Origin of the sequence: Okeania sp. KiyG1 (genome assembly GCF_014132355.1) — a bacterium.
Classification (GTDB): domain Bacteria; phylum Cyanobacteriota; class Cyanobacteriia; order Cyanobacteriales; family Microcoleaceae; genus Okeania.
The window spans coordinates 1-57,671 of sequence record NZ_BLZO01000030.1 but is presented as its reverse complement, the minus strand read 5'-3'; the positions used below and the strand labels follow the sequence as shown (position 1 = coordinate 57,671).

Sequence of the window (57,671 nt, the reverse complement as noted above, 5' to 3'; positions counted from 1 at the left end):
ATTAAAGTTACACCAATAATCAATAAAGCAAATAATTCACCAGCAGATAATGGTCTGTCTTGAGGATCTAAGTAACTAGATGAATTTCTATGATAAAAATTAACTCTTTGACTCAAATCATCTACATATAAACGCCTAATTTTTGGTCGTACTCTAATCTTTTTCTGAGTTGACAAGAGTAGCATAAGCTTCATTAATTTGCTGAAATTTTGCCTTAGCGAGCGCCTCCGGCATATCTGTAGTATCTGGATGATAGCGCTTACTTAATTCTCGATATGCTCTTCTAATTTCCTGATTAGATGCTTGGGGATGGAGTCCAAGCAAAGAATAATAATTCACGCCAAAAGGAGTGTATTTTGACATTCTTTAATTTTTGTTGTTTGTAGTTTCCAAACTCAATTAATTGTTGTCAATAACTATATTAACTTCATATCAGCTTTTCAGACAATCTGAAGTAAATAGTATTTTAATCGTTCCATTCCCCTCTTGGTGGGATAGGAGGGTTTCTTTGAAGTGTTAGGGCCAACTCATCTTCTGGAAGTCCTCCTCTTAACCACTGACGAAGGGCACTTTCAATGACCTTACTAGGGTCATTTGTCAAATGTTGAACTTGGTCTAATAATCTAGAATCTATGTTGATAGATAATTCTACTTTTTCTGGCAATTTCGACTGATTAACTTCAGACTCATTCATAGTAAGACAATCTCAAATCTAGAAAAGCTACTGTATATTATCATGTTGACATACTCCACTCTCTGAGGTAAGTGAATTTTCTCCAGCTTACCACCACATACAGAGTATTAATTTCCGTAGGTTATCGGTTGATTGTATTTTCCCTCATGCCTGGGTCTTTCAACAAATCTCACTTTAACAAGTAGTATTTCAAGAATTAACATCCTCCTCCCGTGCCAGGTATTCCTCTTTGCTGTGTACCATTACTATGGTATGCAGAACTACCCTGAAATTAAGTGGGATTAGAGATACAAAAATCTTCAGGATTAAAATATGTTAAGAAATATATAGATAGAGTGACGTTCTCCTACATCAAATCAAAGATTATGATGTAGGCTTCCCAACCTCACGGACGCGGGCTTTCTGTTTTGCTGGCGCAACGCTGCGCGTTACATGTCGCGGAGCGAAACACAGGGAGTACAACCACTTAACCCTCCACAGACACCAGACGATGAGACCCACCGCCTTTTTGTACTAAACAATTCTGTACTCCGAAAAGTTCCCTCAAGAGTTTTACCTTTTCACGGGTTGACGCTTAACTTCGCCAATTGAACCCCATACTCGCTATTCGTTTTCGAGCTTGCTGTTATCAGGTGCGTATTACCGCTACCCCTGATATATGCAGGATAACACAAAGAAGTACACAATGCAAGAAACTAAGTGGACGCTACGCGGTTTATTTGTTGGTCGGCAATTCCCCTCCCGTTAACATTCGTATAACGGGAGACCCCTTGCCGACATCAAAGTTGGATTGTGCCAAGAGTAAAGGTGTTAAGGTAAAAGTAGATGGACATTGTATTTCAAGCATATCTTATAGTTTTGTGCATCAAAGTGATGGTTTTGACACTCCACGGGACTTTAGTCCGTTGATTATTCAGAGAAGCTTTCATTAATGGATAATGGATAATGGATAATTACCTCTCCCTAAAACCGGAACGAAGATTGACGCGGTAAGGAATATTATCAATTTTTTCCCCTTGAAAGGGTCGGCTTTAAACCTGAATTATTTAATTATTTAATTATTTAATTATTTAATTATTAATTAATTCTTCGGTAAATCGAGTTAAAACCACGATTTCCACATTGCTAGGAACGGCCACATTGCCAGTACCGTACCGTAGTAAGCATACAGCAGCAGCTAACTAGGCGGTGCTGATCGCCACTACTCTCTCCGGTCTGCCGACTATTGAGACTACTTTTTTAATTGTTAGTTAATTCACTCGCTAGTCGCGTACAACGTACTGTCTAACGGCTGGAAATAGAGTGCTGGCCAACACCGAACCACGTTTTCCCTTAACTACCATTCAACTGAAGCGTCCATTAGATATCGGGCTTTCACCATGATTCAGAGGTCAATGTGTCTTGAGTTATTAAGTGTAACACATTTTTGATTATGGGTTAAAATCCGTCGCGTTCTTTCCATCCACCGCTTAAAAGACGGTGGTTTTCCACTTACCAAATTTTTATGATGATTAAAGTTTTAATCCCTAACCGTTTGATTTAGTTATACTCAATTTGACTCTAAATTATTAATGTTATCTAAGTTGTAAGACAATAACAAAAATAAGGTATTTCACATTATTAACAAAAGTATGACAAAAGTTCCTGTATCTCACATTCGTAACTTTTCAATTATTGCCCATATAGATCATGGAAAATCAACTTTAGCCGATCGCCTCTTACAAGCAACTGGCACTGTGGAAGACCGTGAGATGAAGGAGCAATTCCTAGACACAATGGACTTAGAAAGGGAGCGTGGTATTACAATCAAGCTGCAAGCTGCTCGAATGAATTATCGTGCTGAAAATGGAGAGGAATATGTATTAAATCTTATAGATACCCCTGGCCATGTGGACTTTTCTTATGAGGTGTCGCGCTCTCTGGCCGCTTGTGAAGGTGCTTTATTAGTAGTAGATGCTTCCCAAGGAGTAGAAGCTCAGACTTTAGCGAATGTCTACTTAGCTTTGGAGCATAACCTAGAAATTATTCCGGTCTTAAATAAAATTGACCTTCCAGGAGCAGAACCAGAGAGAGTAAAACAAGAGATAGAAGAAATAATTGGCCTAGACTGTTCGGGGGCAATTTTAGCATCTGCCAAAGAAGGAATTGGGATTCCGGAAATTCTCGCATCAATTGTTCAATTAGTACCACCACCACAAGATACTATTGATGAAAAGTTACGCGCTCTGATATTTGATAGTTATTATGACCCATATCGAGGGGTAATTGTATATTTCCGGGTCATGGATGGGACTATTGCTAAAGGCGATCGTATCCGACTCATGGCATCGGGAAAAGAATATGAAATAGATGAATTGGGAGTTCTTTCTCCTACTCAAAAACCAGTACAAGAGCTTCACGCAGGAGAGGTAGGTTATTTAGGGGCAGCTATCAAAGCTGTGGAAGATGCGAGGGTGGGAGATACAATTACTCTAGCTAAGAAACAAGCAGAGGCTCCTTTACCTGGTTATACGGAAGCTAAACCTATGGTCTTTTGTGGTTTATTTCCTACTGATGCGGACCAGTTTCCTGATTTACGAGAAGCTCTAGACCGACTCAAACTTAATGATGCAGCTCTATCTTATGAGGCAGAAACATCAAGTGCAATGGGTTTTGGGTTTCGATGTGGTTTTTTAGGGTTGCTGCACATGGAAATTGTCCAGGAAAGGTTGGAGCGAGAATATAATTTAGATTTAATTGTTACTTCTCCATCGGTAGTTTATCAAGTAACTACTAGCAAAGAGGAAGTGATTATGGTGGATAATCCAAATTTATTACCAGACCCTAATTACCGAGAAAAAATTGAAGAACCTTATGTCCAGGTAGAAATGATTACTCCAGAAGAATATGTAGGGACATTAATGGAGTTGGGTCAATCACGACGTGGAATATTTAAGGATATGAAGTATCTGGCTAGGGGTAGGACAACTTTAGTATATGAAATTCCTTTGGCAGAAGTAGTCACAGACTTTTTTGACCAAATGAAATCTCGGTCTCGTGGTTATGCGAGTATGGAATATCATCTTATAGGTTATCGTGAAAATCCTTTGGTGAAGCTAGATATTATGATTAATGCTGAACCAGTGGATGCTTTAGCTGTAATTGTACATAAGGATAAAGCTTATGGAGTAGGTCGTGCTTTGGCAGAAAAGCTGAAAGAATTAATTCCTCGCCATCAATTTAAGGTACCAATTCAAGCATCTATTGGTTCTAAAGTTATTGCTAGTGAACATATTCCTGCTTTACGGAAAGATGTTTTGGCTAAGTGTTATGGCGGAGATATTAGTCGTAAGAAAAAATTACTGCAAAAACAGGCAAAGGGTAAAAAACGAATGAAGTCATTAGGTACAGTTGATGTGCCACAAGAGGCTTTTATGGCAGTTTTGCGATTAGATTAATACTTGAACTAAGCTGTTCATTAATTGATAATGGATAATGGATAATGGATAATTACCTCTCTCTTTTAGCTATGCTTTATAAACATCTTTCTTCACATAAAAATTGACAAAATAGACAAGTTATGTAGAAGTCTTGAAAAGGTTTTTGTAAGAGAAAAAGTGTATTAAAAAGTACATTTTTTTGATAACTTAAGTAGGGTTTGCTGAAAAAGTCTATTAGTTAAGAAAGGGAACACTTAACTGGGAACAGGGAATAGTTTAGAGTATCTGCTACAGCAAAATTTTCTGATCTTCAGGGTGGAGATTTTACCATTTTGAGACGACAATAGCCAAAAACTAGGTACTTTTTCATAACTTAAAAGGCTAAAATCTTTATATCTTAATGCTTTTAGCTTTATTCAGCAAGCCCTAAGTAGTTTTTCCTGTCTACTATGATTCTTTATCCTTTCTCCCCTGCTCCCTGCTCCCCTACTCCCCTGCTTCCCACAAGGTTTTCAGGAGTTCCTTATCAGGGATAGCTCTTTTAGGGAGAGGATTGACCAACGCCGAAAAAATTTATTTTTTTCCCCTTTCAAGGAGAGGCTAATAAAGCTGAATTGTTTAATTATTTAATTATTTAATTAGGGCTTGCTGAATAAATATCAAAGTCTTTACTGGTAAAGATTTCAGATTTTGTAGATACTAAGGGAGTACCAGCTTTTAGGTAATTCCAGTTCAAAAATCTAGGATTTTGGGCAAGATAGAGATAGAAAATTAAGGGAAAATTCTTCTGGCTACCTCTTCTATGATTCTCATTCCTCCTGGATTCTGGATTCTGGATTCTGGCTCCTCCCCGCTACTAAAAGACTTTTGAGCGCAAACCTTAATTAGGGCTTGCTGATTAAATATAAAAGCATTAACGTATAAAGACTTTAGCCTTTTTGGGGCCTTTAAAAAGTGCCTGGTTTTCATATCAAATCCGGTGGGGTTGCACATAGAATCCGACTATATAATATCTGTTTATAATTTCTTAAATTACTCCAATATTAGACATCTCTTCCACCCATAGGGAGTAGGTATGGAGGGGGAAATAATTGATAATTTCTGTACGATAATACGATCATAGATTTTTTATTATTGGAGATGTCTATCTAGGGTTTGCTGAAAAAGTCTTATGGGTGAGGGTAGGAGACAGGAGACAACCCACCCCTCGCCCCTCCCCTCCCTGGAGGGAAGACAACCCACCCTAACCCCTCCCTGGAGGGGAAGACAGCTATACTGGATAAATGGGAACGAGCGAGGAGGTAGGAGAAGAATTGTAAGAATGATTTTTCTGCCCAACTATGTGCCTAAAATACGCTCCTTTTTGAGCGTGAAGAGCTGAAAACCAGGCACTGCAATTCGACCCCGAAAAGGTTAAAACCTTTATCTGTAAATACTTTTAAATTTAATCAGCAAGCCCTATCTAATCTCCCCCACTCCCCTACTCTAAACTATATAGTAAGTATTCAACCGGATTTGATATCAGCTCTTTATGCTCAAAAAGTTAGTATTTTAGGCGCATAGTTAGGCAGAACAATCTTGGGACAATTCTTACCGAATAATTAATAATTAATAATTAATAATTAAATAATTCTGGTTTAAAACCTCCTCTTTTAAGGGGAAAAAAGCGGTCGTTTTGCTGGCGCATAACTACGTTAACGCTACGCGACATATTTGCGTTTGCGCAGCACCCCGTAGGGAAGCATTCCGAAGGAAAAAGCGCAGCTTCCCGAAGGGTAGGATGGATGGGTTTCTTAACCATATCCAATCGACCAAGAGAAGAAATAATATTTCCTTATCTTCAATCAAGAACGGTTTTAACCAGAGGTAATTATCAATTATCCATTGTCCATTATCCATTAATGAATCCTACCTCCTCGCTTATTCCCATTTCTCCAGTATAGCTGTCTCCTACCCCTACTAAAAGACTAGTGAAGCGCAAACCCTAATTATTAATTATTCGGTAAAAATCAAAAATAAAATCAATTCTTATCCATAAATTATCAATTATTTCTCCCTGTTCCCTGTTCCCTCTTTTCTGGAAATGTCTAATATATTTCAGGCGCATACTTTGTTAGTGTATGATGGAGCTTGATGTGATTATTCATTTGTTGAAAATCACAACAAATTAAATTGCTCGGAAGTAGAAGTAATGAAAATATTAGTAACAGGTGGCGCGGGTTTTCTTGGTTCTCATCTCATCGATAGATTAATGGAACAAGGCCATGAAGTCATCTGTCTTGATAATTTTTACACAGGAACTAAGCGCAATATTTTAAGGTGGTTGAATCATCCTTATTTTGAGTTAATTCGCCACGATATTACTGAACCTATTAGATTGGAAGCGGATCAAATTTATCATCTAGCTTGTCCTGCTAGTCCAATACACTATCAATACAACCCTGTCAAGACAATTAAAACGAATGTGATGGGGACATTGAATATGTTGGGGTTAGCTAAAAGGGTAAAGGCAAGGTTCTTTTTGGCTTCTACATCTGAGGTATATGGAGACCCAGATGTACATCCTCAAACGGAGGAATATAGAGGTAATGTTAATTGTATTGGCATTCGCTCGTGTTTTGACCCTAAAACTGAAATTTTAACTGAAGCAGGTTGGGTGGCTTTTCCAGATTTACAACCAGAAGTAAAAGTAGCAACTTTAAATCCAGAAGGTAAAGTCGAATATCATATTCCTGATGAATATATCGTACAACCATATATTGGGGAAATGTACCGTTTTGCTAATAGTAAGTTGGATTTTTGTGTGACTCCTAACCATTGGATGTATGTGCGTAGCAAAACTGATAAATTAAAGTTTATCAGGGCAGATGAAGATAAGCATTGGCAAAGTTTGCAGGCATTAACTGGAGGAGATTTTGAAGGGGAAGAAGTAGAATGGTTTGAGTTAGGAACTTATCCTAGAAATGCCAAGGTAAAAGTAGACAAAATCTTCATGGATGACTGGCTAGAATTTTTGGGTTATTTCATTTCTGAAGGTTGCGTTGATGTGAGAAAAATGTCGCGAGTGGTAGGGGGAAATGATTATGATGTAGCAGATTATAATGTGTTAATTGCTAGAGGAAATTCTGAAGGAGGTTTGAAAATTGCTAATTGTTTAAGTCGTTTAGGGTTGAATTTTACTGAAACTTTATCTGATTCGGATGACGGTCAATTTAGGATTTGTAGTAAACAGTTAGCTGAGATTTTATTGCCTTTAGGTAAGTCTGGTGAAAAATACATTCCTCGTGAGTTATTCCAACTATCAAAACGACAGTTATTAATCTTATTTAAAGCTCTGATAATAGGTGATGGTTCGGAAGAGGGAGATTGCTACGCTTACTATAGTAAATCTAAACAATTAGCAGATGATGTACAAGAATTAGCACTTCGTTGTGGTTATGCGGCTTCGGTAGTTTCTCATGCAGTGGGACGTGACCTTTATCGAGTGAATATTCGACCTGCTAAGGATGCGAATTTAGTGACACCAGAACGGTTCCATTATGTGGGAAAAGTTTATTGTGTTAATGTCACAAACCATGTGGTTTTTGTTAGGAGAAATGGGCGTGCTGCTTGGTGTGGTCAATGTTATGACGAGGGGAAGCGAGTAGCAGAAACTTTGGCATTTGATTACCATCGTCAGAATAATGTTGATATTCGAGTAGTCAGAATTTTTAATAGTTTGACTGGAGACCAAAAGGTAGTTTATTACATTGGTGAAAAACTCTATTATGAAAGTTTTGCTGAATGTTATGACAGGATTAATGGAGATATTTCTAATGTATCGGTGCCTTGTTTTGATGAAAATTCTAAGACAGTAATTAAACCAATTTCTGCAATTTGGAAACATCATGTGAAGAAGAAGGGTTATCAGATAAAAACTGTCTGGGGTAAGCAGATAAAAATTACTGAAGACCATAGTTTATTTAGTAGGGATAATAACGACCGACCTCAAGCAGTTTTTGGAAATGAATTAAAGGTGGGAGATGAAATAGGAGTTCCTAGTTATATCAGTTTTTTGGAGCAACCTTTACCACCATTCCACATTACAGAGAAAATTTCTATTCAAGAAGAAATATCTGTAGAAAGTGAACAGACTATCTCTTATATAGAAAAATATGGAGGTAAAATTCGTGAGTATTTATTGGCAAAAGATGTTCATCCCGAACAACTTTACTCAATACTAAAAAGCTACGAGGCCAAAAATCAGATTCCTTTGCATCTATGGAAATATTTAGAACTTCCTCTATCTAAAAAAGAGAAAATTTGCTATTTATCTTCAAAGGCAATTAAAAATTGGATAGAGAATATAGAAGAATTTTTATGGTTATTAGGGTTTTATGTTGCTCAAGGAAGTTTGATAGACAATGAATTGTTGTTTAAAGGAGAAGCTGAGAAATTAGCAAAATTAATAGAAGTAGTAGAAAGAATATTTGACTGTCAATGTGAAATTAAGGTAGAAGGGTCTATAAGTGTTAAGTCAAAAATTCTGGTCGATTTAATTGCAGAAGGATTGAATTTTGGGAATCAAGAAAAAAATATTCCTAATTGGATTTTACAACTTCCTCCAAAACAATTGATTAGCTTTTTACAGGGATTGAATGAAGGAAATAATCTAGTAGAAGATCGACTAAATTCAAAGATTGAATTTAAGAGTGAAAGTCAGGCGATCGCTGAAAAATTAGTATTAATTTTAGCTAAGTTTGGACTAGTAGCAAATGTCTCAGAAATAGAGGTAAAGGATAATAAAATTTACCGGATAATAATAGAGGGTTTAGAAGATAACAATATTGAGAATTTGTCTAACATTCAACAAAAAATATCGGCAAAAAGTACTGGTGATATTGTCTGGGCAAAAATAGAAAGTATTGAGGAATTTGAAATAGATGATTATGTGTATGATTTTTCAGTACCAAATTATGAAAACTTTATTGGAGGAAGCTACGGAATTTTTGCTCATAATACTTACGGACCAAGAATGTTAGAAAATGATGGTCGAGTAGTAAGTAACTTTATTACACAAGCCTTAAAAGGAATACCACTAACAGTATATGGAGATGGCTCTCAAACCAGAAGTTTCTGTTATGTGTCAGACTTGGTCGAAGGGTTTATTCGATTAATGAATCAAGACTTTATTGGACCAGTTAACATCGGCAACCCTGGAGAATATACCATACTAGAATTGGCTCACACAATTCAACACATGGTTAACCCAGATGCAGAAATAACATATAAACCTCTACCACAAGATGATCCGAAACAGCGACAACCAGATATTACTCGTGCTAAAAAATATTTAGGTTGGGAGCCTACTGTTCCTCTCCAAGAAGGGTTAAAATTGACCATAGAAGATTTTCGAGAGCGGCTCAAAAATGAACCGCCAAAAATTTGAAAGGGGTAAATACAGAAAGCGAAAACTTGTCTAAAACTCGTCAAACTTACTCATAACTATAGCTATAAAACTAAAATGAGTAAGTTTGTTCAGTTGTCTATCCATTGAGTCGTTATTAGCTACAATTAAGGTATGAAGCTAGTTGAACGTCATGTTATTACCAAATCACATTATTTATGGTCAGCTTGTGACCACAAGGCTTTTTTGTCGAAAAATCTGTTCAATTTAGCCAATTACCATTATCGCCAACATTTCTTTGAAAACAAAAAGAAATTAAATTTTAATGAGCTTGATCACAAGGTATCTAAAAGTGACGATTATCAAGCTTTACCAACTAAAGTTAGCAAGCAAATAATCAGAAGATTAGACTCAGCTTGGAGTAGTTATTTTTCTGCTTTAAAAGCATGGCAAAAACAGCCAAAGAAATTTTTAGGTAAACCAAAAATTCCCAAATATAAACATAAAACAAAAGGCCGAAATATTCTGCCCTATCCTAATGAATCAATTTACAAAAAAACCTTAAAAAAGGGGATTTGTCACTTATCCATGAGTGAAATAAAAATACCCACTTCACAGACAGAAATAATAGAGGCAAGGATTATCCCGAAAAGTAGCTGTTATATAATAGAAATAGTCTATGAAAAATCGGAGGAAACAACAGAAAATAAACAAATAGCAGGAGTAGATTTAGGAGTAAATAATTTAATAGCTGTAACTACAAATCAAACAGGAACTTCACCTCTTTTGATAAAAGGCAGACCATTAAAAGCTATTAACACCTTTTATAATAAACAGCGCTCTTTTTTACAATCTCAATTAAAAACTAATCAGAATAAAAGCAATTCTCATCGGTTAAAAAAATTAACTCACAAACGAAATTGTCGAGTTGAAAACTATCTCCATACAGCAAGTAAAAGAGTAATAGATTGGTGTGTAAACCATAAAATAGGAGTATTGATTATTGGGCATAATCAGAGTTGGAAACAAGAGATAAAATTAGGGAAAAAGAACAATCAACAATTTGTGAATATCCCTCATTATAAGTTAATAGAGATGTTAAGATATAAAGCCCAACTAAGAGGAATAAAAGTAATAATAACAGAAGAATCTTATACATCTCAATCAAGCTGTTTAGACGGGGATGATTTACCAAAATATGGAGAAAACAAACCGAAATTTAGTGGAAAAAGAGTAACACGAGGATTGTATAAAACTCGGAAAAATAAATTATTAAATGCAGATGTAAATGGGTCATTGAATATAATTAAAAAAGTAATTCCTGATGTCTTTGACCAGGGAATAAAGGGTTTGCCGTTTAACCCTGTAGTGCTTGATCCACTACGAATGACTAAGATTTCAGGCTTTTGAGTAAGTTTGAGTAAGTTTAGTTGAGCGGTGCAATGAATAATGGATAATTATGTATTAATTGATAATGATTGGAGAGTACAAAGTTCTTCTAACAGAATGATTGTTTTTAAGACTGAAAGTCTGACTGGAAAAGCTTACAGTGCCTACAGTTGCGAATAGAAAGTTTCTCACCTTTAGATAACTGAAAGCCTTAGCTAGCAATAGTTATTTCTAGAACTTTACACTCTCTAGATAGTGAATTTAATTATCAATTATCCATTGGTAAGAAGAGGCTATAAACCTCTAGGGATTAATTATTAATTATCCACGATCCATTGGTAAGTCTTTTTTCCTGTTAAAAATTTTGAGGATATAAATATGCGTGTTTGCGTTATTGGTACTGGTTACGTTGGTTTAGTTACAGGAGTTTGTCTTTCTCATACAGGACATCATGTAATTTGCGTAGACAACAACGAGGAAAAAGTTAAACTCTTAAAATCAGGACAGTCTCCAATCTACGAACCAGGGTTATCTGAACTGATGCAAGGTTGCACCAAAGCAGGAACCCTAGAGTTTACATCTGACTTGAAAGCTGGGGTAGAGCATGGCGATATCTTATTTATTGCTGTTGGTACTCCCCCACTCCCTACAGGGGAAAGCGATACTCGTTATGTTGAGGCAGTGGCGAAAGGGATAGGCGCTCATTTGACTACAGGTTATAAGGTAATTGTAAATAAATCAACTGTACCTATTGGTTCTGGTGACTGGGTACGAAGAATTGTTTTAGATGGGGTTGATGAACGGAAAAAAGAAGATGGTGGCTCCGGTACAGATATTGAAGCTGAATTTGATGTGGTTAGTAACCCAGAGTTTTTACGCGAAGGTTCCGCTATATTCGATACTTTTAATCCAGACCGCATAGTATTGGGTAGTAATAGTCAAAAGGCATTAGATATGATGTTGGAGCTTTATACACCTCTGGTTGAACGTAAGTATGGTGACGATCCTTCACTCCCACCAGTAGCAGTGGTAACAACAGATTTGAGTTCTGCGGAAATGATTAAGTATGCTGCTAATTCTTTCTTGGCAACTAAGATTAGTTTTGTGAATGAGATTGCTAATATTTGCGACCGCGTCGGTGCAGATGTGACTCAGGTTTCTAAGGGTATTGGTTTAGACTCCCGCATTGGTAATAAATTTTTACAAGCTGGTATTGGTTGGGGTGGCTCTTGTTTCCCGAAGGATGTTTCTGCTTTAGTACATACTGCTGATGACTATGGTTGTGAGGCACAGTTGTTGAAATCAGCAATTGAGGTGAATAAGCGTCAACGCATGATAGCAATAGATAAGTTACAGCAAGCGCTGAAAATTCTTAAGGGTAAGACTATTGGTTTATTGGGTTTGACGTTTAAGCCTGATACTGATGATATGCGGGATGCACCTTCTCTAGATTTGATTCAAGAGTTGAACAGGTTGGGGGCAAAGGTGAAGGCTTACGATCCGATTATTTCTCAGTCTGGTATGCGTCATGGTTTGACTGGTGTGGTAGTGGAAACAGATGTAGAAAGACTTGCTGATGGTTGTGATGCTTTGGTGTTGGTGACTGACTGGAAACAGTTTGAGAAATTAGATTATGCTAAAATGGTGAAGTCCATGGAACATAATTTATTTGTTGATGGACGTAATTTCTGCGATCGCAAAGAGTTGGAAACTGCTGGTTTTCAATATGTAGGTATTGGTCATTAAATAGCTATCAGCAATCAGCTTTTCCTAACGGAATGCTCCGCAAACAGCTTTCAGTTAGCATAATTTTCAACAAAATATTATGTAGGGGTGTTCTATGGAACGCTCCTACCATAAATAGGGTCTGCTGAAAAAATTGGTCGGTGGGGGGAAGACACGGAGACGGGTCGATTTGTGGGGAACAGACAATAGTTTCGCCATTTTATGTGAAGAAATTTTCTTGAATTTCAGCAGAAAAATTCAGTAAATTGATGCAAAACTAGCCAATAACTTAGGAGATAAATTGAATATAAAAAACTCAATTACCTTAATTATGCTGACTTTTAGCTTTAGGTAAGATGACAAAAAAATTACCTATTTTTTGTTTTGTTTTGTAAATTTGGCTTGCTAAGGAAATTGAGCTAATGTCGGAATGTAAGAATCATCAAAATGATTCAAGGGAAAATTATTTATCATCTAAAACGTTTATATTAGACATCTCCAAAAATTATCAAGCACTTACTGTAACTATCTTTGAGAGAGCGATCGCCAGCTCCTCCAGATAGTCATTTTTTATGAGATTTATAGTATTACAGATAGTTATTGTTAATTATTTAGCATTTTTATGTAATTATTTCTGGCTTTTTACTATACCTAAAGTTATGATTTATGTTAACATTAGTGTTCCTATTCTTAATCTCACTAAACCACATATTGTTAAAATTACTTTTTCACGGGTTACTCTCTTTTAATCTGAATCTTTCTCGTGCCACTCGCGCAGATTTTTATCAGTCTTATTACATGTTCTACAAATCTTCTTTTTTGAGCTTTTTTTTGATTCTCTTTCTTGACTTTGTATGACATTTTATGGTTTCTTTTTTTTTCTTTGGCCTGTCAATTCTTTCCCCACCTTGATCACCTTTATCTCCTTGAAATCTTTGTTCTTTATCAAACTTTTTTTGTTGTTTTTTGAATAAATTTATATCACTCTCTGGACCTCTTTCTCCTACTATTACATCAACTATTTCTTTTCCCAAAGCTAGTGATTACTATTTGATTTTTTAACGTATGACTTTTTGGCTTGACTGAGTAATATTTTTTCTGCTTTTCATCATTTTTTGGCCTGAATATATCCTGCTGAAGTACTATCAACTCTCAATTCTATTTCTGTCAAAGCTTCTTTTATCCATAAATATTCGTTTTCTTTTCCCGAGAATTCCTCTAGTAAACTAGATGGTAATAATTCCCTCAAAATATCGCTCCAAAGCGCGAAAAATATTATTTGCTGTTGATTCACTAACTCGCTTAGGTTGCTCCTAGCAGTTGAAATGTTGGTACATGATGCAAATAATATAATGTCAACATTATCTCTTCCGCCTTGCCTAAAGACTTTTTTCTTCCTCCTCCCTATTTAAATCTTTTTTCTTCACTGGCGTTCGCGTTAGCGATGCGGAGCATTATCGCCTGTCTTTTTTTGTCTTCAACTTTTTGAGCATTTTCTATTAATTTTATTAGTTGTTTATCTGTAATACCAATAATCCTTTTTGTTTATGAGTGGATGATTATAAATATATTCTAATACATTATTCATTTGGGGACAGCATATATATAATTGGGCACTACAATTTTACCTTAATTTCTATTTTGGAGAGGTCTATTTGTTACGGGTGTCGAAGGAAGTAGAACCACTATGTTATTAAAGGTTTTAGATAATTTAGAGGAGTGTGTTGCTATGGGAGGAAACTATTTTCCCCAATATGTTTCTGACTCTGCTAAACACTTAAATTCTTTAACTGACAAGCTATGGTCTTACCGAATAATTAATAATTAATAATTAATAATTAACAATTAAATAATTCGCGCCTTGAAGCCTCCCCTTTTAAGGGGAAAAAAGCGGTCGTTAGCGTAGCTTCCCGAAGGGTGGGATGGCGAGGTCCCCTAGCCATATCCAATCGACCAAGACAGCGGTCGTAGCGCAGCTTCCCGTAGGGTGGGATGGATGGGTTTCCTAACCATATCCAATCGACCAAGAGAAGAAATAATATTTCCTTATATTCAATTCCGTAGCGGTTTTAACCAGAGGTAATTATTCATTATCCATTATCAATTATCAATTAATGAACCACCCCCCGTTCTTGAAACCAAGCTAACGATTAAGCAAAAAATTCGCAACATTAAAGTGCCAAAAAATAAGCAACTGGTTGCTTACAAAAGGTCTTATCCATTTATTAACCAAAACTTTTTTCCACAGCTTACAGACTTAGTTGATTTTTCTCCAAGAGTTAAAGTTATTATAATGACTCGTTATTTTAAGGAAAATGTGCTTTCTATTTTAAGGAGAGGTTTTGAAAAAGATACAAACATTGCTATTTCTAGAATTGCTAAGGGTTACAATATTTTAACGCAGCAAATTTTATCTAATCTGAGGAAAATTAGTAAAATCAGGATTTTAACTTCTGACTTCATGGATAGTAGAGGTTAACGGTCGTTAAACCCTACAGATTGTGTATAATTTCATTGGAAAATTAGTAGAATAAGTCTGTAAACTTGTTAAAAAAGAGGCGATCGCTTCTGATCAAAAGGCTATTGAACTTTATCCAAACTTTTCTCCATATCGCTACAAATTAGAAAAATTACTCCAACACCGAATCTTTAAATAAACACCTAAAAAGTCTCAATAACTTTACCAAATATTTATAAAACTACCCTAATATAACAATCATTTGAGGTATAGTTCTTGGTGAAGTTATATAATTATTTCCCTGACAAATTAATTGTGTAGAACCTCCACCATCTAACATTATTACTTGATTGGCACCGAAACTTTTCAAAACTTCAGCTGCATGGGGTTGAGTTGCTTGTTTAGAAGTAAAAATTAAAATTTTTTCATTGAGGCGATCGCCATCTTGATCTTGAACTCCAATAAATGTTCTACCTGTTTGATTTTCTACTCCTTTATCAGCATTTTCCTGTAAACCAACAATCAGATTAGGTGCTGTTGATAATTGGAGATTATTTGGCTGAAACTTGCTAATTAATGCTCTATCATTCCAGACTTCTAGCATTAATTTTTCATCGGGAAATTCTATTTCTCCTGCATAACCATCGCTAACTATAATTCCATCTGACTTGACAGGAAATGCTAACCCTGTAGAGGTATTTTTATCGTTTCTAAAAAATTGACCATTAGTAATACAAAATAAACTTGAATTTTCTGAATATAAGTTAGACCATACTTGTGATATTGTCTGACGTTCAAATTGTGGATCGTTACCGCCGTAAGCTCCTTTTTTAGTACCTAAGTCTGTGATATTTCCATAGATAAAATTAATTTTTGCACCTTTAGTTAAATCTACAACTTGCACATAATCTAAATCTTTTTGATAAAGAGTTGTTCCCTGAGAATTATTAATAATTTGGAAACCAAGAGATAGAGGGTTTTGTGATTTACTTTCGGCATTTTGGGTAGAAAATAAGTTTATTGTTATTAAGAGGATAGTTGTTAAAAATAATCCGATTAAAGTCAGACTTTTTTTATTCATTATATCAAATCCGGTTAAACAGCCATAGAATAGTTAAGTCAGGAGGAGTCAACCCACCCCTAACCCCTCCCAACCCACCCCTAACCCCCTCACAAGGGTAGGTTTTTTACATAGGATAGTGGAGATGAGACAAGGAGGACAAGGAAGGAAAGTAGACAAGGAAGAAAGAAGATGAATGTATATTACGAAGTATTCACAACAAAAGATGATTGTGGAAATAATCCATTTAAGGAAATACCTTTAGCGCAAAGTAAATCAGCAACAATATTAATTAGTCCTTGTAAAAAACAAGATATAGTTCGATTTGTTGGCTTCAATTCAAGTTGCTGATTTTCACAGTTTTCGGTAATTACTTGGTTTTTGAACTTGTCTGATAAATGTCGCTGTTCATTAGTACCAACTGTTACAGTCCAGAGAGTAGCTACTGCCATAGCTAACCAGATTCTCTCAGCTCTAGCTGGTTCTCTTAATCTGGTTTTATGCCACTGCCAACCATCACTTTTAACATCTCGATAACTTGATTCAATCCAAAAGCGTAAACTGTACCATTGAGCATTTCCTTGTTCTGGTTCTAAGTCAGTAATAATTAACCAAGGAGTTTTGTAACCTTCAGACCAACAGGCTAATAAAGTACAATCAATAGGGTTAGTTTTAAAACAACTAACCTTACCTGACCAACTCATTGCTGTTTGAGGCACAACTGTCTTTAAAGGTTGCCATTCATTTTCCCCTATTATTCGATATGTTCCTTGATCATTGATTCTCAAAAAAGGATGCCAATTTAAAGCACAAATTTCAGCAAATAACCAATCAGCATACAATCCCCTATCTGCCAAGACAATGACTTGCCAATCATCAGGTATGGCATTTGATAAAGATTTAAACAGATTTTGCCAATGAGGCTTCGAAGAGCCTTTTTCTGTACCTTTCACAATTTTCCAGGCTACAGGAATACCACAACCCTGATAGAGAGTATGAAGAGACAGAACCGTAAAGTTTTGCCCAATATTAGTTGCATCTATTGCCAATGGCAGCCATTTTTCCTCACTATTCCATAAGCTAATAATCCATTTTAGTAAAGGTACAAAGCATTTATTAACATCTAATTCAAGTCTATTTTTACCTTTTTTTGCCTTACTCTCTTGATACCATTCTTTGAGTCGTTTTCGTACTGTATTAGTTTTTTCTCCATTCACTTTAGCAATCAATTCAGAAACTCTAGTTAGACTGCTTGAGCCAGTTATAACCATGCCAAAACTCCAACTAACTAAGCCTGCTATTTCCGGTAATGACAAATGAGGAAAGTGATAAGATACAATTCTTGACCAGTCTTTAAGATACTTATTCTTTAACATAGCTTAACCAATTAACCAATTTTCTGGAGCATTAATCATTTTGACTAGTCCACTTAAAATTTGATTATATTTGCTATATAATTCTCTTCCTTGTTCTGGAGATATATAGTTACACTTCACAGCAAATTTGAGCCAGACTTGCGTTTGCTGCAGATTCAGCTTCACAATCATTTAATAAGCGCGACAAATGATGCTTGATACCTTCTTTTTCGCCACGCCTCCGCAAGGTTGGCACAAACAGAGCGCTCCGGAACGACGAATTTGGTCAGTCAGAGAGTATCTTTCTTCAGTAGGGAATTGTTTTGATAATTCAAAGATAGTCATAGCCGGATCAAATGCTTTTTGATAGATAATGATATCTTCATGAGTTTTAATCCCTCTTTTTTCTTCTTCTCCCTTGTCCACTTTCCCCCCTTGTCTACCTTGTCTAACTCCCATTATACGATTAATGTAAAAAACCTACCCTTGTCAGCCCCTAACCCCTCCCAGGAGGGGATGGGAAGTCAGGAGGACCTAGTCAGGAGGAGAGAGAATTACAAAAATGAGCGTAGTTATGACGATTAGAGAATTTTTTTATGTTCAATAGACATCTCCAAAAATACTCAAACGCTTATACTAACTATCTTTAGTGGAGCGATAGCGTACGCTTAACCGGAGGTTATCGCTACTTATGAAGATAGTTAATTTGTACAGTTTTATGGGTATCAGAGACACTTAGTGTTACTAATTCAAATATTTATTAGACTTTGATTTATTATTTTTATCTCAGTTTTTGATGATTTATACTAATATAAATGAGCCAATTCTTAGTCGCACTAAACCACATATTGTTAAAATTACTTTTTGATAATTATTATCTTTTAATCTGAATCTTTCTCTAGCAAGTCCAAATATTTTAATTAATCTTATTACATGTTCTACAAATATTCTTTTTTTGGCTTTTTCTTGATTTTCTTCTTTGATTTCTGGTGGCATTTCTTTTTTTCTTGGTTTCTTTTTTGGTGTAGTAGTTCTTTCTACTCCTTCATAAGCTTTATCTCCTTGGAATTTTTGTTTTTTATCAAAGTTTTTTATCCTGTTGTTTTCTTAATATTTTTACATCACTTACTGGACCTTTTTCTCCTACTATTACATCCACTATTTCTGTTCCTTTTGGTGTCGTTATTATTTGATTTTTACTCATTATGATTTTTCTTGTTTCCTGAGTAATATTTTTCTTGGTTTTTATATTCACTTGGTCTTTCTCTACCTTGTTCTGTACTATCTACAATTAATTCTAATTCTGTTAATATCTCCTTTACCCATTCCAATACCTAAAACTTTTTTTTTACTTGTTCTAATAAACTTGCTGGCAGTAATTCTCTGAGAATATCTATCCAGAGCGCGAAAAATATTATTAGCACTTGATTCACTTATACCAAAGTTAATTCCTAATGTTTGAAAAGTTGGTATTTGATGTAAATAAAATCACGTTAAAATTATTTCTTCTTCCTTTGTTAAATTCTTTTTTCTTCCTCCACCTGCTTTAATTAATCTTTTTTCTGTTTTGGCGTTGGCGGAGCAAGTGCGGCAGCTACATCGCCTCCTTTTTTTCTGATTCTATTCTTTGGGCATTTTCTATTAATTTTATTAGCTGTTCATAAGTAATACCAATAATTCTTTTTGTTTATGAGTGGATGATTAGAAATATATTCTAAAGTTGGATTCATTTGGGAGACTGTATACATAAATGGTTTTGATAATTTTACCTTATTTTCTATTTTGGAGATGTCTAATAAAACGGATTTGATATTATACCAATTTTATAAATGTTTTTGACAAATGGTAGAGACGCGGAATGCTGCGCAAACAGCTATTAGTAGTCAGCTCGAGCGCAATAAGACCCTGCTTTTAAGGACATAGTTTAAATGAATATAGACTTTAACAACTTTTGTAGTAAGATTAATTCTAGCTCAATTAATACAGCTTTAAAGCCACAGGAAAAGCAATAGCTGAAGTCCGCAGTTCCGACCACAGGAGGCTAGCTGACGGCTGAATGCTTACCTATGATTATAAGCTTAGGATTGGCTTACAAATTGACGGTTCAGGCTATTGTGGTAAATTAAACAGAGAATAATAGCAGTTTTTCTACACAAACTAATTTGGCTGAAAGTTCAGATTTATCACAATTTTTGACTACTAAAACATCCCCTTCTAGTCAAAATATAACTACTGATGGCAATCTCACAAATGGCAATGGGACTGGTAAAGATGTACCGGAGCCTTCTCTAATTTCTGGGTTAGTTTTAATGATGGGATTTGGTGTTTGGAGTGCTAGAAAAAAAGTTAATTGGTATGTAGTTTTTAAGAGTGAAATAATTGTTGGTTGTTGATATGTTTTGAGTAAAATCTCCAGAAATTATCAACCTTATTCAAGTAACCATTGTAGGGATGTTCTATGGAACGTCCCTACTTTTTTTCGGAGTAGTCTAGTAGAAGTATTATAGTAGTCGAAGCAAAAGTGAGGACATTGCTAAATGTTGTTTGCGGAGCATTGACCTAGGAAAAAACTCACTCAGAGATTACTTCTGACTTCTGAGTTCTGAATTGCGCGTAGCGCTATAATCATCAACTACATCTTCACAGTTACAGTCTTAATCTCTGTATACTGCTGTAAACCATACTCACCTAACTCCCGACCAATACCAGACTGCTTAAAACCACCAAACGGTGCAGCAGCATCAAACACATCATAACAATTTACCCAAACAGTACCTGCACGCAGTCTATGAGCAACAGTATGCGCCTTACTCACATCTTGTGTCCAGACACCAGCAGCCAAACCATACATCGTATTATTTGCTCGTTCTACCAGTTCATCAATATCCTTAAACTTAATGATACTCATTACCGGACCAAAAATTTCCTCTTGAGCAATTTTCATATGATCTTGCACATCAGCAAATACAGTTGGTGCAATAAAATAACCGCGATCGCCAACTCTTGCCCCACCGCATAACATCTGGGCACCATCCCGTTGACCAGACTCAATATAACTCATCACTTTATTAAACTGTTCTTCATCAACTTGAGGTCCTTGTTCCACACTCTCAGCAAATGGGTCGCCTACCATCCGGCGTTTTGCCCGTTCTACACTTTTGGCAACAAAATCGTCATAACATTTCTCTTCCACAAACAGACGAGAACCCGCACAGCAACACTGACCTTGATTAAAAAATAAAGCAAAATGTGAGCCTTCAATAGCAGCATCCATATCTGCATCAGCAAACACAATGTTAGGACTCTTGCCACCGAGTTCCAAAGTCACCCGCTTTAAGTTACTCTTGGCAGCAGCTTCCATGATTAAATGACCTACTTCTGTAGAACCAGTGAAAGCAACTTTATCAATATCGTGATGGTGGGAAATGGCAGCACCAGCAGTTGGGCCATAACCAGACAAAATATTGACTACACCAGGAGGAAAACCAGCTTCGACTGCTAGCTCTCCAACCCGAAAAGCTGACAATGGTGTTTGTTCAGCAGTTTTCATTACTAATGTATTACCCATTGCCAATGCTGGGGCAAGTTTCCATGCTTGCATTAATATAGGGAAGTTCCAAGGAATGATTTGACCGACAACTCCTACTGGTTCGTGGCGGGTATAGCAGAAGTAGGGGCCATTGATAGGGATGGTTTTGCCTTGAACTTTGTCTGCCCAACCAGCATAATAGCGATAACAGGCGATCGCTAAAGGTAAGTCTGCACTGAGAGAGTCTTTGAGTGGCTTACCATTATCTAGGGTTTCTAGTCTAGCCAACTCTTCTATATTTTGTTCCATCAAATCTGCTAATTTGTAGAGGAGTTCGCCTCGTTGGGTAGCAGACATTTTCGGCCAGTCGCCACTGGTAAATGCTTTCCGGGCTACGCTTACAGCCTTATCTACATCTGGCGCATCTGCTTCGGCAACGTCACAAATAACTTCTCCTGTTGCCGGGTTAATTGTTTCAAAGCGCTTGCCGGAAGCACTTTCTACCCACTCGTTATTAATTAATAGTTTGGTGGGGCCGATTTTAACTTGTTGTTCTGGTCTTGTAGCTATTACCATAAATTTTTTCCTCACTTTGTTGTGAATATAACCTTTCTACCTCTTGGTAGTCTTGTGTCTCAAAAACTTTAGATATTTTTAAGAATATGAGGAGGCTTTTTTGCACTAAATGATGATTAGAGTCTGTACAGATAGCTTTTCTGTATGTCGGCAAGTCCTAGTAATATTATGTCCGGTAGCATTGGTGTAATTAGATTTATAGTGTGGGGAGGGTGGGAGGTATGGGAGGTGTGGGGAGTTTCGGGAGATGGGGAGATCGAGAAAGATTTGGCAATGGCGCTCAAACAACAGAATTATATTACTCCGAAGCCAACGGATTTGATATAGCAATATGATTTGAGTTGTGAGATATTGGAGACTTTTGTTCTAGGTATGGAGGGAATAGGTATGGAGGGAATAGGTATGGAGGGAAGAAACGAATACATAAGAATAAAAAAACTGCTATATCATAAGCTTTAAAAAAACACCTCAATTCTCACATCTGATTCCTGATTGCTATATTAGATAGTTATATCTATTATTTTTACCTTTTTTTATTCAAGATTTCTTTCTTTTTCCTTCTGCTATACCCTACTATTCTTTTTCGATACTTGAGAAGCTAAATAAACAAGAGGGTTAATTTTGCCAGAGTTTATAAAAGTCGGAATAATTCATTTTTTCGGCATGACTCCAAAGAAAACTTTCGGCAAATTCATAAACAAAACAACCGGGAGTACGGTCTAGAAAAAAGGGATTAGAATCTTGATAATGTTCCTCGGAAGTATATATCCAATCTGGAACTTCTTCTTCTTCCGAAATCTCTTGATAATATCCCCAATATTTTTTTTCCCAGGTTTGATATTCTGGTAAATATTTTTCTAATGCGGTGACTGCTGCTGCAAAGTTTCCTTGAAAAATTGCTTGAATAAATTCTGCTTCTGCTCCAGAGATAGTAAAAATTATTTCGCAATTTCGCATATAAATTTTGAGGATACTATATTTATCTATATCCTGATAATTTTTGATAATTATTAAACCATCCCAACCATGATTATCTATTGCTATAACTCCTACTTCATAAGGATGTATAAGCTTGATTAATTCCAATTTATCGCCTTTAGTAATGTGCTGCAAAGCATTAAGAGCGTCGCTAGTTTGATTATTCATCCATCCGGGACGAATTTCATTAACTAAAGCAGAAATAGCTAGAGAATTTTGCGGGTCAATTTCTCCTAGTATCCAAGCTGCCGATACGCGGTCTGAGTTATCTTTAGTATTTTGAATTAAATTATTTAGGCAATTAATTGCTTCTTTATTTCCGGGATTAATTTTCCATAAACTATCCGCAGCTTGACAATAAAGAAAATCCTGCTTTAAGTCACTTTTCAAAACTTTTATCAAAGCATTAATAACCTTTGAATTTCCTACACCGAGAATTTGCAAACTACTCATAGAATATAAGAGAGTATTGTAGTCTTGGCTGACTTCTAATAATTTAACTAAAGCATCAATAACTTCTGGAGTACCTATAGCAATTTTTCCTAAAGTTTGAGCAATTTCAGCATGGAAAAAAGGAGAGCTAGAACTCTCAATTAACTGAAGCAAAGTTGTTACAGCCTGAGAATTACCAGCACCAAATTTACCAATTTCGTGAAAAGTTTTTCTCAGTTCCTTTTCCTCAGTATTAGTTGTTAATTGTTTCAGCAAAATCTCAACTTTTTCAGGGTTGCTAATTTCCTGACTAGGCTGTACAAAACCTAATCGCCAAGGATGTATAAACGTAAGCATTCAGCCGTCAGCTATCAGCCATCAGCTATTGCTTTTAGTTTGAGATAAAAGCTTGACTAATTGAGTCAGAATTTATACTTACTATAAAAGCCAGCTGAAACAGTCTATATTCATTAAAACCCCCTTCTTTTGCTGAGAGCTGATAGCTAATAGCTGAATGCTTACGTATAAACTGCGAATCATCCCGAAATTTTTGCCATTTTCTACACTGCTTAAAAACTTTAGTAAGAGGATAGTCAGCAGAACATTTTCCTAATTCACAAAATCCATTTTGAGCAATAAAATATGCTTTAATCCGATAAAAATTACCACAGCCATCCTCAAAATTTATTAACTGTTCAAAAAATTCCTTTCTTTGACTTTCATCAACATCTTCTCGCCCCAACCATAACAAAAAAATCTGTTTCCATTCCGGTTGAAAAATGCGGTAAATTCCCTGAGCGGGATTTTCAGGAATATACTTAAAGAAAAACTGCCAATTTTCCACCGCCAAAGCAGCAAAATATTCTTGAAAAGTCGGATGAAAAAAAGCATAAACAGGCGACTCAGAATTTTCTACAGCTACACCCACTTGATTCAACCAACCTAATTTTATTATTAGTTGAAATAACCAAGTATCACTTTCCCCAAGAATCTGACAAACCAACGAACGAGAAAGTCTAAACCTAGAATTTGTTTGAGAAATAGCCTGTTGTGCTAATTTCCCCAAAGCAAGATTTAATTCTTTCCGAATAGCAGAAGTAGTAGGAAAAATTTCCTCCTTCCATTCATAAAAAACCTCCACAAATCTTTCATAAAGAGCAGCTTTTGTAGTGGGCAACCTCCCCTGTCGTCGCTGCCAAGAATAACAAAGTAGTGCCAAGCGCAAAGGATTTTTTACCAAATTTCTAATCCTTTCTTTTCCCGGTTTTTTCAACTCCCGATCTAACTTTTTTCCCAACTCCAAATTAACAAACCATTTACCGATAAACTCACCCACCTGTAACTCAGAAAAATCAAGATTTCGATAAACATCAAAATCAAACAACGCATTTTTTCCCCCATCCCAAACATTCAACCGACAACTCAAAACCGCCCGTGCTTCCCCAACCCAACCTTTAAGTTGAGAAGCGACTACTGCCAAAGCATTATCCACAGACATCTCATCCACACCATCCAACAATAACCACACCGACCCCCGGTTAAACAACTCCACCAAAGCATCCTCCATTTCCGGTTTCACCCGCGCCGTCAGAAAAGCTTCTTTTAGCCAAACTTGCAGCAAATATTCCTCAATAGTTTTCCCATCTAAATCTGCTAAAGACACCCAAATAACAACATCTTGCTCAGTTTCGGCAAACACCCACTCCCCAATATGCTGCAATAAAGTTGTTTTTCCCGCACCAGGTTCTCCAATAATAGCGATACGTTTGCCTTGACTTTTCGGAGTGTGTCCCTGACGCAACACTTCTTCAAAAAATTGATTTAACTCTAACGTCTTAGTTATTTCGTAGTTGGTGGGAGCATATAATTCCGAACCATTTTCCGCAGTACAATTACTATCGCGTTTGGGTTGACATTTGCGCTCGACCAACCCCAGTGGTACATAAATTTCTGCGCGATCGAATGTTGTACCGTCGCCTATTGTGAGGGGGTTCGTGGTTAAATGTCTTTTTTCCCTCAGCATTTTTTGACAAGTTTGCCGATGAATTAATAAATTTTTCTCTGCTTCTATATTATTAGTTTGTGGTGGGAAAACTTGGGGTTCGACAATATCTTTTAATTCTAAATTTAAGGCTTGGGTAATCCATTCTGCGTAGGGAATATCAACTGCTTTACCATAAAAAAAGCGTTTAACAGTAGATGGAGAAACACCTGTTTTTTCTGCCAGTTTTTCGTAACTTAGGTTCTTTTTTGCCTTTCTGAGTTTTTCTATTCCCGAATTGGTAGCTTTAATACTTCTGCTTTTTTTAGATGCCATGATTGTTTGATTACTCGAAATTTACGTTCTCCCTAAATCTCCCTTAAAAAGAGATAATTTTAAATAGTTATCCCCTTTTTCCAGGAAGATTTTTGATAATTCCTCCCTTTTTCCAGGAAGATTTTTAATAATTCCTGCCTTTTTCTAGAAAGACTTTGAATAGTTACTCCCTTTTTCCAGGAAGATTTTTAATAATTCCTGCCTTTTTCTAGAAAGACTTTGAATAGTTACTCCCTTTTTCCAGGAAGATTTTTAATAATTCCTGCCTTTTTCCAGGAAGACTTTTAATAGTTCCTCCCTTTTTCCAGAGAGACTTTTAATAATTCCTGCCTTTTTCTAGAGAGACTTTTAATAATTCCTGCCTTTTTCTAGAAAGACTTTTAATAGTTCCTCCCTTTTTCCAGAGAGACTTTTAATAATTTCTGCCTTTTTCCCGAGAGACTTTTAATAGTTACTCCCTTTTTCTAGAAATACTTTTAATAATCCCTGGCTTTTTATCGGAAGACTTTTGACAGTTACTCCCTTTTTCCAGGAAGACTTTTAATAGTTCCTCCCTTTTTCTAGAAATACTTTTAATAATCCCTGGCTTTTTATCAGAAGACTTTTGACAGTTACTCCCTTTTTCCAGGAAGACTTTTAATAATTCCTGCCTTTTTCTAGAAATACTTTTAATAGTTACTCCCTTTTTCTAGAAATACTTTTAATAATTCCTGCCTTTTTATTGGAAGACTTTTGACAGTTACTCCCTTTTTCCAGGAAGACTTTTAATAGTTCCTCCCTTTTTCCAGAGAGACTTTTAATACTCCTCCCTTTTTAAGGCCGGGCTAATTCTTTGTCGTCAGAGAATATTAAGTTAGAAATACATTTAATTGTGCAAATCTCCCCCACTCCCTTCCCTATCCCTGTATCCGTGCCATAATCTCTGTGAGCCACTCCCCCACTCCCCTACTCCCTTTTTCTCTAATGACAATAAATTGACCCTGCCCTTTTTAAGGGAGGAGAGATCGACTCTTCAAAAATACCAAAAAAATACCAATCATATTTTAACTCAATTAACAAGGTCAGTTCGGTTCAGTTTATTCTGACCTCATCTGCTCTTGATGATTAATTAAACCTCAGACTAACTTGGAATAGTAAACATTTTGCATGAGAAAAACTTCTTTTTCTATGACAAATTCACAACAAAATTTAACCCGTTCCAGCGCTATTACTGAGATGCACTCCCAACTCGGCACATTATCAAAAAATCTCGAACCAATGGCAAAAATAATTCCTCCCGGACCGCAACGAATTAGAGGAATTGCTGGTTCGGGAAAAACAGTTTTATTATGTCAAAAAGCTGCTTATATGCACTTACAAAATCCTGACTGGGATATTGCTTTAGTATTTTTTACTCGTTCTCTCTACGACTTGATGGAAAAACAAGTAAATAAATGGCTAAAATACTTTAGCGACGGTAAAGTTCAATACGACAAAAGAAATTCTAAACTCAAAGTATTTCATGCTTGGGGAACTGACGAAAAAAATGGTTTATACCGAAAAATTCGTAAAGCTCACAATTTCAAACCAGAACCTCATAATTATCCAAATTATTCTCCTCCCGAACAGTTAGCTAAAGTTGTTATTCAGTTACTAGAAGCTAGAGAAATTCAACCGATGTTTGATGCAATATTAATTGATGAAGGACAGGATCTAGTAGTGCGCGATGAATTAAAATTTAAAGGTAAACAACCAATTTATTGGCTAGCATGGCAAGCTTTACGACCTGTTAATTCTGAAAAACCTCAACAAAAACGTTTAATTTGGGCTTATGATGAAGCACAAAGTTTACACAGTCTAAAAATTCCCACTGCCAAAGAATTATTTGGTGAAGAATTGAGCGATTTAGTGAAAGGTATAGATAAAGGAGCTATTTCCAAAAGCATAATTATGAAACAATGTTTTCGCACTCCTCACTCAATACTTACCGCTGCTCATGGAATTGGAATGGGATTATTTCGCTCTGATGGAATGTTGTCTAGATATACAAATAAAAAGGATTGGGAAAAAATTGGTTATCAAGTGGAAGGCAGTTTTAATAATGGTCAAAAAATTACTTTGTCTCGCCCTCCTGAAAATTATCCTAATCCTCTTCCTGAAATTTGGAAAAAACCTGTTTTAGAATTTAATATCTATAAAAATAGAGAGGCTGAATTAACTGCTTTATCTGACAAGATTAAATATAATCTTGAATTCGATAAACTTAACCCCTCCCGAAATATTTTAGTTATTGTTTTGGGTTCGTCACGGGAAGAAGCAATGGCATTACAAAAAGAAGTTGGAGAATTTTTGATTCAGCAAAACATTAATATTTATATTTCTAGTGCAAGTAATATTAATGACTTAGAACGTAATGACAGAAACCGAAACCAATTTTGGCATGAAGCAGGAATTACTATTTCTCTAATTCATCGCGCTAAGGGAAATGAAGCAGATATGGTTTATGTAATTGGTGTCGATAAAATTGCTGAAAATGAGAGTAATATTAATCTCCGAAATGCCTTATTTGTTGCTTTAACCAGAGCGCGGGGTTGGGCAGTTTTGAGTGGAATAGATGACTATCCAATGTATCAAGAAATTCGACAAGTTATAGACATAGCAGAAAGTGGTAAACCTTTCACTTTTACCTATAAGCGATCGCCCCAATGGAATCTCAACGACCGCTAAATTTATTACTATCAAAAATTTTCTTACTGCCAAGGCATAGAAGTTAATTTCTATGCTCTTTTTATCAAAAAAAATCCATAAAATTTTATCTATACTACTATCAGTAAATAGATTTGCCTCCTTAATTAGGGTTTGCTGAAAAAATATTTTTAAGAAGTAGGGGAGCAGGGTAGTGGGGGAGTAGAGAGTAGTTAGGAGGAGCAGAGAATAGAATTTAATTAGGAGGTAGTCTGATATATTTGTCCCTGAATTTTTCTGCAATTATTCTGCCTTTTATACTAAATTTTTGAGGGTTTTGGACGTGAGACCTGGAACTTTTTTCAACCCAAAAAAGGCTTGAGCCAATATCAGTCAATGCTTTGAGATTCAATCGGTAGAGCAATGATTAAATTACTGTATTATATAGATGTCAAAATTTAGAAATAAGTTAAGCATTTGGCCATTAACTATTAGCTAGCCTCTGACAGAGGAACTGCGGACTTCAGCTATTAAGGAGGAGTTCATTAATAGATAATGGATAATTGATAATTACCTCGGGTTTTAACCGTTACGGAATTGAATATCAGGAATATAGTCTTTTCTCTTAGTCCATTGGATATGTCGAGGTATCCTCGCCACCCCTCGACCGCTTTTTTCTCCTTAAAAGGGGAGGCTTTAAGGCGCGAATTATTTAATAATTAATTATTAATTATTCGGTAAAAACGATTGATAGATAATTAAAAGTTACGATGAAAGTATACTCCTTGAAAAAGTATTCCGGAACATAAAAACTAGAGAGCAACCCCTCCTAAAATTAAATGACTGATAGACAATTAAAAGTTACGATGAAAATATACTCCTTGAAAAAGTATTCCGGAACGAAAAAACCTAGGAGCAACCCCTCCTAAAATTAAATGACTGATAGACAGTTAAAGTCTGCTCCTTGAAAAAGTATTCCGGAACGAAAAACCTAGGAGCAACCCCTCCTAAAATTAAATGACTGATAGACAATTAAAAGTTACGATGAAAATATACTCCTTGAAAAAGTATTCCGGAACGAAAAACCTAGGAGCAACCCCTCCTAAAATTAAATGACTGATAGACAATTAAAAGTTACGATGAAAATATACTCCTTGAAAAAGTATTCCGGAACATAAAAGCTAGGGCACAACCCCTCCTAAAATTAAATGACTGATAGACAATTAAAAGTTACTATGAAAATCTGCTCCTTTAAAAACTATTCCGGAATTGAAAAACTAGGGCACAACCCCTCCTAAAATTAAAGGAATGATAGACAATTAAAAGTTACTACTAAAATCTGCTCATTGAAAAACTATTCCGGAATTGAAAAACTAGGGCACAACCCCTCCTAAAATTAAAGGAATGATAGACAATTAAAAGTTACTACTAAAATCTGCTCATTGAAAAACTATTCCGGAACATAAAAACTAGAGAGCAACCCCTCCTAAAATTAAATGACTGATAGACAATTAAAAGTTACGATGAAAATATACTCCTTGAAAAAGTATTCCGGAACATAAAAGCTAGGGCACAACCCCTCCTAAAATTAAATGACTGATAGACAATTAAAAGTTACGATGAAAATATACTCCTTGAAAAAGTATTCCGGAACATAAAAGCTAGAAAGCAACCCCTCCTAAAATTAAATGACTGATAGACAATTAAAAGTTACTATGAAAATCTGCTCCTTTAAAAACTATTCCGGAATTGAAAAACTAGGGCACAACCCCTCCTAAAATTAAAGGAATGATAGACAATTAAAAGTTACTACTAAAATCTGCTCATTGAAAAACTATTCCGGAACATAAAAACTAGAGAGCAATCCCTCCTAAAATTAAATGACTGATAGACAATTAAAAGTTACTATTAAAATCTGCTCATTGAAAAACTATTCCGGAATGAAAAGGCTAGGAAGCAACCCCTTCTAAAATTAAAGGACTTGCTCCCGTGTCGCGGATGAGCAACCCAAACTTTTCGGTCCGGACTGCTCCGAAACAGAGACCTAACACTACCTTTTTAAGCTAATAGCTCATAGATAGTTAACCTGAGAAAGAATTATTTATTATTCGCTCAAAGCGCTGACTGCTAAGAGCAGTTTGCGCAGCATTCCGTAGGAAATGCTTACTAAATAACCAACCACTTATCCATAATATAAACTATGCAAATAACTCAATATCTCCATGCCGCTCTGTTAGTTTCAGACCTTGAAAAAGCCGAACATTTCTATGGTCAAATTCTCCAACTCCCAAAAGTAGAACGCTCCCTCAATTTTCCCGGTACATGGTATCAAGTCGGCAACTTCCAAATACATCTAATAGTATCCTCAGAAATAATTTCAGATTTAGTAAATTTAGAAAAATTGGGCAGAAACCGACATTTAGCATTTTCTGTAGCTGACATAGATAGTGCTAAAGCACAACTACTAGCAAATAATTCCCCTATTCAAATGAGTGCTTCCGGTAGAGCTGCATTATTTACTCAAGACCCCGACGGTAATATTATAGAATTAAGTCAACATTAAAGAATTTAGAATTTAGAATTTAGAATTTAGAATTACCTCTTCTTATCAATTTAAGAGGATGGGTTCATTAATTGATAATGGATAATTATGTCTTTAAAAATTGATAATTATCAATTGTCAATTATCAATTATAAAGAGAGGCTTTATACCTGAATTTTTCGGTAAGATAATCTGTGAGAATTATTGCCTATTCATATACAAACCCCCTGTTTGAAACTGCCCCAGACCGCACAACTTGGGGGTGGGAAGTTGACCATATTTATCACGACTTAGGCGATCGCCAACAACTCCAACAACTCCTACTCGACTGTCAAACTCAAGCAGTTAATTATCTCTTAATTCGTAAACTTGAAGAATTGGGAGACTCTGTAGAAGAAGTATGCGATCGCCTCAACCAACTCGAATCTCTCAATATTCAAATTATTCCCCTCGACTCAGATATCAACATCAACCCCAACTCACCAAGCAGCACCTCACCAAGCAAAATAGACTTACTCAGACTCCTCAACCAAATTCGCCAAAACCAACATAGTCGCAAAATTCGCACTGCCCATGCTCGCAACCGCATTAAAGCCATACCCCCACCAGGTAAAGCACCCTACGGATATCGCCGAGGTAAGGACCGTTACACCCTGGACAGAAGTGCTGCTCCCGTTGTCAAAGACTTCTTTGAAAACTTCCTTCTGTTTGCTTCCTTGCGCGGTGCTGTTCGCTATATTCAGAAAAAATACGGCAAAAAAATCTCCGTTACCACTGGACGACGTTGGTTAACCAACCCCGTTTATCGTGGTGACTTACAATATCAAAATAATGAAGTCATCTCTAATACTCATCTTCCCATAATTTCTAGAGAAGAAGCTGCTCAAGTCGAACGTTTGCTCCGACGCAACCGCCGAATGCCACCGCGCACTGCCAGCGCCCCCCATTCTCTAGCAGGTTTAGTTGTCTGCACAGAATGTCAGTCTCCAATGATTACGGCAAAAGTTACTACTTTTCGCAAAGAGAAAGAATATCTCTATTTGCGTCCCAAAAGTTGTTCCCGCAAACCAAAATGTAAAGCTTTAAATTATCAACAAATTTTGGCAGAAACTATAGAAATAATTTGTCGAGATTTACCATCGGCGATCGCTGCTTTAGAAATGCCAAATATGGATGGAATTAAGAGTACAATTAAACAGGATATTTCTGATAAGCAAGATATTCTTTTTCAACTACCAAATCTCACGGAAAATGGCATTCTTGACCGAGAAACTGCTGAACTCCGTACTTACAAAATTAGAACAGAAATTGCTCAATTACAAAGTCAACTTAACCAGTTACCACCAGTCAATTTATTAGAGACTGCCAAAGCGGTTTGCATAACCCAATTTTGGTGGGATTTATCAGAGTCAGAAAGGAGATTTTACTTGCGCGAATTTATCAGTAGAATAGAAATTATTCGTCAAGATTTAGATTGGCATTTACAAGTTATTTTTATTTTTTAATTGTGTTATGAAAGAAGGAAGAAGGAAGGAAAAATTTTGCATTGCCTGATCTGGTTCTCTCTTCTTGCTTCTTTCTTCCCTCCTGACTCCTGTAGGGGCGAATGCCATTCGCCCCTACTCCTGACTCCTCAGTTGTTTATTTATCAGTATTCAACCGGACATGATATGACTCCTGTCTCCTGTCTCCTGTCTCCTCAATAATTCATTTTTTAACCCTATAAATATTTTCTAATAAATTAAACCAGAAATGCCCCCCCATAGATATAGCTATGCCACTAATTAGCCAACCCAATATTTTTTTTAATCCTTCTAAATAAGTAATTGATTTACTAACTGAGGTTTTATTTGTTTGTTCTTGACCCCAACCAATAGGTAATTCTAAATTCTCTAATGCTGCATTTACCTGATTTTGAATATCTCCTATTTCTAACTCACTTGGATTAGAATTATTATTGATTAATTCCTGGGAATAACTATTAATTGTTGCCCGCATTAAAGAATCTTTTGATAAATTATCAACCATATTTAATGTATCAACATTGGCAACTATAGCAATAATAACACCAATCAAAAAAGCAACTCCTTTAGCATTACGCTTATAAACACCAGCAGCCCTTTCCATTCCACTATCGAACCATATCTCAATTTCTTTCTGAAACTGATGTAAAGCATTACCTGTTACTGAAATTTTTGTTGTCGCTTGTTTTGCTAAAATATATAAACTTTTTCGTAAAGATTCAGGCAATAATTCAATCATTTCAATAGCTTTTTGGTGAATTTCCTTCTTATTATTTTGCAAATCTGTTTGCGCAGCTTTTCCCATTTCCATTATCTCTCTCAAAAATTTTAATAAATTAGAGGCACTTGGTTCCATTTCAGTTACTAAAACTTTTCTTTCATGGGGATTTTTAATACTTGTGTGACTAAATTTATTTGGCTATTAAATTCTTTACTATGTTTATCTGGCAAAATTTCTAGAGATTTTTTGTGTATAAATCTAGCTTATTTAAAGTTCTATCCAATGTTAAATCAAGATTTGCTAAGTTATTTTTATAATCCTGAATATTTTGATTCAACTCTTGATGCAAATTCTCAAATTCAGCCTGAATTTTTTTCTGTTGACTGGTGTCTTCTATATTCAATTTATCTAATATTTTCTTGATCTTTACCAAAATATTATCGGTAAAATCTCTTAATTTATCCTCACTAATCATTTGCATTAATTCTTGCAGCTTCAAAGTATCAATTAAACTGGCAGCAAATGTATCTGATGGAATAGAAGAAGGAGCAGTTTTTTCTACATCAAAAATATTATTAATTCCAGTTACAGCTCGACTTAAATTACCAAGCATCTGAATTATTTTCCGAAATCCTCTTTCTAATGGACCTTTGCCACCACTATAGTTAAGGTTTTTAATTAATTGATTTTGATACAGAGATTTAGTTAGCTTTTGCACTTTTTCAATTTCTGTACTAGATTTAGAATTATTTTTGTTGATATGAGTTTCACCAGCAATTAACTCTTCAATTGATTTTTTTAAATGGGTGGCTCGCCATTGCAAAATTATTGTCAAAATTGATTGGATTTCACTAGCGAGTACACTAAAAATCAGATAAATAAAAATTAAACCAATGGCAATATCTAAAATTACAGGTAAGTTCATATTCAACAATTAATAATTAACAATTAATAATTAACAATTACGTCTTCTTATAAATAAGAAGATTGGCTAAAAGGATTTTTTTTCTTTTCTTTGTCGATTGGATATGGCGAGGAGACCTGCTCTTATCAGAGCCGCTCCGAAGATAGCCATTCCTAGACCGCTTTTTTCTCCATGAATGGAGAGGCTTTATACCTTCATTTTTCGGTCAGAAGGAAGGATTAGAAAGGAAGGAAGAAGGAAGAAAAAATGGATGGGGACTTATATAAAATTCGGTTATACAGTAATAGAAAATTACTTCATATTAATACAGATTTTCTATTATACCAATTCCCATGCATTAATGCTATACTTCAATAGTCAAATATTTACCAAGATTCAAAGTCTTTTTTTGACAATTATTAGTCGGTTAGTATAGATTTTTCCTACTTTTAACCCCTCCCGTCCACTTCCCACACTTCCCACACTTCCCCTCCACGGTCGGGGGAGGGGCGAGGGTGGGTCCCCACCCAATCATACTAAGCATTCTTGCGTGAGAAATGGTATTAGGCATCTCCAAATAATCAAAAATAAAATCAATTATCGCACATAAATCATCAATTATTTCTCCCTATTCCCTAAAATAGATACAGCGAATTCCACTTTGGTGAGGTACACCTGTCACGGGCAAAATGCCTGCACTACAAATATTTAATTGGTAAGCATTTCCTACGGAATGCTTACTTTAATTGTTAATATCCGTACTTCATCTACTTGGAATCTGCTGTGCTGTATCTCCAGAAAATAAACTTGCCCTTTATTTAGCATAAGCTAGAGTTGTATAACTTCCTCACGACATCATTAGACATCTCCAATAATCAAAAATAAAATCAATTCTTATCCATAAATTATCAATTATTCCCCTTTTGGGAGGGGAGGGGCGAGGGTGGGTTCCCCGTTGCCTTCCGGAGCTGTTGCCTGTTGCCTCTTTTGGAGGAGATGTCTATTGTTCATACCATTTTTCTAGAAATTTACTCCCTGTTCCCTATTCCTTATTCCCTAAAATCTACAATATTTCACAACTCAAATAAGATTGCTATATCATTATTAGCGTTAAGCTTTGAAAATAATAATCATACTTACAAATTGACTTTTGAATTGAATAAATGTTTGAGAAAATTTTCACCAACAAAAATACCCATATAGATTCACTTATAATTGCCAGCTTATTATTAGCAGCATTGTTATTATTTTCTACTAATTTAGACACATTACCTTTGCGAGACTGGGATGAAGGAATAGTCGCTCAAGTAGCTAGAGAAATAACCAGAAAAAATTGGAATTGGCTTTATCCAACTATCAATAATACTCCCTATTTGAATAAACCACCATTAGTGCATTGGTCGATCGCTTTTGTCTACAATATCGCCGGAGTAACTGAACTAACCACACGTTTATTCCCTGCTTTATTCACAACATTCTCTGTACCCTTAATTTATAGTATTGCGAGAGAATTATTTCGTCCCCGCACTCCCGCCATTTTCTCTGCTTTAGTCTACTTAACTTTGTTGCCTATCGTGCGACATGGACGTTTAGCAATGTTAGATGGAGCAGTACTTTGTTTTTTTCTACTGATGATTTGGTGCATTTTACGATCGCGTCGTAACCTCCGTTATTCTCTAGCTATTGGTCTGAGTTTTTCCCTACTTTCCCTCACAAAAGGAATTATTTTAGGATTACTTTTAGGAGCGATCGCTTTTTTCTTCCTCTTGTGGGATACTCCCCGACTATTGCGTTGTAAATATTTTTGGAGTGGTATCTTACTCGGAATGCTCCCAGTATTTCTGTGGTACACAGCTCAATTTTTCCATTACGGAATAGAATTTTTCCATGCCAACTTTTTCCATCAATCTCTCAAACGTATTTGGCAACCCGTAGGCAGTCACGATGGACCTATTTGGTATTATTTATTGGAAATTCTAGAGTCTACTTTCCCCTGGCAACTTTTCTGGTTTCCCGGAATATATCTGAGTTGGAAAAATCGGAATCTCAGTTGGGGAAAATTAGTCTTGGTCTGGAGCGGAATATATTTATTAGCTATTTCGTTAATGAATACCAAACTCCCCTGGTATGTACTACCTATTTATCCTGCTTTTGCTCTAGCAGTCGGTACTTATCTGACAGAAATTTGGTACCAATTTCCAGTAGATTTGGGATACTTTCGGTTTCCAATTTATCAATATCCTCATACTCAAGGTGAGAGTAAAAAACATCCTAAAGGTATCCCCACTATTTATCACCGTCTAGTAGTAGCCATTTTTGCACTCCTCGCCTTACTAACTTGGATTGCTTGGCTTTACTCCAGCGGTATTTTTCATCTCGGAGAGGAAAATCAGACAAAACTAGATTTACATTTACGATTGATCTCAATAACTATTGCCTTGACAACGACAATAGTAACCATACTATTAAACCAACAAGACCGTCAGTTTTTGTCAATCTTGATTTGGGGAACATATCTTTCACTCCTACTCTTTGTTAACTCCCCTCATTGGATCTGGGAATTGCAAGAAAACTATCCAGTCAAACCAGTCGGAGAAATGATTCAGAAATATACACCCCCCGGTCAGATAATTTACTCCTTTGATACTAAAGATCGTCCCTCTTTAAATTTTTATAGCGATCGCCTCATCAAGCGTGTAGGGCCACAAAAAATTCAACAACAATGGCAAAATCAGTCTCAACCATATCTATTAGTTCAAGCATCAAATTTGAATAACCTTACCCTAGAAAATCTGAAAGTTTTGAATACTATCAAAGGATGGGCATTAGTCACGAGAGAAAGCAAAAACAGTTTCACTAAAGTCAAAAGTCAAAAGTGATATTTTAAGTAGGGTTTGCTTATGGAAAGTCTTTTTGCTGGGGTAGGAGACAGGAGTTAGGAGAATTTAGAGGAGGTAGGAGTAAGAATTGTCCCCAGATTGTTCTGCCCAACCCTTGCCTAAACTACTAACTTTTTGAGTTTTTTAGCCCACATTCCGCACTTCAAGAGCATAATATGAAATTTAGTATAAAATCCGTAACTTGCTTAGGTATTTATACTATAGAAATTATCTTCATTTACCTCGATCGCTCGTCAAATCCTCATTTCAATATTAAGCATAAATACTTACTGAATCCTTGACTCCTGTTGACCACTATAATTTTCTTCTTACTTCTTACTTCTTACTTTTTTATCTCTTACTTTTTACTTCTTTTATTTCTAACTTTTGACTTTTGAATTTTGAATTTTGACTTAAAAAACTTTCTCCATCAAAATACAGCTTTCATGCTCTTTTATTCCCTCAAATACTTTGACTCCTTTATATTCAAAAGTCTGATAATCTAAAGAAACTCTATCCTCAAACCCATACTTCCGACAAATGTGCTGCGATATCTTTCCACTAGCTTCTACTATTGCTTTGGAAAATCCTGCTTGAGCTGCCATCTTAAGATTATTTTCTACTAATTTATTACTAATCTTTCTACCTCTATATTGTTCTCTAGCTCCCAATAAAAAGACATGAAATATCTTGCTATTAACGACTTTTTTCTCCATCTCGTACTGCTCATTTAGTTCTCTTAAAAATTGGAAAACAACCTCAAAATTCTGAGGAATACTTTTGTCTATTTCTTCGTACGACTCCTTTGAGAAACTCTCTGAAATAATAAACCCAGCCACTTCAGAAGTAGCTGAATTTTTAGCAATATGAGATAATCCTTCTGATACAGCTTTTTGGCAAACCATTTCAGCAAAAGGATAAAACTCACTAGGAGTAATTTTAAGTGCCCTTGAAATAGGTTCTGCACTAGGAAATACATCAACTAAACAATTAATAGTTTGTTCTAAATCTTTTTCCTGTAAAATTTCATATACAATTTCATTTTCTTCTAACACAAGCATATTAACTCCTCAAGCAAGATTTATTTAGTCATTACAACATAATTCCTTCCTCCTTCTCCTTGAAAAGAATTGTTCAGGTCATAAGATACAAAGTGTCAGGTCGTTGACTATCCATAAGCAATTAGACCTTATTCATTATTCATTATTCATTATTCATTATTCAAATGTTCTTTTTCTTGCACCCACTCTAATACCCCATCAAACATACCAAATTGAAAATCAAACTTACTTAGAGAAGCGATCGCCCCTCCAAACAATAAGACACTGCCGAGCGCCACAACTATAGGTAAATACTGCCTGCTCAGGTCGCGACGTAATCTCGCCAGAGGTCTACTTTGCCTTCTCAGCATTTGTCCAATATCTAGCTGTTGGAGAGCCAGAGGGTCCCTGACATAATGGCCACTCCAACTAATAACCAGATGGGAATGACAATATGGACAAGTAAATAGCCCATTAAATACTTCTAGTGGTTGTGTCGCACTGGAGCGATGACAAATTGGGCAGGTAACAGAATGACTCTTAGATGTGGGAGCGCTCATACTTAAATTTTTATTCAATCAACGAAATTTTTCACTACTCAGATACATCAAGCCCGGCAATTCCCCGCAAAAGTCGGGAAAACCGTTCATAGCAACGTGACGGCAGAACCATCAACGCAGGCGGTATCGCGCTAACGCGCCGCAACGCTTACGCAATGCTTTGAAGAAAATCCCCAAAGCGCCATTCTAATCTCTCGGCATTGAGTGACCGCAGTGCGGAATTTAAAATGCTTTGATGAGTTTTTTCGATCTGCAATTTTGATTATCTTGCCTATTATTTTATAGTTTAGCCTTAATTTCTACTGCATAAAAGTGATCTATTCACGAAAATTATCAATCTTCCATTTTTGGATATAGCCTAGTTGTTTACCATAGGTGAAATTGTATTGCAAAGGGGTAATTGTAATATATTTTTCACGCATTGCCTGGACATCTGTTGATAACTTTTCCACAGAGGAGTGGTCGTTGGTTTCTTCCACATCTTCCTGTACCTCTCCAGCTAGCCAGTAATAAGTTTTGCCTCGTGGATCGACCCGTTTTTCAAATATATCTATATAGCGACGAACTCCTTGACGGGTAATTTGTACTCCTGCTATTTCTGTTTCTTTAACTGCCGGAATATTTACATTTAGCAACATTACATTAGCTAAAGGTTCATTTTCAATTTTTTTCACCAAATCTTGAGCAAAATTGACAGCAACTTCAAAGTTTCTAGAGGTATAACTACCAAGACTAAAGGCAATACTCGGAATGTTTTCCACCACTCCTTCCATGGCAGCAGAAACTGTTCCGGAATATAAAATATCTGTTCCTAAGTTGGGACCATGATTAATTCCTGCTAATACTAAATCTGGCTGAGTATCTAGTAAGGCAAATAAGGCTAGTTTTACACAGTCGGCAGGAGTACCAGAACAGGCCCAAGCTGTGACGGTGTCATCAAAAATTGACTTGACTATTTCCGCCCGAATAGGTTGATGTAATGTTAAACCATGACCTGTGGCTGAACGTTCCTTGTCAGGACAAACTACAAAAACTTCATGGCCTACCGCTGCTAAACCATTAGCCAAACTCCGGATACCTTCTGCAAAAATGCCATCGTCGTTACTTATTAATAGTTTCATTTTTGAAAAATAAAAAAGATTGAAGCAAGAATTATAGCGCTAGGCGCTAGGGAATAGGGAACAGGGAATAGGGAATAGAAAATAGCAAATTGTAAAAGGGTTTTAGGATTGAAAAATGTCCGTGCCCAATTCTTATAGTGCTATATTCGCCAAACACAATTCTATGACGGAAAGTTGAAGAGTGGAGCCTTTTGGGACTAATTATTTTAGATTTTAGATAAATCTTGATAAAGCTACGAAAAATTTCATTGACAAATTTTGTTGGTAGGAGTTATGATAAAAAGCATAAAGAACCTCGAAAAATGAATAGCAATATTTTTTTAGTCAATTCTTATGTGGATTGAGTTGTTGAAAGATGGTTTTTCATCTTTGCATGGTACCCCACATACGCGCCTCCCAGAATCGCTGTAACCCTGATTCTCTCGTTGACCCGTGTATGTGCCTTGTATAGTAAGGGTTTGAGCCTTGTCATTTTGGCAAAATTTGCCTTGTTGACATTTTAATCAAAGGGAAGCGTATATTGGGGGGGGTCTGGAACCATTGCTGTGTGGTGCTTCTAGATCGTAGCTCTTTCCCAAACCAAATCCCTACTTAGGGATTGAAACTAGTACTTATCACCTTTTTTGTTTTTCACAACTGAAATTCTTTCCCAAACCAAATCCCTACTTAGGGATTGAAACATTATGTTACCGTCGTCGTCAACGGTTTCTTGACTTTCCCAAACCAAATCCCTACTTAGGGATTGAAACACTAAGGTATCTTTCTACTAATGTTTCAAAAGAAACTTTCCCAAACCAAATCCCTACTTAGGGATTGAAACATAAGACCAGAGTTCGGAGTTCCATCTCCTAAACCAGTCCTTTCCCAAACCAAATCCCTACTTAGGGATTGAAACTTTGCAACCATAGCAGAAATGTCGTAGGCGACATCTCCCTTTCCCAAACCAAATCCCTACTTAGGGATTGAAACAGACTAACTGTTTCAGAACTAGGCAGAGATCCTAATAAGCTTTCCCAAACCAAATCCCTACTTAGGGATTGAAACCCTCAGAAGCATTTTTTTGCAGAATTTTATAGTCTTTACTTTCCCAAACCAAATCCCTACTTAGGGATTGAAACTCATTGCAAAGATTTGTTTGCCTATACAAATTAAAGGCTTTCCCAAACCAAATCCCTACTTAGGGATTGAAACATCAGAATATTCTGATATCTTGGGATCAAAGGTAGCCTTTCCCAAACCAAATCCCTACTTAGGGATTGAAACTTCAAGATGGCAGAGTCGTCAGTTACCAAATAACTTTCCCAAACCAAATCCCTACTTAGGGATTGAAACTAATTCGTTACCTATTTAGACAAAAGTAAAGCATTAGATTATCAAAATAATATAGGTCTAAAACCCCGCTTTTTAAAGCGCAATATTTTTGGAGCCTTGCTCAAATCCCAGTTACAAAAATAACTTCTGAATTCTGACTTCATCAATGGGGTGGGGCGGGTTTATCTAAATCATTTGTCATGCAATTAACTTAACGTGGAACCCGCCCCTACGATTGCAACATCCTGAGAGGCTCCCGAAAAAAAAGCCCGGCGGACTCAAAAATCAGGTTGAACTTTCACAAAAAATCAGATACAATACTTACATTGGGAGTTACTCGCCCCTAAGCATGACTATTTATTCAACCAAAAAAGATTCTATTACTAAAGCACAAAATAAAATAACAAATCATATTGTTTTTAACACCTCGATCAACTACATCCTGAGAAGCACCAAAAAAAGCCGACGGACTCAAAAATCGGGTTGAACTTTCACAAAAAGTCAGATACAATAGTTATATTGGGAGTCACTCGTCCCTATACATGACTTTTTATTCAACTAAAAAAGACTCTACAGTTAAAAGCACAAAAAAATAACAAACCATACCATTGTTAACACCTCGACCAAGTAAATCCTGATAAGCACCCAAAAAAGCCCGGCGGACTCAAAAATCAGGTTGAACTTTAATAAAAAATCAGATACAATAGTTATATTGGGAGTCACTCGCCCCTAGGCATGACTAATTATTCAACTAAAAAAGATTCTATATACTAAAGCACAAAAAAATAACAAACCATGGCAACCCAACTCACAGAAATAGAAACCCAACTAACAGAACTACGGCAAACAGCAACAGAAGCGATCGCCACAACAAAAACCTTGAAAAATCCACACCAGACTCTTACTTAGGCTTGAACTTTTGCAGTACTTAATATTACGGCTAGAGCAAAACTACAAACAAAGCGATCGCCACAACAGAAAACCTAGAAAAACTGACATAAAACTATAGTTAAAATCCTCACCTATCTCATTTCATCCTGAGAAGCATCCAAAAAAATCCCGGCCGACTCAAAAATCAGGTTGAACTTTAATAAAAAATCAGATACAATAGTTATATTGGGGGTTCCTCGCCCCTACGCATGACTAATTATTCAACTAAAAAAGATTCTATATACTAAAGCACAAAAAAATAACAAACCATACCATTGTTAACACCTCAACCAACTACATCCTGATAAGCACCCGAAAAAAAAGCCCGACCGACTCAAAAATCGGGTTGAACTTTGACAAAAAATCAGATACAATAGTTATATTGGGATTTACTCGCCCCTAGACATGACTAATTATTCAACTAAAAAAGATTCTATATACTAAAGCACAAAAAAAATAACAAACTATGGCAACTCAACTAACAGAAATAGAAACCCAACTAACAGAACTACGCCAAACAGCAACAGAAGCGATCGCCACAACAGAAAACCTAGAAAAACTAGAAGAACTAAGAATTAACTACCTAGGCAAAAAAGGCCAAGTATCCAAAATCCTGGGAGGTATGGGCAAACTCAGCCCAGAAGAACGACCAAAAGTAGGAGCGATCGCCAACCAAGTCAAACAAGCCATCCAGAGTAACCTAGACCAAAAGCGGACAAACCTCAAAACAGCAGAAATAGCAGCCAAACTCCAAGCCGAAACCCTAGACGTATCAATGCCAGGAGTATATCGTCCCCAAGGAAAAATCCATCCCCTCAACAACCTCATAGACCGTGCCCTAGACATATTCATTGGCTTAGGCTACACAGTCGCCACAGGTCCAGAAATGGAAACCGACTACTACAACTTTGAAGCCTTAAACACACCACCGGACCACCCTGCCAGAGATATGCAAGATACCTTCTACCTACCAGACGGTAACTTAATGCGGACCCATACCTCTTCAGTCCAGATCCGTTATATGAAAAACCACGAACCCCCGATGCGAATCATAGCTCCCGGTCGTGTTTATCGACGCGACACAGTAGACGCTACCCACGCAGCAGTATTCCATCAACTGGAACTATTAGCAGTAGACGAAGGACTAAGATTTTCAGACCTCAAAGGAACCATCAAAGAATTCCTCAGACAAATGTTCGGAGACCTACCCATTCGTTTCCGTGCCAGCTATTTCCCATTCACCGAACCCTCAGCAGAAGTAGATTTGCAGTGGAATGGTAAATGGTTAGAAGTATTAGGATGTGGGATGGTAGACCCCAACGTATTAGAAGCAGTAGGTTATGATTCGGAGAAATATACAGGTTTTGCCGCGGGTTTTGGCATAGAAAGATTTGCCATGGTGTTGCATCAAATAGATGATATTCGGCGAGTTTATGCCAGCGACTTACGTTTTTTGCAGCAGTTTTAAATAGCTATCAGCATTTCAGCATTAAGCATTTCAGCATTCAGCGTAAATATAGAGGGAGTGTGAGGAGTGTGGGGAGTATAGGTTTGGTCTGACCAAAAAAATAAGCTCTTAAGTCTCCCCTTTTAAGAGGATGAAAAAAAATCAAGTTCAATATTTCAAGCCTCTGACTTTAACTAGAGGTACTGATAACTGATAACTGATAACTGATAACTGAAATGACCCATCTTCCTTTTTAACTTATAGCAACCGCTTGGTTTGTGTTTGACAATTAGTGCGAGCATCTTGCTCGCGTTATGAATCATTATAATTACCCGATGTCCTAACTCATAGTGGCGACTGCCATATTAGGTAAACCAAAACTTCAAAATATTGATTTGAGATATAGCAATAACCAGAGCAGTTAGGACTTATGGCGATCGTAATCTTGAGACAGGGAAATGTTTTTCCTACTATTCCCTGTTCCCTATTTTTGATATTTAGTTTACCCAGCATTTTATTCTAGACACTACACTATTTGTTGGGTTTCGTTCCTCAACCCAACCTACTAAGCTTGAAATTACTTTTGACTTGAAAAATAAATATGCGTCAACCAGTGGCATTGCTAACATTAATACTAACGATCGCCCTCGGTGTTCCCAAAAGAGCGATCGCTACAACCATTAAAATAGCTCAAATATCTCAAGAAACTGCTAGTTTATGTCGTCAAGTTAATGATCAACAAGGTTTAATTGTTCAAAAAAGACCAACCCCAAATTCTCCTACAGTAGGTACAGTAGATGCAAATCAACAAGTGAAATTAATAGAAGGTTATCGCAATATTAGAGGTCCAGCAGGTCGAACTTGGGTAGAAATTACTGCTCCTATTTCAGGGTTTGTTTCTAGAGGTTTTCCAGGCAATGAAAATAATTTAATAGAATGTTCTGAAGTAGCGACAGAAACTCCAACGGAACCTTCCGGTCAAAATACTTCTGTTGATAATTTCCCCACAGAAAGACCGTCTCCTACTGAGTCAACATCACAAATAGATCAAAATTTATGTCGTCAAATTGATAGTAAAAAAGCACCACGGGGTTTAGCAGTACGGACAAATGCTACTAGACGATCCGAATATAAAGGAAAAGTTCCTGTTGATAGTCAGCTTACCCTTGTGGAAAATTATCGTTTAATTCCTGACCGAAATGGAGAAAAACGTAGGTGGGTGGAAATTACTTCTCCCCTGTCTGGGTTTGTTTCTGCTGGGAATTTAGTGGAGTGTGATTAAGGGGGAAGTGGGAGAGTAGGGGAGTAGGGGAGTAAGGGAGTAGGGGATCGGGGGAGTAGGGGAGATTAAATATTGAAGTATAATAAAAGTTATACATAAATCTAGTCATACATAGTCAAACAATGTCAAATATCTTCGTTAATTTGTATTAAGAAGCTATTAAATACTTGACAAAATTTAATAACTCAAAGGCCAGATGTTTAATGGTATAGTGAAGTAAGCTAAGAATTCAAGACTAAATAATAACAAAAATTCCTAAATGCTCGAATTATTATAGTAATTTTAACTCCTTGATTTATGAGATTAGTTGAGAGACATATCCCATACGAAAAATCATCGGTTTTATGCTGAAATTGACCAACTGTGTTTTTTGTCTAAAAATCTCTTAAACTCATGCTAATTACTTAGTTCGTCAGTCTTTTATATTTGAAAATACAAATCTTTCCTATTATGACCTGCAAAAAACACTCTCTACTCAACCAGACTATCAAGCAATGCCAGCTAAAGTATCTCAACAAATCTTGATGATACTAGATAGAAACACCGAAAAGCTTTTTAGCAGCAAATGAAGTTTATAAACAAAACCCATCAAAGTTTAAATCTTGTCCTCGTATTCCTAAATATAAAAATAAAATAACGGGAAGAAATATTGTAGTTTATACCACACAAGCCATCAGCAAGAGGCAATTAAAACAAGGAATTATTAATCCAACTTATACAGGAATTTATCTAAAAACATTAGTACCTACTTCACAAATAAAACAAGTTCGTCTCGTCCCCAGACTTAACCATTATGTAATTGAAGTCATTTATGAGAAATGCGAAAAACAATACCTCTTAGAAAAAAACTGTGTTGCTAGTATTGATATAGGATTAAACAATTTAGCTACATTAACTTTTAATCAAGCTGGAATCAAACCAAAGAGTGATAAATGGCAGACCGTTAAAATCTATCAATCAATACTATAATAAAGTTAAGAGTTCCTTACAATCTCAACTCCGGGAAAATCAATCAAGCCAGAGACTGAAAAAACTTTGCAATAAAAGAGAATTTAAAATCAACGATTATCTTATGAACTATTTATAGAATTAATAGACAGATGTTATATAACAGGATTCTATAGTGCAATTAACCGGATTTGATATCAGAGGTAAATACATTAGTATTGTTAATCAAACAATCAAAAAAATGGAAATAAATAGCTGTACGAAAAGTCTCTATTGCTTCAGTAAAAGTATTCAAAGGTTTATATCAAATCCGGTAGCATTGGTGTTATTCAATATTAAAGATAAGAGTCTATATTGTAGGGGCGAATGGCCATTCGCCCTTAAGCATTGTATGACAATCAGCGGATTTAATATTATTTCCTCATTGCTTGTTAGACTTACCTATTATTCTGCTTCCCAATCTTCAATTTTTAACCCTTCAATTAGGCTAAATTCTCTAACATTATGAGTAACTAATATTAAATCATTTACTAAAGCAATAGAAGAATTTGAATATCGTTGATAATTTTCGCAATTTTCCCTAATTTTAATTAACCGCAAATTCTGTTAAAGGTCGCACCTCTGGCGGATGAAACCCTAATACAATTTTATTTTTAGGAATACCTGCCATAAGTAAATCTAACGCAATTCCATCTTCTAATCCATCCTCGTGAATCCAGATTTTCTCATTAATAATTTCCAAGTGAACCACACAAGCATGAACTCTTTTTCCTTTTAAATATCCTACTGTTAATAATAAATAGTTTTTGTGGTCTTCACCAACAATAAATTTTCGTTCTAAGTTACCGTGAGCATAGGGTAAATTAGCATATTATCCCAAAATTTTAGTAATAATTTGATGATAATTATTTATGGTATCCATTGACAAATAACCTCCTGTTTTACATCAAAAGTTATTAAACTAAACCTTTTATTTTTTAATAATATTTGACCGATAGGTTCATTCAACAATTAATAATTAATACTTAATAATTAATAATTAATAATTACCTATCCTTGAAAACAAGAGGATTGACCTAGTAGGGAAATTTTTTCCTTTTTTCTCCTTTAAAGGAAAGGCTTTAAACCTTAATTATTCGGTAAAAAACTCCTCGAAAATACTTTCTGTAATCGCTAAATATAGTAACCGCTCCGGTTCAATATTTTTTATAATATCGTAGTATAAAATATATTGAGCTAATGCTTTTTCTAAGTCATTCACTCGCGATAAACTGGTAAAACTTTTAATCTCCACAGCAATTTTTTTCAAACCCTTTTCAGCAGAAAGTAATTTGTTCGCTCCCAAATCAAAAAACAAATCTCTTTTTCCAATACTCAAAATATAGGGGTCGTTAGTAATCGTCCATCCATCCTTAATCAAGGCATTTTTTACTGTATCGTGATAGAAGTCTTTAGCTGGCATTAATTCTTACTCCTGAATATTTAAACCAACTTTTTCAACTATTATAATACAGTAGGTTGGGTTAAGCGATATAGCTGCCGCTAGGCTCCGCCAACGCGCAACCCAACAGATACAATATGATGGAGTTGTATATTTGTGGGATGAATTGTAAGCTTGGAGAAAAAACAAGTTAGAAATATTAAATATGAGATTTACCTATTCCAACAAAGATTCATCCTTTGATTCAGCAACCTAACAAATACAATATTATTGTTGGGTTTCCTTTCTCAATCCAACCTACAAAGTTCCAGGTTTTTATTATAAGCATTTAACCTAACATAATATTAGATAGACGATAATTTTATAGTGCTTATTGCTAAAAATAAAATCTCATTAATCTACAAAAAATGTAAATATTGCTGCTTTATTTTTTGTATTTTCTGCGTCGAGGAGTCAGTTCAGGTTTTGGAGGTTCATAAGATTTTAAACCTGTATCCCCAGTGATAATTTCTACATCAAATCCTGACTTAGCATAATAATCAGCAACCCGTTTAATTGTAGCATCTCCCAATGCAAGTCCTTGACTAGCAAAATTCGGAAATTCATCAGCTAAATCCTTCAAATTTTCTGCATCCCATAACTTTGACTGTTCTATAAATGCTGCCCAAGGATTTTGATTATCTGCAGTTAGTTTCATCAAATTTCCTAATTCTTTAGCTATTTCATAGCGCTTAATATTTGCTTGAGCAATATGATTACCTGTTTCAATGATTGTTGCTAAAGGTAAAACAAAAGTAGTCTTTGCTTTCTCCTCTTTTTCGAAGATTTCATAGACTTTAACCTTATCCCATTTATTACCTTCAGAGCCACAAGTTTCCTTCCCAGGTACTCCCAAATAAACACAGAGAATTGAAGTATCAATAATTAGCACTTTTTTCATACTCTTTAATCTGCTTTGAGACTCTTCTCAATCAAACCCTTACTGGCAATTTTGCCTAAAGTTCCTGATGCCATTAACTTCGGTAAATCTTCAATATCCTCTAAAGGAATTAACTGACTTTCTCCAGTTTGTTTATCTCGATAAGTCACCATCACAAAAGGAATAAATTTTGGAGTTAGTTCGTCTAATAAAGCAGAATTATGAGTTGTAACCAAAACATCAATTTGGCGCTGTTCTCCAATTTCTCTTAACATTTGTAATAGTAATCCAGCACGAGAAGGATGCAAACCATTATCTACTTCCTCTATAACAATTAAACTTTTTTCTGGCTGAGTTAACATAGCTGTTAAAATTGCCAAAAATCGTAAAGTTCCATCAGACATTCCACGAGCATCAACTATCATTGGTTGTTGATTAGGATGCCAGATTTCTTCACAGTAAAGCATGGCATCGCTGCCTAGTCTTCCTACAGTTTCAGCCCAAACTTTTTGCATATCTCCTTCTGGTAATTTTGCCAGATATTTTAATAAATATTCTTCTACTTCAGTTTTCTGTTTTTCTGGTAATGCTGCTAAAACTCCAGCAATATTAGAACCATCTCTTTCTAACTTTTTTGATAGGCGTGAATAATCCCGCATTTGGGAAGGTATGGGATTTAAAATAAAAATCTTTTTGAGAAGATTTGGTACTATACTTTCGGCAAGCATAATTTGATGAACATTATCAAATTCATAGGAAGGAATCTGTGTTGTAAAACGATCCAACCAAGGATTAGGAGTGGGATAAATTTTTTCAATATATTCTTTATCTGCTTCAAAAAGCTTATACTTTACCCCGTCTGGTACCACAGTTGAGGAGATAAAAGAAAGTTGCTGAAATGAATTACTATCTGAGAGTTTTTGACTATCAATCAAAGTTAAAGATTCATATATTACCTGTATAGTAGGTTGAGTTTCTATAGTAATTTTATAAAGATAATCACCCGCTTCATTTTCGCCATCTACTAATACTTGAAAACTAAATTTTGTTTCAGGTTTTCTAACTGCCCATTCAACCCCACCTCTAATACCTGAACTGTAGCGATCGCCTGTTAATACCGCTTCTACTGAAGTACCTTGCATAATACTATTCAAAAAATCCAAAGCATCAACAACATTAGATTTTCCACTAGCATTAGTACCGATTAAAACTGTTAAAGGATCGATATATAATTCCGCATGACGGAAACTTTTCCAATTTTCTAAAGTTATTTGTTTCAGCATCAGACTTCTCCGAAAAAGATATAGATTTTTTGCAGGAGTAGGCAACAGGTCATTTCAGTTATCAGTTATCAGTTATCAGTTATCAGTACCTCTGTAATAAGGAGGCTTGACATTAGGAATAGTCTATTTTTTTATCCCTTTTAAAAGGGAGTTTTTAGACCAGATTTAAAAAATAATGTTACCAATAGTAAGAGGAATAAAAATATTTTACAGGATATGCCCTTTGACAAAAAGGATTATTTACGACCTAAAAATGGTATTTAAGCCATTTATTCTGACTCATTACTCCTGAATTATGACTCCTAAGAAATATCCTAGCTATTTGTAGCAAATATTTATTAATTAGGTTTTAGACCACAATTTTTCGGTAAGATATGTTTACAAAAAAGGCACAAAAAAGGATTTTTTAGGGTGAAGTTTTATTTCCAAAGCTTGCTCTAATTAAAAAGTTTATTTATTTTTCACCAGATGCCTATTAGACATCTCCAACAATTAAAAATAAAATCAATTATCGGCATAAATAATCAATTATTTCCCCCTATTCCCTATTCCCTATTCCTTTTTTCTGAAGATGTCTATTAGACTTTCCACCTAAAACCTAAAACCTAAAACCTACCACCTAAAACCTACCACCTAAAACCTACCACCTACCACCTAAAACCTAACACCTTTTTATTCTTTCCTTTCCTTCAACTTCAATAAAATTTCATCATGTACTTCCCTTGTAATAGGATATAAATAAGCCAACAATAATCCAACAATTAAAAACACAGTAGGTAACAGACCAATTGCCACACGAATTGCCAAAAGAGCAGAGTCCGGTTGAATAGGTGGAGTCTCCCCAGGAACACTTTCAATAAATCCAGCAATATCCAAAGCTACCCCTACTAAAAACAATCCAATAGCTAACCCTACCTTCTGCAAAAAAACCATAAAAGAATAAAAAATTCCCTCTCTTCTTTGCCCAGTATTTAACTCATCTAAATCGATAACATCAGGAATCATTGACCAAGGAATTAAATAAGCAATTGACACCCCAAAACCAGCAATTATTGCCAAACAATACAATAAACCAACCTGTCCAGGTTGAATAAAAAATAACCCACCCTGAGCAATTATCCACAAACAAACACCCATAAAATAAACAGCTTTCTTCCCCAGTTTTTTACTAACAAAACTCCAAACAAACAACATAGTTAAAGCAGTACCTTGAACAGCGATCGCAACTTGAGGAAAAGTCGATTCCGGTAACCCCATCCAATTAATTACAAAATAAGGCAAAATCGAAGCAGTTAATTGCACTCCCAACCAAGAACACAGATAAATACCAATCACAAATAAAAACGGACCGTTATTAAAAGCAACTCGAATTTGTTCAATAATTGGTAAATTAGTATTATTATCTTCCTCCTGTTTTTTATTAGCAGAAAGTGTCCGTTTGCGAGTTCCAAAAAAACACCAATAAATAGGTAAAACAGAAATTACTGAACAGACAATACCCAAAACTATATACTGTTGAATAGGATTATCTGGGAAAAGAGAAAAAATTAATTGAGCAAGAACTAAAGAAAGAATACTACCACCAATAGAAAAAGCAAATCTGAAACTATTTAAACTTGTTCGTTCATGATAATTTTGTGTTAACTCTGGAGTTAAAGCCGCGTAGGGAAGATTAACAACTGTATAAGCAATATTAAATAAAATAGCAATTATCACATAATACCAAAATAAAAAAGACTGATTAGTACTAGGAACTATCCACTGCAAAAAAAATAAAATCCCAAAAGGAATAGCACCAAAAACCATCCAAGGATAACGTCTACCCCAAGGATGAACAGTGCGATCGCTCATCACCCCAATTATCGGGTCATTAATAGCATCAGAAATTTTCCCAATCATCAAAATACTACCCGCAATACCAGCAGGTAAACCAGCAACATTAGTAAAAAAATACAGCAAGAAAAATACCTGGATATTAGCGCAAATTGCCGGACCTAGATCGCCAGCACCATAAGCTAATTTAGTCCAGAAGTTAAGTTTTTCAGTTTGAGGGAAAGAGTTATTCATAAGACATCTCCAAAAAATAGGGAGTAGGTGGAAATAATTAATGATTTATGTACGGGCGTTGCTGATTCTGGGTATGATGCAAGCCCCCCTAGCCCCCACCCATTGGGGGGAATAAAACTCTAAAAGTCCCCCTTGATCCCCCTCCCGTCCCCCGCAGGATCGGGGGAAGCCAGATGTTGCTGCGCTTTTTGTTGAACGGGGGATGCGCGGGGGCGAAGGCGAGAACCAAACAATCACACATTCATACTTCAATTCAGCAACGCCGATTTATGTACGATAATTAATTTTATTTTTTATTATTGGAGATGTCTATAGTAGGGGCGGGTTCCGCCTTAAATTAATGGTGTCACCCACGACTGGGTAAACCCGCCCCTGCCCCAATAATCCGCCTTAAATTAATGGTGTCACCCACGACTGGGTAAACCCGCCCCTGCCCCAATAATCCGCCTTAAATTAATGGTGTCACCCACGACTGGGTAAACCCGCCCCTGCCCCAATAATCCGCGTTAAATTAATGGTGTCACCCACGACTGGGTAAACCCGCCCCTGCCCCAATAATCCGCGTTAAATTAATGGTGTCACCCACGACTGGGTAAACCCGCCCCTGCCCCAATAATCCGCGTTAAATTAATGGTGTCACCCACGACTGGGTAAACCCGCCCCCGCCCCTGGGTCAATTTATTGTCAAACTTAGAAAAAGGTAGTAGGGGAGTAGGGGACCCACCCTAGCCCCTCCCCTCCCAGGAGGGGAAGAGGGGAGCATTTGTCAATTCATTGTCAAGGGAGAAAAATTGTATCCTTTGAAATTTTGTACATCTTGCTAGTAGCGCGTCAAGCTTGAAATAGTGTTTTAGGAAAATTCTCTAAACCTTAGTCAGAGCAAGAATTATACTCAAAAATTTAATACACCATTTTCAGCTTGACACGACACTAGAGTTAGTTAACCAAAAATATAGAGTTGTAAATATTCTCTGGCGACAATGAATTAGCCCTGCGCCCCCGCCCCTCTGCATAAACGGGACTTACCGAATTATTAATTATCAATTATTAATAATTAAATAATTCTGGTTTAAAGCCTCCCCTTTTAAGGGGAAAAAAAAGAAATAATATCTCCTGATATTCAATCAAGAACGGTTTTAACCAGAGGTAATTATCAATTATCAATTATCCATTATCAATTAATGAAGCACGCATATCAAATCACACACCATCTGTAGGGGCGTTAACGATAGTTATGCGAAGCAAATGGCATTTGCGTTCCGCAAAGCTCCGCTTTATATGTTGCGGAGCAAAACGCCCTCCCTGTATGTAGAGTCTCTGCGTAAGTCCTGATAAAATTAGATGTATCGGTCTAGTAGTTAGTGGCGTGACACGACTAAAATGTTCCATCGGAGAGGGTTCCGCGCTATTCTTAATTGCTCAACATTAAATTTAGATCGACCCTCCCCATCCCCCACCCCAATAAATTTAATCCTTCTGCCTTCTTCCTTCTTCCCTCTTCCTTCTTCCCTCTTCCTTCTTCCTTCTTCCTTACCTTCAAAAACTAAAATCGATTGACCACAGCGCCAAAACCCCCAAAACACTAACCCCTATCAGAATAGTAAGCACATAAGATTGGCCTTTACCAGACACCCCATACTTCAAACCTTCCCCACTAAAAATCGTTGCCAAGCCAACTAAATTAACAACTCCATCAACAATATAACGGTCAACCCAAGCATTTAACCTTGAAATTTGAGTAACTACAAATACCACAGTTACATTGTAGAAGCGATAGATATAGAAATCATAAGCAAGCAAATCTTGAACAAAACGCAAAGGAGCATATATTGGTCGAGACCAACATCTACCTAAATCGATCATGCTACCAAAAATAACACCAATCAAACCAGATGCAACTAACAAGACAACAACAGCTAAGTTGAGATAACCCCAGTCAGGTAACAGTGATAACCGTTGCATCATTATCGGTGTCAGTAGAGTAACGATAATTAACGATACCATCGGTACAGCCATCGCCCAGGGAACTTCTGGCGCGCGTTTCGTTTTCTGCTGAAATTCACCCAAGAATACCAGACGGTAAACACGGGTTAAATTTAAAGCAGTCAAGAAATTAACAAATAACAAAATAGGTACTACCCAAGGATCGATAATCCAAAACACATCCAAACCTTGGCGTAACGCCCAGAAACCCCCTAAAGGTAGTAACCCGATTAAACCTGCAGTGCCTACCAAAAAAGAACTTGTAGTAACCGGCATTCGAGACCACAACCCCCCCATCTCTGTAAGGTCTTGGCTATTAGTAGTTAATATTACACCCCCAGCACTCATAAATAATAGTGCTTTAGCAATGCAATGAGCCAACAGTAATAGCAAGCCAAAACCAGTCCATTCTGTACCAACAGAAATAAACACTAAACCCAGGTAAGCGCTAGTAGAATGACACAAAGTACGCTTAAGGTCAATTTGAGCCAGAGCAACTAGAGAAGCTCCGATCGCCGTTACAGTTCCGATCGCCACTAATACATTTAAAGCCACAGGAGCAATAATTAAAATCGGCTGCATTTGGATCATTACATAAGCTCCGATGGCAACCACCACAGTGTTCCGCAAAATCGAAGCAGGATTTGGCCCCTCCATTGCCTCATCCAACCATAGATGCAGAGGAAATTGAGCGCATTTACCTATTGGCCCCGCAATCAAAGCCAACCCTAACAAATTACCTGTAATAGGAGAAAGTTCTACTCTTTCAGCCCATTCATATAGGTCACTAAAATTCATGCTTCCAGCCAAAGCTGATATGGCAACTACTCCCATAAGTAGCAAAACATCTCCCACCCGCTTTGTTAAAAATGCATCTCTAGCTGCTGTGACGACCAGAGGTTGAGCATACCAGAAACCTACTAATAAATAAGTAGAAAGAGTCAGCATTTCTAGCAAAGCATAGGAAATGAACAAAGAGTCACTAATTGTTAAGCCACTCATTGCTGCCTCAAAAAATCCCATTAGTCCAAAAAATCTGGCTAGCGCCCAATCTTTTTCTAAATACCCCAAGGCATAAAGTTGGGCTAATAGACTAAAACCCGTCACAACATCCATTGCTCCAACGGTTACAGATGAGATATTAAAGGCAAAAGATAAGTTGAGGTCTGCCGTTTGTAGCCAGTTGAATATGATTTCTCGTCGTTCTTGGCTCCAGACAGCTTGATAAACAATGGAACCATGAATAAAGGCCAATAACGTCATAAAAATATTAAAATAAGCTGCTGGCCGTGGTCCTGTGCGTTGGATTATCCCTATTGACCAGGGTAAAGTCAAAATTGATCCAACTAAGCTATAAAAAGGTATCCACCAACAGTTTTGAGTCAGAAATTCTATCATTTATTATTTGTTTACCTTCGCTGTTAAAATAAATATATATGATTAATATAGGTTCAAGTTATTATAAGTATATGTACTGATTTTCCTACTCCTAAAGAGCATGGTTCCAAAAGTAATAAAAAAATTTAGGATTAGTATCTGGAGACTGAGGATCGTTGAATTCATAATTAAGTCATTAAGTCCAAAGATTTCAATTTTAGGGAATTTATTTTTATAAATATCTACAATTATGAATTATGATGATAGTTGCTATTGTCAACGATGCCATGTTTCTCTATGCTAAAGCTATAGCATTTTGATAGATTTAATCATAAAAATGGGGATTCCCTTGAAAACTATCTAGAGACGACACTGGCCTCAATGCTTAAGTTAACTATTGGTCAATAGGAGGAAAAAAAATGCCAATTGCGGTAGGAATGATTGAAACTAGAGGGTTTCCAGCGGTAGTAGAAGCTGCGGATGCGATGGTTAAAGCAGCTAGAGTTACTCTGGTCGGTTACGAGAAAATTGGTAGCGCTCGTGTAACAGTAATTGTCCGAGGAGATGTATCGGAAGTACAAGCTTCTGTGGCTGCAGGTATAGAATCAGCCAAACGAGTTAACGGTGGTGAGGTAGTATCCACTCATATTATTGCTCGTCCCCACGAAAACTTAGAGTATGTATTACCAATTCGATATACTGAAGAAGTCGATCAGTTCCGAACTTATTAGTTAGCAAGACTCATTTGAGGCAGTGAGAAATACTACAAATATTTTGACTAGAGCTGGTTGATGAAATATTTTTTTTGCAGATAGCTGCAAACATAATGATTAAAGTCTTAGAGCTAAGTAACTTTGCAGATCAAAAATATACATCTGTAATGAAGAATGCTAAATTCACAAGCTTTAAGATCGTGCTTTAGGTTCTGTGAGCAAAAACACCAACTTTACCCTAAGATTTTAGGGCAATCATTCTCAAGAGATTGCCCATTCCAGGAAAGCATTCAAAAATTATCATCTAAAATTCTAGTAAATTTAGGAATTGATCGCTCCCCAACATCGGGCATTATTTGGAAAAGCAATGATTATTCCAAGTAGCCATAACTAAGAAAAGTTAATACATATACAAGTAAAGCAAAAGTATATCACGGAGTAAGAATAATGTCAATTGCCGTCGGGATGGTAGAAACCCTAGGCTTTCCAGCAGTCGTAGAAGCAGCAGATGCAATGGTGAAAGCTGCACGAGTCACCCTTGTTGGCTATGAAAAAATTGGTAGTGGTCGGGTAACTGTAATAATTCGCGGAGATGTATCTGAAGTACAAGCTTCTGTAGCAGCAGGAGTTGATAACGTCAAGCGGGTAAATGGAGGCCAAACAATGTCTACCCATATCATCGCTCGTCCCCATGAAAACCTAGAGTATGTTTTACCTATTCGTTATACAGAAGAGGTAGAACAGTTTCGTGACAGCACATCTTCTATTCGTCCAGTAAACAGATAATAACTTGATTGCGGATAGCAGGTTTTGAGATTGAACTGAAAAAGATAATTTACCTAGTGCCGCTACGCGGAAGTCAAAAGTCGTAGGGGCGTTAACGATAGTTATGCGAAGCAAATGGCATTGGCTAGCGCCAAGCTCCGCTAACGCCCTCAAAAAACTTGATTGGTAAGGCTTTTAGGATTTTGTAGCTGGTTAGTTATTTCTGCCATCCTGTACTATAAAGTGTTTCCTAGAGTAAAACAACAGTAGTTCATTAATGGATAATTGATAATGGATAATTGATAATTACTTCTGCTTAAAACCGTTCTTGATTGAATATAAGGAAATATTATTTCTTTTTTTCCCTTAAAAGGGGAGGCTTTAAAGCAGAATTATTTAATTATTAATTATTAATTATTCGGTAAATTTCCTACTTTTAAAAGCTGTGTTCCTGGGAATGGGGTTTTATTATCTATCAAGAGTTAAATGGAGTATACCGTCAACAGATATAGTTCCATTCATGAACCTCTGGAGTTTATTTAATCCTCAACTCTGAGTTTGGAACCGCAAAATAGTTTCTGTTTTTAGTCTGACCGCTGAAAGCTGCAATTTTTCAAATGCGATAAATATCTCTAAAGATGCAGCAATTAATGTATCAAAGCCCTCAGTAATTATCAGTCAATATTTATTGAAAGCTGAAGGATATGTTATGGCACTCAGGCATGAGCGTGACATTCTACAGAGTGAAAAAATTGGCACTTCTTGGTAGAAACAGGAAATATTAGCGAGCATTAGTGAGTAAATTCTAGCACATAATCAAACTGAGAGTGAAAAAAACTTTTCAGGTTTCAATCTAAAAATCTAATATCTGAAATCATGTAATTAAATTAAGAGATCATGCAAATTGCCAAAGTTTGTGGCACTGTTGTCAGCACCCAGAAAGAGCCTAGCTTGCAAGGAACAAAGCTACTTCTGCTGCAATTCATAGACAAAGAAGGCCATCCACTGCCTAAATATGAAGTAGCTGCCGATAATGTCGGAGCCGGAATAGATGAATGGGTTTTGGTTAGTCGTGGGGGAGCAGCTCGTGAAATACCTCGTAGTGAACAACTGCCTATAGATGCCAGAGTAGTCGCAATTATTGACACGATCGCGGTGGACAATGGCATGATCTACAGTAAAAAAGACCAATATCGTTGAACAGTCAATTAATTAACAATAGCTTGAACTGTTGGATGTTGAAATCTTGAACTGTAAGAAATTTATTTGGCGTTGGTGAAGAGCGTGTATGATATTAATCTTAATTATTTATGGAGTCAACCCACCCCTCGCCCCTCCCTCCCTGGAGGAAGGACCGAGTCAGGAGGAAAGAAAGAAGAAGAAAGAGTATGTAGAGGGAGAAAGTTTTTTGTTTGCGCTCTTATCCGGAGAAGATATCATACCTCTTTTCACCAACGCCATTGATTTAATACACTAACATCCAACATTTAGCTGAAGGAGAAAAAACAAATATGCCACACCGCAACGAAGCGGCTCCACCGACCCCCTGGTCAAAAAATTTGGCACAGCCAAAGATAGATAGTAGCTCTTATGTTCACTCCTTTTCTAATGTTATTGGAGATGTTCGCATGGGAGCCCATGTATTAGTAGCTCCCGGTACATCCATTCGTGCTGACGAAGGTACTCCCTTCTTTATCGGCGCAGGAAGCAATATCCAAGATGGAGTAGTAATTCACGGCCTAGAACAAGGAAGAGTAGTAGGAGACGACAACCAAAGCTATTCTGTATGGATAGGTAAAGATGTTTCTATCACTCACAAAGCCCTAATTCACGGCCCCTGCTATATCGGAGATGAGTCTTTTATTGGCTTTCGCTCTACAGTATTTAACGCCCGTATTGGTGAAGGCTGTATCGTGATGCTCCATGCTCTCAT

45 protein-coding genes, 5 pseudogenes and 1 CRISPR repeat array (1 of these 51 running past the window's edge) are annotated in these 57,671 nt (G+C 36.3%); of the genes and pseudogenes, 22 read left to right on the top strand and 28 right to left on the bottom strand.

Going from position 1 to position 57,671, the window contains the following annotated elements; all coding sequences use genetic code 11:
* The 3 genes from SAGCYANO_RS44030 to SAGCYANO_RS04310 form a co-directional block, all read right to left on the bottom strand.
* Nucleotides 1-185, bottom strand: partial view of a hypothetical protein gene (locus SAGCYANO_RS44030; protein ID WP_237395762.1) — the 5' portion only. 109 nt of this gene lie to the left of the window's left edge; 185 of the gene's 294 nt are visible here — the first part of the coding sequence; it begins with the start codon at nt 183-185; its stop codon lies beyond the left edge, outside the window.
* Entirely contained in the window at nt 154-363 is a 210-nt protein-coding gene (locus SAGCYANO_RS44025; protein WP_237395760.1) for a J domain-containing protein, read from the bottom strand. The genes SAGCYANO_RS44030 and SAGCYANO_RS44025 overlap by 32 nt, the downstream gene beginning before the upstream one ends.
* 103 nt (nt 364-466) lie before the next feature.
* A complete protein-coding gene (locus SAGCYANO_RS04310) occupies nt 467-694 on the bottom strand; it encodes a hypothetical protein (RefSeq protein ID WP_202218949.1) in 228 nt (75 codons plus the stop codon).
* 1,631 nt (nt 695-2,325) lie between these two features.
* On the opposite strand from SAGCYANO_RS04310, the gene lepA reads away from it, so the two are divergent.
* The 7 genes and pseudogenes from lepA (at nt 2,326) to SAGCYANO_RS04280 (ending at nt 13,176) form a co-directional block, all read left to right on the top strand.
* On the top strand, nt 2,326-4,131 hold the full coding sequence (gene lepA / locus SAGCYANO_RS04300) for a translation elongation factor 4 (protein ID WP_202218947.1): 1,806 nt from the start codon (nt 2,326-2,328) through the stop codon (nt 4,129-4,131).
* Between the two features lie 2,173 nt (nt 4,132-6,304).
* A pseudogene (locus SAGCYANO_RS44020) lies at nt 6,305-6,736 on the top strand (GDP-mannose 4,6-dehydratase); the annotation flags it as partial.
* Nucleotides 6,737-6,880: 144 nt separating this feature from the next.
* Nucleotides 6,881-9,106 (top strand): annotated as a pseudogene (locus SAGCYANO_RS49920) (LAGLIDADG family homing endonuclease); the annotation flags it as partial.
* A gap of 3 nt (nt 9,107-9,109) precedes the next feature.
* Nucleotides 9,110-9,541 (top strand): annotated as a pseudogene (locus SAGCYANO_RS49915) (GDP-mannose 4,6-dehydratase); the annotation flags it as partial.
* A 132-nt stretch (nt 9,542-9,673) separates the two neighbouring features.
* On the top strand, nt 9,674-10,909 hold the full coding sequence (locus tag SAGCYANO_RS04290; protein ID WP_202218945.1) for an RNA-guided endonuclease TnpB family protein: 1,236 nt from the start codon (nt 9,674-9,676) through the stop codon (nt 10,907-10,909).
* Nucleotides 10,910-11,266: 357 nt separating this feature from the next.
* Nucleotides 11,267-12,634 carry a UDP-glucose/GDP-mannose dehydrogenase family protein gene (locus SAGCYANO_RS04285; RefSeq protein ID WP_202218944.1) on the top strand — a complete coding sequence of 456 codons (1,368 nt, stop codon included), beginning with the start codon at nt 11,267-11,269 and terminating at the stop codon, nt 12,632-12,634.
* Between the two features lie 401 nt (nt 12,635-13,035).
* Nucleotides 13,036-13,176, top strand: a complete 141-nt coding sequence (locus SAGCYANO_RS04280) for a hypothetical protein (RefSeq protein WP_202218943.1) — start codon at nt 13,036-13,038, stop codon at nt 13,174-13,176.
* 240 nt (nt 13,177-13,416) lie between these two features.
* Here the strand turns inward: SAGCYANO_RS04280 and SAGCYANO_RS44000 are convergent, their stop codons facing one another.
* Nucleotides 13,417-13,647, bottom strand: coding sequence for a hypothetical protein (locus SAGCYANO_RS44000; protein WP_237395758.1), 231 nt, complete (start codon nt 13,645-13,647; stop codon nt 13,417-13,419).
* 74 nt (nt 13,648-13,721) lie between these two features.
* Nucleotides 13,722-13,907: a hypothetical protein gene (locus SAGCYANO_RS43995; RefSeq protein ID WP_237395756.1), complete on the bottom strand. Its 186-nt coding sequence runs from the start codon at nt 13,905-13,907 to the stop codon at nt 13,722-13,724.
* A 393-nt stretch (nt 13,908-14,300) separates the two neighbouring features.
* On the opposite strand from SAGCYANO_RS43995, the gene SAGCYANO_RS04270 reads away from it, so the two are divergent.
* On the top strand, nt 14,301-14,441 hold the full coding sequence (locus SAGCYANO_RS04270) for a hypothetical protein (protein WP_202218942.1): 141 nt from the start codon (nt 14,301-14,303) through the stop codon (nt 14,439-14,441).
* Between the two features lie 348 nt (nt 14,442-14,789).
* Nucleotides 14,790-15,092, top strand: coding sequence for a hypothetical protein (locus tag SAGCYANO_RS04265; RefSeq protein WP_202218941.1), 303 nt, complete (start codon nt 14,790-14,792; stop codon nt 15,090-15,092).
* Between the two features lie 220 nt (nt 15,093-15,312).
* Here the strand turns inward: SAGCYANO_RS04265 and SAGCYANO_RS04260 are convergent, their stop codons facing one another.
* From SAGCYANO_RS04260 to SAGCYANO_RS43980, 6 genes and pseudogenes are all read right to left on the bottom strand, one after another.
* On the bottom strand, nt 15,313-16,152 hold the full coding sequence (locus tag SAGCYANO_RS04260; RefSeq protein WP_202218940.1) for a phosphodiester glycosidase family protein: 840 nt from the start codon (nt 16,150-16,152) through the stop codon (nt 15,313-15,315).
* Nucleotides 16,153-16,334: 182 nt separating this feature from the next.
* On the bottom strand, nt 16,335-17,507 hold the full coding sequence (locus SAGCYANO_RS04255; protein WP_202218939.1) for a transposase: 1,173 nt from the start codon (nt 17,505-17,507) through the stop codon (nt 16,335-16,337).
* A 3-nt stretch (nt 17,508-17,510) separates the two neighbouring features.
* A pseudogene (locus tag SAGCYANO_RS04250) lies at nt 17,511-17,831 on the bottom strand (four helix bundle protein).
* A 456-nt stretch (nt 17,832-18,287) separates the two neighbouring features.
* Entirely contained in the window at nt 18,288-18,581 is a 294-nt protein-coding gene (locus SAGCYANO_RS43990) for a transposase family protein (protein WP_237395768.1), read from the bottom strand.
* Nucleotides 18,568-18,741, bottom strand: a complete 174-nt coding sequence (locus SAGCYANO_RS43985; protein ID WP_237395754.1) for a transposase family protein — start codon at nt 18,739-18,741, stop codon at nt 18,568-18,570. Before SAGCYANO_RS43985 ends, SAGCYANO_RS43990 begins: the two co-directional genes overlap by 14 nt.
* Nucleotides 18,742-18,767: 26 nt before the next feature.
* Nucleotides 18,768-18,935 (bottom strand): hypothetical protein, encoded by a 168-nt coding sequence (locus SAGCYANO_RS43980; protein WP_237395766.1) that lies wholly within the window; start codon nt 18,933-18,935, stop codon nt 18,768-18,770.
* A gap of 713 nt (nt 18,936-19,648) precedes the next feature.
* Between SAGCYANO_RS43980 and SAGCYANO_RS04235 the strand changes: the two genes are divergently transcribed.
* Nucleotides 19,649-19,879, top strand: coding sequence for a PEP-CTERM sorting domain-containing protein (locus SAGCYANO_RS04235; protein ID WP_202218938.1), 231 nt, complete (start codon nt 19,649-19,651; stop codon nt 19,877-19,879).
* Between the two features lie 239 nt (nt 19,880-20,118).
* On the opposite strand, the gene SAGCYANO_RS04230 is transcribed toward SAGCYANO_RS04235, so the two are convergent.
* Nucleotides 20,119-21,591, bottom strand: coding sequence for an aldehyde dehydrogenase family protein (locus tag SAGCYANO_RS04230; RefSeq protein WP_202218937.1), 1,473 nt, complete (start codon nt 21,589-21,591; stop codon nt 20,119-20,121).
* A gap of 203 nt (nt 21,592-21,794) precedes the next feature.
* Between SAGCYANO_RS04230 and SAGCYANO_RS47310 the strand changes: the two genes are divergently transcribed.
* A complete protein-coding gene (locus SAGCYANO_RS47310; protein WP_255502461.1) occupies nt 21,795-21,926 on the top strand; it encodes a hypothetical protein in 132 nt (43 codons plus the stop codon).
* 280 nt (nt 21,927-22,206) lie between these two features.
* Here the strand turns inward: SAGCYANO_RS47310 and SAGCYANO_RS04225 are convergent, their stop codons facing one another.
* Nucleotides 22,207-23,358, bottom strand: a complete 1,152-nt coding sequence (locus tag SAGCYANO_RS04225; protein ID WP_202218936.1) for a HEAT repeat domain-containing protein — start codon at nt 23,356-23,358, stop codon at nt 22,207-22,209.
* A 34-nt stretch (nt 23,359-23,392) separates the two neighbouring features.
* Nucleotides 23,393-25,318, bottom strand: coding sequence for an NACHT domain-containing protein (locus SAGCYANO_RS04220; RefSeq protein ID WP_202218935.1), 1,926 nt, complete (start codon nt 25,316-25,318; stop codon nt 23,393-23,395).
* Between the two features lie 1,167 nt (nt 25,319-26,485).
* On the opposite strand from SAGCYANO_RS04220, the gene SAGCYANO_RS04215 reads away from it, so the two are divergent.
* The 3 genes from SAGCYANO_RS04215 to SAGCYANO_RS04205 all read left to right on the top strand — a co-directional run bounded on the left by SAGCYANO_RS04215 (nt 26,486) and on the right by SAGCYANO_RS04205 (nt 32,029).
* Nucleotides 26,486-28,024, top strand: coding sequence for a DEAD/DEAH box helicase (locus SAGCYANO_RS04215; RefSeq protein WP_237395752.1), 1,539 nt, complete (start codon nt 26,486-26,488; stop codon nt 28,022-28,024).
* A gap of 2,158 nt (nt 28,025-30,182) precedes the next feature.
* The gene (locus SAGCYANO_RS04210) at nt 30,183-30,545 is read left to right on the top strand and encodes a VOC family protein (RefSeq protein ID WP_202218933.1); all 363 of its coding nucleotides are present in this window, start codon (nt 30,183-30,185) and stop codon (nt 30,543-30,545) included.
* A 173-nt stretch (nt 30,546-30,718) separates the two neighbouring features.
* Nucleotides 30,719-32,029 (top strand): recombinase family protein, encoded by a 1,311-nt coding sequence (locus SAGCYANO_RS04205; protein WP_202218932.1) that lies wholly within the window; start codon nt 30,719-30,721, stop codon nt 32,027-32,029.
* Nucleotides 32,030-32,231: 202 nt separating this feature from the next.
* Here the strand turns inward: SAGCYANO_RS04205 and SAGCYANO_RS04200 are convergent, their stop codons facing one another.
* Both SAGCYANO_RS04200 and SAGCYANO_RS04195 read right to left on the bottom strand, forming a co-directional pair.
* Nucleotides 32,232-32,852, bottom strand: coding sequence for a hypothetical protein (locus SAGCYANO_RS04200; protein ID WP_237395747.1), 621 nt, complete (start codon nt 32,850-32,852; stop codon nt 32,232-32,234).
* Nucleotides 32,853-33,003: 151 nt separating this feature from the next.
* Complete coding sequence (locus tag SAGCYANO_RS04195) at nt 33,004-33,693, bottom strand: hypothetical protein (RefSeq protein WP_202218930.1); 690 nt, start codon at nt 33,691-33,693, stop codon at nt 33,004-33,006.
* Nucleotides 33,694-34,835: 1,142 nt separating this feature from the next.
* Between SAGCYANO_RS04195 and SAGCYANO_RS04190 the strand changes: the two genes are divergently transcribed.
* Nucleotides 34,836-36,551 (top strand): glycosyltransferase family 39 protein, encoded by a 1,716-nt coding sequence (locus SAGCYANO_RS04190; RefSeq protein ID WP_202218929.1) that lies wholly within the window; start codon nt 34,836-34,838, stop codon nt 36,549-36,551.
* 413 nt (nt 36,552-36,964) lie between these two features.
* Here SAGCYANO_RS04190 and SAGCYANO_RS04185 read toward each other — a convergent pair whose 3' ends face one another.
* The 3 genes from SAGCYANO_RS04185 to surE form a co-directional block, all read right to left on the bottom strand.
* The gene (locus SAGCYANO_RS04185; RefSeq protein ID WP_202218928.1) at nt 36,965-37,612 is read right to left on the bottom strand and encodes a hypothetical protein; all 648 of its coding nucleotides are present in this window, start codon (nt 37,610-37,612) and stop codon (nt 36,965-36,967) included.
* Nucleotides 37,613-37,761: 149 nt separating this feature from the next.
* A complete protein-coding gene (locus SAGCYANO_RS04180) occupies nt 37,762-38,169 on the bottom strand; it encodes a hypothetical protein (RefSeq protein ID WP_237395746.1) in 408 nt (135 codons plus the stop codon).
* A gap of 299 nt (nt 38,170-38,468) precedes the next feature.
* The gene (gene surE / locus SAGCYANO_RS04175) at nt 38,469-39,272 is read right to left on the bottom strand and encodes a 5'/3'-nucleotidase SurE (protein ID WP_202218927.1); all 804 of its coding nucleotides are present in this window, start codon (nt 39,270-39,272) and stop codon (nt 38,469-38,471) included.
* Between the two features lie 569 nt (nt 39,273-39,841).
* Nucleotides 39,842-40,604: direct repeats of the CRISPR family, unit length 36 nt; unit sequence CTTTCCCAAACCAAATCCCTACTTAGGGATTGAAAC.
* A 1,375-nt stretch (nt 40,605-41,979) separates the two neighbouring features.
* Between surE and pheS the strand changes: the two genes are divergently transcribed.
* Complete coding sequence (pheS, locus tag SAGCYANO_RS04170) at nt 41,980-42,981, top strand: phenylalanine--tRNA ligase subunit alpha (RefSeq protein ID WP_202218926.1); 1,002 nt, start codon at nt 41,980-41,982, stop codon at nt 42,979-42,981.
* A 324-nt stretch (nt 42,982-43,305) separates the two neighbouring features.
* Here pheS and SAGCYANO_RS04165 read toward each other — a convergent pair whose 3' ends face one another.
* Nucleotides 43,306-43,473, bottom strand: coding sequence for a hypothetical protein (locus SAGCYANO_RS04165; protein WP_202218925.1), 168 nt, complete (start codon nt 43,471-43,473; stop codon nt 43,306-43,308).
* Nucleotides 43,474-43,561: 88 nt separating this feature from the next.
* Between SAGCYANO_RS04165 and SAGCYANO_RS04160 the strand changes: the two genes are divergently transcribed.
* Nucleotides 43,562-44,242 (top strand): SH3 domain-containing protein, encoded by a 681-nt coding sequence (locus SAGCYANO_RS04160; protein WP_202218924.1) that lies wholly within the window; start codon nt 43,562-43,564, stop codon nt 44,240-44,242.
* A gap of 1,392 nt (nt 44,243-45,634) precedes the next feature.
* Here the strand turns inward: SAGCYANO_RS04160 and SAGCYANO_RS04155 are convergent.
* The 8 genes from SAGCYANO_RS04155 to SAGCYANO_RS04125 all read right to left on the bottom strand — a co-directional run bounded on the left by SAGCYANO_RS04155 (nt 45,635) and on the right by SAGCYANO_RS04125 (nt 54,281).
* The gene (locus tag SAGCYANO_RS04155) at nt 45,635-45,790 is read right to left on the bottom strand and encodes a hypothetical protein (protein ID WP_307785823.1); all 156 of its coding nucleotides are present in this window, start codon (nt 45,788-45,790) and stop codon (nt 45,635-45,637) included.
* Complete coding sequence (locus tag SAGCYANO_RS04150; RefSeq protein WP_237395764.1) at nt 45,777-46,016, bottom strand: XisI protein; 240 nt, start codon at nt 46,014-46,016, stop codon at nt 45,777-45,779. Before SAGCYANO_RS04150 ends, SAGCYANO_RS04155 begins: the two co-directional genes overlap by 14 nt.
* 306 nt (nt 46,017-46,322) lie before the next feature.
* Complete coding sequence (locus SAGCYANO_RS04145) at nt 46,323-46,652, bottom strand: element excision factor XisH family protein (RefSeq protein ID WP_202218923.1); 330 nt, start codon at nt 46,650-46,652, stop codon at nt 46,323-46,325.
* A 403-nt stretch (nt 46,653-47,055) separates the two neighbouring features.
* Nucleotides 47,056-47,571: a hypothetical protein gene (locus SAGCYANO_RS04140; RefSeq protein WP_202218922.1), complete on the bottom strand. Its 516-nt coding sequence runs from the start codon at nt 47,569-47,571 to the stop codon at nt 47,056-47,058.
* Nucleotides 47,572-47,576: 5 nt separating this feature from the next.
* Nucleotides 47,577-48,833 (bottom strand): AAA family ATPase, encoded by a 1,257-nt coding sequence (locus SAGCYANO_RS04135; RefSeq protein ID WP_202218921.1) that lies wholly within the window; start codon nt 48,831-48,833, stop codon nt 47,577-47,579.
* Between the two features lie 672 nt (nt 48,834-49,505).
* Entirely contained in the window at nt 49,506-50,900 is a 1,395-nt protein-coding gene (locus tag SAGCYANO_RS04130; protein ID WP_202218920.1) for an MFS transporter, read from the bottom strand.
* A gap of 1,411 nt (nt 50,901-52,311) precedes the next feature.
* Nucleotides 52,312-52,440: a hypothetical protein gene (locus SAGCYANO_RS47305; protein WP_255502460.1), complete on the bottom strand. Its 129-nt coding sequence runs from the start codon at nt 52,438-52,440 to the stop codon at nt 52,312-52,314.
* Nucleotides 52,437-54,281, bottom strand: a complete 1,845-nt coding sequence (locus SAGCYANO_RS04125; RefSeq protein WP_202218919.1) for an NAD(P)H-quinone oxidoreductase subunit F — start codon at nt 54,279-54,281, stop codon at nt 52,437-52,439. Before SAGCYANO_RS04125 ends, SAGCYANO_RS47305 begins: the two co-directional genes overlap by 4 nt.
* A gap of 398 nt (nt 54,282-54,679) precedes the next feature.
* Here SAGCYANO_RS04125 and SAGCYANO_RS04120 point away from each other — a divergent pair, with 398 nt between their 5' ends.
* The 5 genes and pseudogenes from SAGCYANO_RS04120 to SAGCYANO_RS04100 form a co-directional block, all read left to right on the top strand.
* On the top strand, nt 54,680-54,991 hold the full coding sequence (locus tag SAGCYANO_RS04120; protein WP_124146612.1) for a carbon dioxide-concentrating mechanism protein CcmK: 312 nt from the start codon (nt 54,680-54,682) through the stop codon (nt 54,989-54,991).
* A 429-nt stretch (nt 54,992-55,420) separates the two neighbouring features.
* On the top strand, nt 55,421-55,759 hold the full coding sequence (locus tag SAGCYANO_RS04115) for a carbon dioxide-concentrating mechanism protein CcmK (RefSeq protein WP_202218918.1): 339 nt from the start codon (nt 55,421-55,423) through the stop codon (nt 55,757-55,759).
* A gap of 876 nt (nt 55,760-56,635) precedes the next feature.
* Complete coding sequence (locus SAGCYANO_RS04110) at nt 56,636-56,938, top strand: EutN/CcmL family microcompartment protein (RefSeq protein ID WP_202218917.1); 303 nt, start codon at nt 56,636-56,638, stop codon at nt 56,936-56,938.
* Nucleotides 56,939-57,026: 88 nt separating this feature from the next.
* Nucleotides 57,027-57,215, top strand: a complete 189-nt coding sequence (locus SAGCYANO_RS04105; protein WP_202218916.1) for a hypothetical protein — start codon at nt 57,027-57,029, stop codon at nt 57,213-57,215.
* A gap of 34 nt (nt 57,216-57,249) precedes the next feature.
* Nucleotides 57,250-57,671 (top strand): annotated as a pseudogene (locus SAGCYANO_RS04100) (carbon dioxide concentrating mechanism protein CcmM); the annotation flags it as partial.

Coding starts and splice junctions, on each gene's coding strand:
- SAGCYANO_RS44025 (WP_237395760.1), bottom strand. CDS start 363: ATGTCAAAATACACTCCTTTTGGCGTGAATTATTATTCTTTGCTTGGA.
- SAGCYANO_RS04310 (WP_202218949.1), bottom strand. CDS start 694: ATGAATGAGTCTGAAGTTAATCAGTCGAAATTGCCAGAAAAAGTAGAA.
- lepA (WP_202218947.1), top strand. CDS start 2,326: ATGACAAAAGTTCCTGTATCTCACATTCGTAACTTTTCAATTATTGCC.
- SAGCYANO_RS04290 (WP_202218945.1), top strand. CDS start 9,674: ATGAAGCTAGTTGAACGTCATGTTATTACCAAATCACATTATTTATGG.
- SAGCYANO_RS04285 (WP_202218944.1), top strand. CDS start 11,267: ATGCGTGTTTGCGTTATTGGTACTGGTTACGTTGGTTTAGTTACAGGA.
- SAGCYANO_RS04280 (WP_202218943.1), top strand. CDS start 13,036: ATGTCGGAATGTAAGAATCATCAAAATGATTCAAGGGAAAATTATTTA.
- SAGCYANO_RS04270 (WP_202218942.1), top strand. CDS start 14,301: ATGTTATTAAAGGTTTTAGATAATTTAGAGGAGTGTGTTGCTATGGGA.
- SAGCYANO_RS04260 (WP_202218940.1), bottom strand. CDS start 16,152: ATGAATAAAAAAAGTCTGACTTTAATCGGATTATTTTTAACAACTATC.
- SAGCYANO_RS04255 (WP_202218939.1), bottom strand. CDS start 17,507: ATGTTAAAGAATAAGTATCTTAAAGACTGGTCAAGAATTGTATCTTAT.
- SAGCYANO_RS04230 (WP_202218937.1), bottom strand. CDS start 21,591: ATGGTAATAGCTACAAGACCAGAACAACAAGTTAAAATCGGCCCCACC.
- SAGCYANO_RS04225 (WP_202218936.1), bottom strand. CDS start 23,358: ATGCTTACGTTTATACATCCTTGGCGATTAGGTTTTGTACAGCCTAGT.
- SAGCYANO_RS04220 (WP_202218935.1), bottom strand. CDS start 25,318: ATGGCATCTAAAAAAAGCAGAAGTATTAAAGCTACCAATTCGGGAATA.
- SAGCYANO_RS04215 (WP_237395752.1), top strand. CDS start 26,486: ATGACAAATTCACAACAAAATTTAACCCGTTCCAGCGCTATTACTGAG.
- SAGCYANO_RS04210 (WP_202218933.1), top strand. CDS start 30,183: ATGCAAATAACTCAATATCTCCATGCCGCTCTGTTAGTTTCAGACCTT.
- SAGCYANO_RS04200 (WP_237395747.1), bottom strand. CDS start 32,852: ATGGGAAAAGCTGCGCAAACAGATTTGCAAAATAATAAGAAGGAAATT.
- SAGCYANO_RS04195 (WP_202218930.1), bottom strand. CDS start 33,693: ATGAACTTACCTGTAATTTTAGATATTGCCATTGGTTTAATTTTTATT.
- SAGCYANO_RS04190 (WP_202218929.1), top strand. CDS start 34,836: ATGTTTGAGAAAATTTTCACCAACAAAAATACCCATATAGATTCACTT.
- SAGCYANO_RS04185 (WP_202218928.1), bottom strand. CDS start 37,612: ATGCTTGTGTTAGAAGAAAATGAAATTGTATATGAAATTTTACAGGAA.
- surE (WP_202218927.1), bottom strand. CDS start 39,272: ATGAAACTATTAATAAGTAACGACGATGGCATTTTTGCAGAAGGTATC.
- pheS (WP_202218926.1), top strand. CDS start 41,980: ATGGCAACTCAACTAACAGAAATAGAAACCCAACTAACAGAACTACGC.
- SAGCYANO_RS04165 (WP_202218925.1), bottom strand. CDS start 43,473: ATGCTGGGTAAACTAAATATCAAAAATAGGGAACAGGGAATAGTAGGA.
- SAGCYANO_RS04160 (WP_202218924.1), top strand. CDS start 43,562: ATGCGTCAACCAGTGGCATTGCTAACATTAATACTAACGATCGCCCTC.
- SAGCYANO_RS04145 (WP_202218923.1), bottom strand. CDS start 46,652: ATGCCAGCTAAAGACTTCTATCACGATACAGTAAAAAATGCCTTGATT.
- SAGCYANO_RS04140 (WP_202218922.1), bottom strand. CDS start 47,571: ATGAAAAAAGTGCTAATTATTGATACTTCAATTCTCTGTGTTTATTTG.
- SAGCYANO_RS04135 (WP_202218921.1), bottom strand. CDS start 48,833: ATGCTGAAACAAATAACTTTAGAAAATTGGAAAAGTTTCCGTCATGCG.
- SAGCYANO_RS04130 (WP_202218920.1), bottom strand. CDS start 50,900: ATGAATAACTCTTTCCCTCAAACTGAAAAACTTAACTTCTGGACTAAA.
- SAGCYANO_RS04125 (WP_202218919.1), bottom strand. CDS start 54,281: ATGATAGAATTTCTGACTCAAAACTGTTGGTGGATACCTTTTTATAGC.
- SAGCYANO_RS04120 (WP_124146612.1), top strand. CDS start 54,680: ATGCCAATTGCGGTAGGAATGATTGAAACTAGAGGGTTTCCAGCGGTA.
- SAGCYANO_RS04115 (WP_202218918.1), top strand. CDS start 55,421: ATGTCAATTGCCGTCGGGATGGTAGAAACCCTAGGCTTTCCAGCAGTC.
- SAGCYANO_RS04110 (WP_202218917.1), top strand. CDS start 56,636: ATGCAAATTGCCAAAGTTTGTGGCACTGTTGTCAGCACCCAGAAAGAG.
- SAGCYANO_RS04105 (WP_202218916.1), top strand. CDS start 57,027: ATGATATTAATCTTAATTATTTATGGAGTCAACCCACCCCTCGCCCCT.